The 57,671-nt window shown below is 73.0% G+C and carries 48 protein-coding genes (1 of these 48 running past the window's edge); 23 read left to right on the top strand and 25 right to left on the bottom strand.

What is annotated here, in order from left to right; all coding sequences use genetic code 11:
• The 8 genes from ABD823_RS17190 to ABD823_RS17155 form a co-directional block, all read right to left on the bottom strand.
• Positions 1-30: the beginning of a TIGR04500 family putative peptide maturation system protein gene (locus ABD823_RS17190; RefSeq protein ID WP_344860697.1), read on the bottom strand. It extends 1,578 nt beyond the left edge of the window; 30 of the gene's 1,608 nt are visible here — the first part of the coding sequence; it begins with the start codon at positions 28-30; the stop codon falls past the left edge of the window.
• A 2-nt stretch (positions 31-32) separates the two neighbouring features.
• Positions 33-1,022 (bottom strand): MvdC/MvdD family ATP grasp protein, encoded by a 990-nt coding sequence (locus ABD823_RS17185; protein WP_344860695.1) that lies wholly within the window; start codon positions 1,020-1,022, stop codon positions 33-35.
• A gap of 219 nt (positions 1,023-1,241) precedes the next feature.
• On the bottom strand, positions 1,242-1,391 hold the full coding sequence (locus tag ABD823_RS17180; protein WP_344860692.1) for a hypothetical protein: 150 nt from the start codon (positions 1,389-1,391) through the stop codon (positions 1,242-1,244).
• Positions 1,392-1,524: 133 nt separating this feature from the next.
• Complete coding sequence (locus tag ABD823_RS17175) at positions 1,525-3,810, bottom strand: peptidase domain-containing ABC transporter (protein WP_344860690.1); 2,286 nt, start codon at positions 3,808-3,810, stop codon at positions 1,525-1,527.
• Positions 3,811-3,878: 68 nt separating this feature from the next.
• Positions 3,879-6,923 (bottom strand): response regulator, encoded by a 3,045-nt coding sequence (locus tag ABD823_RS17170; RefSeq protein WP_344860688.1) that lies wholly within the window; start codon positions 6,921-6,923, stop codon positions 3,879-3,881.
• A 126-nt stretch (positions 6,924-7,049) separates the two neighbouring features.
• Positions 7,050-8,390 (bottom strand): FAS1-like dehydratase domain-containing protein, encoded by a 1,341-nt coding sequence (locus ABD823_RS17165; protein ID WP_344860685.1) that lies wholly within the window; start codon positions 8,388-8,390, stop codon positions 7,050-7,052.
• The gene (locus tag ABD823_RS17160; protein WP_344860683.1) at positions 8,387-9,541 is read right to left on the bottom strand and encodes an acyl-CoA dehydrogenase family protein; all 1,155 of its coding nucleotides are present in this window, start codon (positions 9,539-9,541) and stop codon (positions 8,387-8,389) included. The genes ABD823_RS17165 and ABD823_RS17160 overlap by 4 nt, the downstream gene beginning before the upstream one ends.
• Positions 9,538-10,632, bottom strand: a complete 1,095-nt coding sequence (locus ABD823_RS17155; protein ID WP_344860680.1) for an acyl-CoA dehydrogenase family protein — start codon at positions 10,630-10,632, stop codon at positions 9,538-9,540. The genes ABD823_RS17160 and ABD823_RS17155 overlap by 4 nt, the downstream gene beginning before the upstream one ends.
• Before the next feature lie 189 nt (positions 10,633-10,821).
• Between ABD823_RS17155 and ABD823_RS17150 the strand changes: the two genes are divergently transcribed.
• The 3 genes from ABD823_RS17150 (at position 10,822) to ABD823_RS17140 (ending at position 13,593) form a co-directional block, all read left to right on the top strand.
• Complete coding sequence (locus ABD823_RS17150) at positions 10,822-11,535, top strand: TetR family transcriptional regulator (RefSeq protein WP_344860678.1); 714 nt, start codon at positions 10,822-10,824, stop codon at positions 11,533-11,535.
• Positions 11,536-11,655: 120 nt separating this feature from the next.
• Entirely contained in the window at positions 11,656-12,810 is a 1,155-nt protein-coding gene (locus tag ABD823_RS17145) for a steroid 3-ketoacyl-CoA thiolase (RefSeq protein WP_344860676.1), read from the top strand.
• 108 nt (positions 12,811-12,918) lie between these two features.
• A complete protein-coding gene (locus ABD823_RS17140) occupies positions 12,919-13,593 on the top strand; it encodes a FadR/GntR family transcriptional regulator (RefSeq protein ID WP_344860674.1) in 675 nt (224 codons plus the stop codon).
• Between the two features lie 34 nt (positions 13,594-13,627).
• On the opposite strand, the gene ABD823_RS17135 is transcribed toward ABD823_RS17140, so the two are convergent.
• The 4 genes from ABD823_RS17135 to ABD823_RS17120 all read right to left on the bottom strand — a co-directional run bounded on the left by ABD823_RS17135 (position 13,628) and on the right by ABD823_RS17120 (position 17,737).
• Positions 13,628-14,563 carry an aldo/keto reductase gene (locus ABD823_RS17135; RefSeq protein ID WP_344860673.1) on the bottom strand — a complete coding sequence of 312 codons (936 nt, stop codon included), beginning with the start codon at positions 14,561-14,563 and terminating at the stop codon, positions 13,628-13,630.
• Between the two features lie 125 nt (positions 14,564-14,688).
• Entirely contained in the window at positions 14,689-15,549 is an 861-nt protein-coding gene (locus ABD823_RS17130; RefSeq protein ID WP_344860671.1) for an SDR family NAD(P)-dependent oxidoreductase, read from the bottom strand.
• Positions 15,546-16,898 carry an enolase C-terminal domain-like protein gene (locus ABD823_RS17125; protein ID WP_344860669.1) on the bottom strand — a complete coding sequence of 451 codons (1,353 nt, stop codon included), beginning with the start codon at positions 16,896-16,898 and terminating at the stop codon, positions 15,546-15,548. The genes ABD823_RS17130 and ABD823_RS17125 overlap by 4 nt, the downstream gene beginning before the upstream one ends.
• A complete protein-coding gene (locus tag ABD823_RS17120; RefSeq protein WP_344860768.1) occupies positions 16,895-17,737 on the bottom strand; it encodes a fumarylacetoacetate hydrolase family protein in 843 nt (280 codons plus the stop codon). The genes ABD823_RS17125 and ABD823_RS17120 overlap by 4 nt, the downstream gene beginning before the upstream one ends.
• A 485-nt stretch (positions 17,738-18,222) precedes the next feature.
• Here ABD823_RS17120 and ABD823_RS17115 point away from each other — a divergent pair, with 485 nt between their 5' ends.
• The gene (locus ABD823_RS17115) at positions 18,223-19,419 is read left to right on the top strand and encodes a cytochrome P450 (protein WP_344860667.1); all 1,197 of its coding nucleotides are present in this window, start codon (positions 18,223-18,225) and stop codon (positions 19,417-19,419) included.
• 158 nt (positions 19,420-19,577) lie between these two features.
• On the opposite strand, the gene ABD823_RS17110 is transcribed toward ABD823_RS17115, so the two are convergent.
• A complete protein-coding gene (locus tag ABD823_RS17110) occupies positions 19,578-20,606 on the bottom strand; it encodes a GDP-mannose 4,6-dehydratase (protein ID WP_344860665.1) in 1,029 nt (342 codons plus the stop codon).
• A gap of 309 nt (positions 20,607-20,915) precedes the next feature.
• Here ABD823_RS17110 and ABD823_RS17105 point away from each other — a divergent pair, with 309 nt between their 5' ends.
• From ABD823_RS17105 to ABD823_RS17095, 3 genes are read left to right on the top strand one after another with little or no spacing between them, the layout of a single operon-like run.
• Complete coding sequence (locus ABD823_RS17105) at positions 20,916-22,160, top strand: glycosyltransferase family 4 protein (RefSeq protein WP_344860663.1); 1,245 nt, start codon at positions 20,916-20,918, stop codon at positions 22,158-22,160.
• 28 nt (positions 22,161-22,188) lie between these two features.
• Positions 22,189-22,902, top strand: a complete 714-nt coding sequence (locus ABD823_RS17100; RefSeq protein ID WP_344860661.1) for a class I SAM-dependent methyltransferase — start codon at positions 22,189-22,191, stop codon at positions 22,900-22,902.
• Between the two features lie 4 nt (positions 22,903-22,906).
• A complete protein-coding gene (locus ABD823_RS17095; RefSeq protein WP_344860659.1) occupies positions 22,907-24,028 on the top strand; it encodes a prenyltransferase in 1,122 nt (373 codons plus the stop codon).
• 100 nt (positions 24,029-24,128) lie between these two features.
• Here ABD823_RS17095 and ABD823_RS17090 read toward each other — a convergent pair whose 3' ends face one another.
• Positions 24,129-24,761 carry a class I SAM-dependent methyltransferase gene (locus tag ABD823_RS17090; RefSeq protein WP_344860766.1) on the bottom strand — a complete coding sequence of 211 codons (633 nt, stop codon included), beginning with the start codon at positions 24,759-24,761 and terminating at the stop codon, positions 24,129-24,131.
• 102 nt (positions 24,762-24,863) lie between these two features.
• Between ABD823_RS17090 and ABD823_RS17085 the strand changes: the two genes are divergently transcribed.
• The 3 genes from ABD823_RS17085 to ABD823_RS17075 are packed head-to-tail and all read left to right on the top strand — an operon-like array spanning position 24,864 to position 26,664.
• On the top strand, positions 24,864-25,337 hold the full coding sequence (locus tag ABD823_RS17085; protein ID WP_344860657.1) for a pyridoxamine 5'-phosphate oxidase family protein: 474 nt from the start codon (positions 24,864-24,866) through the stop codon (positions 25,335-25,337).
• Between the two features lie 12 nt (positions 25,338-25,349).
• A complete protein-coding gene (locus tag ABD823_RS17080; protein ID WP_344860655.1) occupies positions 25,350-25,553 on the top strand; it encodes a ferredoxin in 204 nt (67 codons plus the stop codon).
• A 25-nt stretch (positions 25,554-25,578) separates the two neighbouring features.
• The gene (locus tag ABD823_RS17075) at positions 25,579-26,664 is read left to right on the top strand and encodes an alcohol dehydrogenase catalytic domain-containing protein (protein ID WP_344860653.1); all 1,086 of its coding nucleotides are present in this window, start codon (positions 25,579-25,581) and stop codon (positions 26,662-26,664) included.
• A gap of 148 nt (positions 26,665-26,812) precedes the next feature.
• Here the strand turns inward: ABD823_RS17075 and ABD823_RS17070 are convergent, their stop codons facing one another.
• The gene (locus ABD823_RS17070) at positions 26,813-27,709 is read right to left on the bottom strand and encodes an SDR family oxidoreductase (RefSeq protein WP_344860651.1); all 897 of its coding nucleotides are present in this window, start codon (positions 27,707-27,709) and stop codon (positions 26,813-26,815) included.
• Positions 27,710-27,937: 228 nt separating this feature from the next.
• Between ABD823_RS17070 and ABD823_RS17065 the strand changes: the two genes are divergently transcribed.
• Entirely contained in the window at positions 27,938-28,996 is a 1,059-nt protein-coding gene (locus tag ABD823_RS17065) for an NAD(P)H-dependent amine dehydrogenase family protein (protein ID WP_344860649.1), read from the top strand.
• A 195-nt stretch (positions 28,997-29,191) separates the two neighbouring features.
• Positions 29,192-29,779, top strand: coding sequence for a hypothetical protein (locus ABD823_RS17060; protein WP_344860646.1), 588 nt, complete (start codon positions 29,192-29,194; stop codon positions 29,777-29,779).
• Positions 29,780-29,803: 24 nt separating this feature from the next.
• On the opposite strand, the gene ABD823_RS17055 is transcribed toward ABD823_RS17060, so the two are convergent.
• A complete protein-coding gene (locus ABD823_RS17055) occupies positions 29,804-30,637 on the bottom strand; it encodes an SDR family oxidoreductase (protein WP_344860645.1) in 834 nt (277 codons plus the stop codon).
• A gap of 218 nt (positions 30,638-30,855) precedes the next feature.
• Between ABD823_RS17055 and ABD823_RS17050 the strand changes: the two genes are divergently transcribed.
• Complete coding sequence (locus ABD823_RS17050) at positions 30,856-31,977, top strand: S1 family peptidase (protein WP_344860643.1); 1,122 nt, start codon at positions 30,856-30,858, stop codon at positions 31,975-31,977.
• A gap of 128 nt (positions 31,978-32,105) precedes the next feature.
• On the opposite strand, the gene ABD823_RS17045 is transcribed toward ABD823_RS17050, so the two are convergent.
• The 7 genes from ABD823_RS17045 to ABD823_RS17015 form a co-directional block, all read right to left on the bottom strand.
• Positions 32,106-32,612 carry a flavin reductase family protein gene (locus tag ABD823_RS17045; protein WP_344860641.1) on the bottom strand — a complete coding sequence of 169 codons (507 nt, stop codon included), beginning with the start codon at positions 32,610-32,612 and terminating at the stop codon, positions 32,106-32,108.
• Positions 32,609-33,133, bottom strand: coding sequence for an NADPH-dependent FMN reductase (locus ABD823_RS17040; protein WP_344860638.1), 525 nt, complete (start codon positions 33,131-33,133; stop codon positions 32,609-32,611). Before ABD823_RS17040 ends, ABD823_RS17045 begins: the two co-directional genes overlap by 4 nt.
• Positions 33,134-33,197: 64 nt before the next feature.
• Positions 33,198-34,538 carry an LLM class flavin-dependent oxidoreductase gene (locus ABD823_RS17035; RefSeq protein ID WP_344860636.1) on the bottom strand — a complete coding sequence of 447 codons (1,341 nt, stop codon included), beginning with the start codon at positions 34,536-34,538 and terminating at the stop codon, positions 33,198-33,200.
• On the bottom strand, positions 34,535-35,467 hold the full coding sequence (locus tag ABD823_RS17030; protein WP_344860634.1) for an ABC transporter permease: 933 nt from the start codon (positions 35,465-35,467) through the stop codon (positions 34,535-34,537). The genes ABD823_RS17035 and ABD823_RS17030 overlap by 4 nt, the downstream gene beginning before the upstream one ends.
• The gene (locus ABD823_RS17025) at positions 35,460-36,251 is read right to left on the bottom strand and encodes an ABC transporter ATP-binding protein (protein ID WP_344860631.1); all 792 of its coding nucleotides are present in this window, start codon (positions 36,249-36,251) and stop codon (positions 35,460-35,462) included. Before ABD823_RS17025 ends, ABD823_RS17030 begins: the two co-directional genes overlap by 8 nt.
• The gene (locus ABD823_RS17020; protein ID WP_344860629.1) at positions 36,251-37,258 is read right to left on the bottom strand and encodes an ABC transporter substrate-binding protein; all 1,008 of its coding nucleotides are present in this window, start codon (positions 37,256-37,258) and stop codon (positions 36,251-36,253) included. Before ABD823_RS17020 ends, ABD823_RS17025 begins: the two co-directional genes overlap by 1 nt.
• 447 nt (positions 37,259-37,705) lie before the next feature.
• Positions 37,706-38,881, bottom strand: coding sequence for an MBL fold metallo-hydrolase (locus tag ABD823_RS17015; RefSeq protein WP_344860626.1), 1,176 nt, complete (start codon positions 38,879-38,881; stop codon positions 37,706-37,708).
• Between the two features lie 149 nt (positions 38,882-39,030).
• On the opposite strand from ABD823_RS17015, the gene ABD823_RS17010 reads away from it, so the two are divergent.
• The 7 genes from ABD823_RS17010 to ABD823_RS16980 all read left to right on the top strand — a co-directional run bounded on the left by ABD823_RS17010 (position 39,031) and on the right by ABD823_RS16980 (position 49,546).
• Positions 39,031-39,927 (top strand): glutathione S-transferase family protein, encoded by an 897-nt coding sequence (locus ABD823_RS17010; protein WP_344860624.1) that lies wholly within the window; start codon positions 39,031-39,033, stop codon positions 39,925-39,927.
• A gap of 203 nt (positions 39,928-40,130) precedes the next feature.
• Positions 40,131-42,680, top strand: a complete 2,550-nt coding sequence (locus ABD823_RS17005; RefSeq protein ID WP_344860622.1) for a glycoside hydrolase family 9 protein — start codon at positions 40,131-40,133, stop codon at positions 42,678-42,680.
• Positions 42,681-42,893: 213 nt separating this feature from the next.
• Positions 42,894-43,574, top strand: a complete 681-nt coding sequence (locus tag ABD823_RS17000) for a B3/B4 domain-containing protein (RefSeq protein ID WP_344860619.1) — start codon at positions 42,894-42,896, stop codon at positions 43,572-43,574.
• 222 nt (positions 43,575-43,796) lie between these two features.
• The gene (locus ABD823_RS16995) at positions 43,797-47,498 is read left to right on the top strand and encodes a multifunctional oxoglutarate decarboxylase/oxoglutarate dehydrogenase thiamine pyrophosphate-binding subunit/dihydrolipoyllysine-residue succinyltransferase subunit (RefSeq protein ID WP_344860617.1); all 3,702 of its coding nucleotides are present in this window, start codon (positions 43,797-43,799) and stop codon (positions 47,496-47,498) included.
• Between the two features lie 102 nt (positions 47,499-47,600).
• Positions 47,601-47,777 (top strand): DUF6104 family protein, encoded by a 177-nt coding sequence (locus ABD823_RS16990; RefSeq protein WP_344860615.1) that lies wholly within the window; start codon positions 47,601-47,603, stop codon positions 47,775-47,777.
• A gap of 160 nt (positions 47,778-47,937) precedes the next feature.
• A complete protein-coding gene (locus tag ABD823_RS16985) occupies positions 47,938-48,735 on the top strand; it encodes a DUF4097 family beta strand repeat-containing protein (RefSeq protein ID WP_344860613.1) in 798 nt (265 codons plus the stop codon).
• 55 nt (positions 48,736-48,790) lie between these two features.
• A complete protein-coding gene (locus tag ABD823_RS16980) occupies positions 48,791-49,546 on the top strand; it encodes a PadR family transcriptional regulator (RefSeq protein ID WP_344860611.1) in 756 nt (251 codons plus the stop codon).
• Between the two features lie 92 nt (positions 49,547-49,638).
• Here the strand turns inward: ABD823_RS16980 and ABD823_RS16975 are convergent, their stop codons facing one another.
• Positions 49,639-50,595 (bottom strand): zinc-binding dehydrogenase, encoded by a 957-nt coding sequence (locus ABD823_RS16975; RefSeq protein ID WP_344860609.1) that lies wholly within the window; start codon positions 50,593-50,595, stop codon positions 49,639-49,641.
• Positions 50,596-50,754: 159 nt separating this feature from the next.
• Positions 50,755-52,248 carry an acetyl-CoA synthetase gene (locus ABD823_RS16970; protein ID WP_344860607.1) on the bottom strand — a complete coding sequence of 498 codons (1,494 nt, stop codon included), beginning with the start codon at positions 52,246-52,248 and terminating at the stop codon, positions 50,755-50,757.
• 320 nt (positions 52,249-52,568) lie between these two features.
• On the opposite strand from ABD823_RS16970, the gene ABD823_RS16965 reads away from it, so the two are divergent.
• From ABD823_RS16965 to ABD823_RS16955, 3 genes are all read left to right on the top strand, one after another.
• Positions 52,569-53,738, top strand: coding sequence for a trypsin-like serine peptidase (locus ABD823_RS16965; protein WP_344860605.1), 1,170 nt, complete (start codon positions 52,569-52,571; stop codon positions 53,736-53,738).
• A gap of 606 nt (positions 53,739-54,344) precedes the next feature.
• The gene (locus tag ABD823_RS16960; protein WP_344860602.1) at positions 54,345-55,916 is read left to right on the top strand and encodes a trypsin-like serine peptidase; all 1,572 of its coding nucleotides are present in this window, start codon (positions 54,345-54,347) and stop codon (positions 55,914-55,916) included.
• Positions 55,917-56,125: 209 nt separating this feature from the next.
• A complete protein-coding gene (locus ABD823_RS16955) occupies positions 56,126-57,310 on the top strand; it encodes a trypsin-like serine peptidase (RefSeq protein ID WP_344860600.1) in 1,185 nt (394 codons plus the stop codon).
• Positions 57,311-57,671: the final 361 nt, after the last annotated feature.

Genomic DNA, 57,671 nt, shown 5'->3' with positions numbered 1-57,671 from the left:
GGACGCGGGCCGCGCAGGTGTGGTCGGCATGGTCAGACTCCTTCCAGCAGCAGGTCGCAGACGGCCTCGCTGATCGGCAGGCCGGTCAGCTCCTCGACCCACAGCCACTGCCCGTTGGGGTTGATCTCCAAGAACACGTACCGGCCGTCCGGGGTGAGGACCAGGTCGACGGCCCCGTAGGAGAGCCCGAGGCGCTCCGTCATCGCCAGGCACCGCCCGGCGACCTCGTCCGGGAGCCGGTGCACGCCGTACGGCGTCACCCTGGTGTCGTACCAGCGCCAGTCCACCTTGGACCGGTTGCTCTCCTGGGAGTGGATCTCGGCCGCGAACACGCGCCGGCCGACGACGGTGACCCGCAGTTCCAGCCGTTTGGGCACATACCGCTGCGCGATGACCGGGCAGAACCGCAGTGCGTCGGCGTACGCCAGGTCGCGGGCCGAGACGAGCTCGCACTTGCGGACGACCGTGTGGCCTGCGGCCAGGTCCTCCACCCACGGGGTGCCCCCCACCAGCTTGGTGACGACCTGCCCGTCGTGGCGGTTGTAGAAGTCCCACAGGTCGTCCGCGCGGGTCGTGATCAGGGTCTCCGGGATCTCGAAGCCGAGCTCGGCGGCCAGCACGAGCTGGGACGGCTTGTGCGCGGCCCGCCGGAACACCGACTCCCGTGCGGGCACCGTACGGCACGGCAGGTGCTCCCAGAGGTCGGTGATCAGCGTCGCGCTCTCCTGGGCGGTGTAGGCCGCCACCGACGGGTCGGTGATCTCCGGGTGGGCCTCGGGCGGCAGCGGGCGCCGCCACCACAGCGCGGTCAGCGCGTCCAGGTCGAGCGTGCCGGACCCGGTGTGCAGCAGCCGCCGGGAGAGCCCGCGGGAGGTGTAGGCCAGCTCGGCGCAGGCCCGGGCGGGGTAGTCGCGGTTGTCGAAGACCGTGGTGCGGGCGCCCCGTCCGGCCAGCAGCTTCCCGACGTGCTCGGCGTGCGGGTCGTTGTCGCGGGTGAGGATGAGGACATGCGGAGGTGACACGGGTCTCCTTGGAGGGCGGAGCCGGCGTGGGGAGGCCGGGCCGCCGGGGAGATACGGGCCGCTCCGGGTGCGGAGCGGCGGGGAGATACGGGCCGCTCCGGGTGCGGAGCGGCGGGGACGCCGGGCACGGGACGGCGCGCGTCCCGTGCCCGGCGGGCCTTCGACCGCGGCCGCCGCCGGGGGACGGCGGCCGCGGTCCGCCGCGCGGGCGGCGGCTCGTCAGTCGCCGTAGCAGACGCCCGGCGGGTCGAAGTACTCCGCCGTCACGATGTCGGGCTTCTGTCCGCCGCTGATGCCGCTCAGCGCGCTCTCGTCCAGCTCCATGCCGACCGGGGCGATGTCCCCCAGTTCAGTACGCGGTGCCGTCATTGGAACGTTCCTCCTTTTCTGTGGAGAGAAGTGCTGTCGAGAGAGACGATCGTCGATCTTGCTTGCGGGCGGCTTGGGAACCGCTGACTGCACTTGGACATCGCTTGGAGATCACCGGGAGACCGCAGGGGGATCACGGAGAGCCCGCCGGCAGCTGCGCCCGGACCAGGCTCGCGTACAGGCCCCCGGCGCCGGCCAGCTCGTCGTGCGCGCCGCGTTCGACGATCCGGCCGCCGTCCAGCACCACGATCAGGTCCGCGTCCCTGATCGTGCTGAGCCGGTGCGCGATCACGATGCGCGTCTGGGGGAGGGCGCCGAGGTTCGCGCCCAGCGCCGCCTCGGTGTCGGTGTCGAGGTGGCTGGTGGCCTCGTCCAGCAGCAGGACCTCCGGCCGGGCCAGGAGCGCCCTGGCCAGGGCGATGCGCTGGCGCTGGCCGCCGGACAGCCCCGCACCCTCGGTCAGCAGGGTGCCGTACCCCAGGGGCATGGCGGCGATGTCGTCGTGCACGCAGGCCAGCCGGGCGGCCTCCTCCACCCGGGCGGGCGAGGCGCCCGGTTCCCCCAGCGCGATGTTCTCGGCGATCGAGCCGGTGAACAGGGCGGGCTCCTGGGTGACCACCCCGAAACGGCGCCGCAGCCGCCGCGGGTCCATGCCGGACACCGGCACCCCGTCGTAGCGGATCTCGCCCTCGACCGGCGGGAACAGCCCGAGCAGCAGCCGCGCGAGGGTGGTCTTCCCCGACCCCGACCTGCCGACCAGTGCGACCTTCTGGCCCGGGGCGATGCGCAGGTCGACGCCGCGGACGATCCACGGGCTCTCGGGCGCGTACCGGAAGCCGACCCCCCTCAGCTCGATCCCGCGCCGCCCCGGCGCGCCCCCGGGCGCGGCCTGCCCGGCGGGGCGCCCGGGCACAGCGCCCTCCTCGCGGGCGGCCTCCCCGCCGGAACCGGGATCCGGAGCGGAGCCGGAAACCGGGGCGGGAGCGGCGGGCGGAGTGGGGGCCTGCCCGGATGCGGGGACCGGCTCGGATGCGGGGACCGGCTCGGGCGCGGTCTCCCAGATGTCGGTGAGCCGCTCGGCCTGGGCCCGGGCGGTCTGCAGGCCCCGCATGCTCGCCGTCAGCGAGGCCAGCGGCGTCAGCGCGGCGGAGGCCAGGGCCAGCGCGCCGAGCATGGCACCCGGGGTGAGCCGGCCGTCCGTCACCTGCCACGCGCCGGCCCACAGCAGCACCGGCGGGGCGGCGAACCTCAGCGCCCCCAGCACGGCGTCCTGCACGCCCTGGGCGAGCGAGCTCCGCCGTACCCGGTCCGTCTGGGCGTCCAGCAGCAGCCGCCAGCGGTCCAGGACCCGGGCCTCCGCCCCGGACGACTTGATCGTCTCGATGCCCCTGACGGCCTCGGCGAGCCGTCCCTGCGCGTCCGCGCGCGCCTCCTGCTCGCGGAGGGACAGGTCGCGGATCCGCCGCCGGGTGGCGAGGAGCAGGAGGATCTGGGCCGCCGCCAGGGCGGCGAGCACCCCGCCGAGCAGCGGCGACCGCACGGTGACCGCGATCAGGTAGCCGAGGGCGAGGGGGCCGTCGAGCAGGGCCGACAGCACCTGGCCGGTGAGGATGTCACGCAGCAGGCCCGCACCGGTGATCCGCGCGACCAGGTCGGCCGAGCCGCGGTGCGCGAAGAACCGGAACGGCAGGCTGAGCAGCCGCCGCGCCAGGTCGTCGAGCAGGGCGGCGTCGGCCCGGGTCCGCAGCACCGCCAGCGCCCAGGCCCGCAGGCCCCCGGTCACGAGCTGGGCGGCGGCCGCCGCGGCCGCGGCCGCCCCCAGCAGGGTCAGCAGACCGGCCTCCCCCGCCCCGAGCACCCGGTCCACGACGATCTCGGTCAGGACGGGCAGCACGAGCCCGAAGCCCTGCAGGACGAGGCTGAGCAGGACGAGCACGGCCAGGAGTCCCCGGTGGTTCAGCACCGCGAACCGGGCGTACCGCGCCCACCAGGACCGCTGCCCGCCGTGGCGCCCCCGGCGGAAGCCCGGTCCCGGGGCGAAGGTGAGGAGCACGCCGCTGTAGTCCCGCGCGAACTCCTCCCGGGTGAGCCGCAGGCGCCCGATCGCCGGGTCCACGACCGTGACGTGCTCCCCCGCGGCCCGTTCCACCACGACGAAGTGCCGCGCCCGCCAGTGGGCGACGGCCGGCAGGGGCGCCCCGGGCACGTCCGCCGCGGGGAGGGAGAACGCGCGGGCGGTCAATCCCCGCGCCCGCGCGACCCGCACCACGCCGAGGGCGCTGACGCCGTCCCGCCCCGCTCCCATCTCCTCGGCCAGGACGCGCACCGGGACGCGGTGCCCGTGCGCACCGAGGATCATCGCGAGGCAGGCGGCCCCGCACTCGACCAGGTTGTGCTGGAGTATGACTGGAACCCGCATGGAGCGGCAGTCTGGGCCCTCCCGCTGAGATCACACTTGCAGACGACCTGGGGACCGGCCACCGCGGCTCACTGCGACCGGTTCGCCGCCTGCGCCGCCCGCTCCCCGATCTCCGACTGCAGGCCCTCGATCGTGCGGCGGACGAGGTCGAGCTCCTCCCTGATCGCGTGCAGGGTCCTGCCGGTGTCGGAGAGACTGCCCGCCCTGCCCTGCGCCTCCAGCCGGGCGCACAGCTCCGCCAGGGCGGTGGCGCCCATGTTGACGGCCGAGCCCTTCAGGCTGTGCGCCTGCTTCTCCACGTCCTTGGGGTCGCCCCGGCCGACGGCCTCCTCCAGTTCCTCGACGGCGCCCGGGGCCTTGCTGACGAAGGAGGTGGCGAGGTAGTCGACCATCTCCCAGTCGTCCTCCCCCGCGTCCGGGCCGGCCAGCTCGTCGAACCGGTTGCGGATGGAGGTCTCCCGCTCGGGCGCGGCCTCCTCGGACGGCGGCCCGGCAGGACCGGGCTCCTGCGGCGGGCGCCGGGCCGGGGCGGTCGCGGCGTCCGGCGGCGCGGGCTCCCCCTCCGGCGGCCGGGCCGGGCCGCGCGCAGGCGCCTGCGCCGCGGCGGGTTCCTGCTCCGCGACGGGTTCGGCGGGCTCGACGGGTGCCTCCGCCGGGGGCCGGGCCGGGGCGCCGGCGGGGGCGGGCGCCGTGCCGGACACGGGCCGCACCCGTTCCAGGAGCTCGCCCAGCTCGTGCGCGCGCACCGGTTTGGCCAGGTAGTCGTCCATGCCGGCGTCCCGGCACGCCTCCTGGTCCTCGCCGAGCACGCTGGCCGTCAGCGCCACGATGTACGGCCGGGCCTCGGGCTGCTCGGCGCGGATCCGCCGGGTCGCCTCCAGCCCGTCCATCTCCGGCATGTGCACGTCCATGAGGATCACGTCGTAGGAGGTGCGCCGTACCGCCTCCACCGCCTCCATCCCGTTGCCGACCGTGTCCACGCGGTGGCCGAGCCTGGCCAGCATGAGCTGCGCGACCTTCTGGTTGACCGGGTTGTCCTCGGCCAGGAGCACCTCCAGCACGCCGCGCCGGGCCGCGGAGCCCGCCACGGCCTCCTCCCGCGGGCCGCCCGCCGCCTCCGTGCCGGGCGCCGCGGCCTCCTTGCGCGCGATCGCACCCGACACCTTCTCCTTCAGCACCGTGCTGCGGGCGGGTTTGGTCAGCACGGCGTCGAACAGGTTCTGCTGCCCGCCCCGGGCCCGCCAGTGCACGCTCGTCAGCAGCACCAGCGGCAGGTCCCGGCCGGCCGGGAGGTCGCGCAGCGCGGCGGCCAGCTGCTCGCCGTCCATCTCCGGCATGTGCATGTCGAGGAGCGCGACGTCGTAGGCGCGGCCCGAGGCCAGCAGCTCCACCGCCTCGCCAGGCGAGCCGACGTCGGTGCACCCCATGCCCCAGCCGGTGAGCTGGAGCCTCAGCACGTGCCGGTTGGTCGCGTTGTCGTCCACGACCAGCGCCGCCCGGCCGGCGAGCTCCACGGCGGTGGGCGGCGGCTCGGGCTCCGGGCACTCGGGGCATCCGGCCAGCACCGCGGTCAGGGTGAAGGTGGAGCCGGCCCCGACCTCGCTGGCGACCTCCAGGTCGCCGCCCATGGCCTTGGCCAGCCGCTTGCTGATGGCCAGTCCGAGGCCCGTGCCCCCGTAGACGCGGGTGGTCGAGGAGTCCACCTGGCTGAACGACCGGAACAGCCGGTCCATGCGGTCGGCCGGGATGCCGATCCCGGTGTCCCGGACCGCCACCCGGAGACGGACCGGGCCGTCCTCGCGCTCCGAGAGGCGCTCCCCGTCCGCGGTGAGGACGATCTCCCCCCGGTCGGTGAACTTCACCGCGTTGCTGAGCAGGTTGACGACCACCTGCCGGATCCGCGTCACGTCGCCGCGCAGCATCCGGGGGCAGTCCGGGGAGATGTCGCCGACCAGCTCCAGCCCCTTGCTCTCGGCGGCGAGCGCCATCAGGGCGAGCGTGCTCTCCAGGCACTCGTGCACGTCGAACGGCTCGTCGTCGAGTTCGAGCTGGCCGGCCTCGATCTTGGAGTAGTCCAGGATGTCGTTGATGACGGCGAGCAGGGCCTCGCCGCTGTTGCGCACGGTCTCGGCGAGCTCGTGCTGGTCGGCGTCGAGCTCGGTGTCCAGCAGCAGGTCCGTCATCCCGATCACGGCGTTCATGGGGGTGCGGATCTCGTGGCTCATGGTCGCCAGGAACGACGCCTTGGCCGCCGCCGCGGCGAGGGCCTCGTCCCGCGCCTGGGCGATGACCCGGACCGAGCCGTTGACCGCCTCGGCCATCTGCGCCAGCTCCAGCGGCTCGTGCACCTCGGCGGGACGGCCCACGTCGCCGGCCGCGACGCGCCGCGCGGCGGCCGTCACCTCGTCCACGGAGGTGGTCACCTTGCGCGTCGTCCACCACGCGGCGGCGCCGACCAGCAGGGCCGACAGCAGCGAGCCCCACAGGATGACGGTCCGGGTCTCGGCGGCGCTCTCGGCGCTGGCGTTCTTGCGCAGGCCGAGCAGGCGCGTCTCCTCCTGCCTCATCTGGTTCAGCAGGCTCTGGATCGCGAACATGCTCTGCTGGCCGCGGTTGGTCATGACGAGGTCGCGGGCGGCCTCGAAGCCCTCCTCCTGGCGCAGGCGCACCGACTCGGCGAGCTCGCCGAGTTTCACCTGGACCTCCTGCTGGAGCCGGTCCAGGCTCTCCTGCTGGCGGGGGTTGCCGGCGGTCATCCGGCGCAGGGCCGCGATCTCACCGCCGAGCCGGCCGGTCGCCTCCCGGTACGGCACCAGGTAGCTGTCCTGCCCGGTGATGACGTAGCCGCGCTGGCCCCGCTCGGCGTCCTTGACCAGGCTCCGGACCACCCCGATCCGGTCGAGGACCTGCTGGGTGTGCTCGACCGAGCGCACGTCGGCCTGGAGGGATCCGATGCGCGTGTAGGCGCTGATCCCGATGACGGCGAGGGTGAGGAACGCGATCACGTAACCGACCGCGAGCAGCCTGCCCAGGGTCCAGCCGGTCGTGCGCCGTCTCCTGCCCGGTCCGGACGTCCGCGGTCCGGATGAGGGCGGGGGCGCGGGTGCCGCCATGGTCTCGTCCCCTTCTCCACCTTCGCCATATAACCCCGTTTCAGGCTATATATCCGTTTTCGTGGAGAGGATGTGCCGTGCCGGCCCCGGGCCGCCGCGCTCCCGGCGGACCTCGCGGCGGGCGGATCAGGACGGCAGGGCGAGGCGGACGGTGCCGACGGCGTGGTCCCCGAGACCGACCCTGCCCCGGACCTCGACCGTGAACACACCGTCCTCGCACCCGGCCACGCCGCCGCTGAAGGCGAGTGTGTCACCCGCGTAGGCGGGCACGCCGAGCCGGACCTTGATGCCCCGGACCAGCGCCTCGGGCCCCGCCCAGTCGGTGACGTAGCGCTCGACCAGGCCCATCGTGGTCAGGATGTTGAGGAAGACGTCCTTCGCCCCCTGGGCGCGGGCGGCGGCGGGATCGTGGTGGACCGGGGTGAGGTCCATCGTCGCCAGCGCGGTCGAGACGACGAGGCCGGGGGTCAGCTCCAGGACCAGCCCGGGCAGGACGCTGCCGACCTCGACCTCGCCCTCGGTCAGCGTGCGCATCTCGGCTCCCTCGGCACCCGCGCGGCCGGGACGGGCGTGTCTGCCGTCCCGCGGTCCCGCGCCGTGCGCGCCGGCCTCCCGGCGCGCTCCTCGCTCGTCTGCGGCCACACTCTCCCAGGAGGACGCGGCCTCCTGCCCGGCCGCGGGCCCCCGCGGGTGCGGCTTCCGCTCCCCGGGCGGGGTTTTCCCCTCCCGGGGACGGAATTTCAACACCCGGAAGAGCATCTCGGCGACGGGCTCCCCGGCCCCGGAGACCGGGCCGGCCGTACCGTCCCGGGCCGCATCCTCGCCGGAGGCGCCGCCTCCGGGCGTGCCGTCCCGGCCCGCACCGGCCCCGGCCGCCGCCGCCCCGCCGGGCGCACCGCCTCCGGCCGCGCCTCCGCGGGCGTCCGGGTCCGCGGCGGCGGTCCCGCCGGGCCCCCGCGAGTACCACGTGACGTTCCAGGTCACGAAGTAGCCCTCGCCGAGCGCCGTCCGCTTCGGGCCGGTCAGCCCGGCCAGCCGCGTGGCCGGGACCAGCAGCTCGCCGGGGCGCACGTAGCGGTGGTAGGTCTGCTCGCAGTCGGTGGCGACCACGCCGGTGTAGCCGCCGCCGTCGAGCGTGCGCAGCACGTCGTCGACCGGGCCCGCCTCCCGCGGTGCCCGGCCGCGCCCGCCGGGCATGGTCCAGACCTGGATCATCGCCGGGGGAGCCACGGTCCCGCCGTGCACGCTCGCGGCGGCCGCCCGCGCGTCGGTGTAGACCGGGTTGGCGTCGCCCAGCGCGTCGGCCCAGCGCCGGATCATGGGGACGTTCACCGGGACCGCCGCGGCGCTCCCCCGCACCTCCCCGGCGGCGGCCCGCCCGGCCGCCAGCCGTACCAGCCGCTCGTGCAGCGTCTCCCCCGCCGCCTCCCCCGGTGTCCGTCCCGGGGCCTCCTCCCGCGCGCTCACCGGGGCGGCCTCGGCAGGTTCAGGCCGAGCATGGCGATCAGCTCGCGCTGCACCTCGTTGACGCCGCCGCCGAAGGTGAGCACGAGCGCCCCCTTGGCCAGGCGGTCGATCCGCTCGGCGAACTCCGCCGTCTCCGGGTCGGACAGATCCCCGAACCGGGCCACGGCGTCGCCGACGATCCGGCCGGCCTCCTGCACGGCCTCCGAGGCGTAGACCTTGGTGGCGGAGGCGTCGGGGGCGCCCAGCCAGCCGAGGTCCATCGCGGAGGCGACCTGCCAGTTGAGCAGCTCGTTGGTGCGGAAGAGCACGTGGAGGCGGCCGAGCGCCCGGCGGACCTGTGGCTCGCCGTCGATGCCGGTGGCGCGCGCCCAGTGCAGGAACCGGTCGCGCAGGCGGCCGAGGTTGCCCGCCGGGCCGAGCGTGACCCGCTCGTGGTTGAGCTGGTCGACGATCAGGTCCCAGCCCCGGTTCACCTCGCCCACGACCATGTCCACCGGCACGCGCACCCCGGAGTAGTAGGTGGCGTTGGTGTGGTGGCGGCCGTCCATGGTGATGATCGGCGTCCAGGAGTAGCCGGGGTCGGAGCAGTCCACGATCATCATCGTGATGCCGCGGTGCCGCGCCGCCCCCGGGTCGGTGCGGGCGGCCAGCCAGATGTAGTGCGCGTAGTGGGCGCCGGAGGTGAAGACCTTCTGGCCGTCCACCACGTAGTGGTCGCCGTCGAGGACCGCCGTGGTGCGCAGCGCGGCCAGGTCGGTGCCCGCCTCCGGCTCGCTGTAGCCGATCGCGAAGTGGCACTCGCCGGCCAGGATGCGCGGCAGGAAGAAGTCCTTCTGGGCGGGCGTGCCGTGCTTCATGAGGGTGGGGCCGACGGTCTGCACGGTGATGAGCGGGTAGGGCACCTCGGCGCGGGCGATCTCGTTGGCGAAGATCTGCTGCTCCACAGGGCCGTACCCGCCGCCGCCGTACTCCTTCGGCCAGCCGAGCCCGAGCTTGCCGTCGCGGCCGAGGCGCCGGCAGTGCTCCATGTAGGCGTCGCCGAACGGGTCCGCGTCGATCTTCGCGCGCTCCTCGGCGGTCAGGCAGCTCTGGAAGTACTCGCGCAGCCCGTCGCGGAGCCGCTTCTGCTCCGCGGTCAGGTCGATCATCATCCGGCCAGCGCTCCGATCGTGTCGAGCTGGAGCTCCGCGCCGCCCAGCAGCTGGGCGTGGTGGCGGCCCCAGGCGAAGTGGCGGTGGAGGGGGTAGGTCACGTCCAGGCCGATCCCGCCGTGCAGGTGCTGGCAGGTGTACAGGGCGCGCAGCGCCGTGTCGGCGGCGGTGAAGGCCGCCACCGCCAGGTCCGCGTCGGCCTCCTCGGCCAGGCCTTCGGCGAGCCGCCAGACGCCCGAGCGGACGGCCACGTCCAGCGCCCGGGAGGCGACGTAGACGTCGGCGATCTGCATGGTCACCGCCTGGAACTCGGCCAGCGCCCGGCCGAACTGCCTGCGCGTGCGCAGGTGCCCGCAGGTCAGCTCCAGGGCCCCGGCCAGCACCCCGGAGACGGTGGCGACGGCCCCGGCGACGGCCAGCCGGCCGAGCCCGCGCACGGCCTCCGCTCCGGCCGGGCCCCCGATCCCGCCGACCGGCTCCGCGGGCGCGCCGTCCAGCACGAGCACGGCCCCCGGCTCCCCGCTCGGCAGGCGCACCGGCCGCACCCGCGCCGCCGCGGGCTCGACCAGGAACAGCCCCGGCCCGGCCTCCGTCCCGGCCGCCACCAGGACCCGCGCCGCCTGGGCGGCGTAGGGCACGGTCCCGGTCCGGCCGTCGAGCAGCGGGCCGCCCGCCCCCTCCCGCGCCGTCACCGAAGGCCGTCCGCGGCCTCCGGGGCCGCTCGGCGCCGCGCTCAGCACGAGCTCCCCGTCGGCCAGCGGCGCCAGCGCCCGGCGCTGCTCCGCGGAGCCGTACCGGGCCACGGCCATCGCGGCGACCAGGCTCTGCTGGGCGGGGACGGGGGCGACACGGGCGCCGATCTCACGCAGGACGACGGCCAGCTCCACCGGCCCGAGCCCGGCGCCGCCCGCCTCCTCCGGCAGGACCGCCCCGAGCAGCCCGGCCCGGGCCAGGGAGCGCCACATCCCCGCGTCGTACGGCGCGCCGCCGCGTTCGTGCGCCTCCAGCCGGGCCGGGGTCGCCTCCCGTTCCAGGAGGCCCGCCGCCAGAGCCCGCAGATCTTCCTGTGTCTCGTCGAGGTTGAAGTCCACCGGCGCCTCCCGGACGTGGTTCCCGAATCGCCCGACCAGAAATTAGAACAGATTACAATAAGTGTCCAGATCCCTCCCGATCAACATCGCACAAAAAGCCCCGGTGAGATATATGCCACGGGTGATCAGGGAGATTTGTGACCGGCGAGTAACTCATCAGAGAAGGCGGAAATCAGATAACGTGTTCTCATGCGCACTCCGCATGCGACCATCGAGGCGCCGCCGACCCCGCGCCTCACCGGCACGTCAGCCCCGAGCACCGCCGGAACCGTCACGACCGAGAGGGCCCCCGGCGTGCACAGCGAACCGTCCACCGACGTCCGCACGAAGAGCCAGCACCAGCGACGCAAGCGCATCGTCCAGGCCGCCGCCGCGCTCGCCTCCCGGGGCGGCGTCGAGGCCATGCAGATGCGCACCGTCGCCGAGCGCGCGGGGGTGGCGCTCGGCACGCTCTACCGCTACTTCCCTTCGAAGATGGACCTCGTCGTGGCCGTCGTCAGCGAGGAGATCGAGCTGCTGGAGACCAGCATCGAGCGCCGCCCGCCCGCCGCCGCCACCCCGGCCGGCCGCGCGGTCGACGTGCTGATGCGGGCCACCCGGGGCCTGATGCGCGAACCCGAGCTCGCCGACGCCCTCATCCGCTCGCTGATCATGACCGAGGTGGAGACCCCGTTCGGCGACCGCATGGCGGCCCTGCTCATCCGCGTGGCGGGCGGTGCCGGCACGGATGGCCCGACCGAGGAGCAGCTGGCCCTGGCCGGCGCGCTGGCGAGCGTCTGGGTCCACGAGCTGCTGGAGATGCTGCGCGGCCGGCGGACCCACGAACAGGTCCAGCACCGCATCGAGATCGCCGCCGACCGCCTGTTCTCCGATTTCCGCTCGCCGTCTTCCACAGCGAACTAGAACGGATTACAGTCAGAGCGCACGCTGACTGGAATCATATTCTGCACATCGCGCGGGCCGCGCGGCGGGCGGACCCCGTGGCCTCCGCCCCCGTCCGGACCGCCCGGGCGAGGAGACCGGATGGGCGCAGTGATCGTCGAGGCCGTGCGCACCCCGATCGGCAGGCGGGGCGGCCTCCTGGCCGGGCTGAAGCCCCAGGAGCTGCTCGCCCGTGCGCTCCGCGGCCTGGTGGACCGGGCAGCGATCGACCCGGCGGTCGTCGGCCAGGTCTTCGCCGGGTGCGTGACCCAGGCCGGTGAGCAGGGCGGCCACGTCGGGCGTTACGCCTGGCTGTACGCCGGGCTGCCGCACACCACGGGCGTCACCACGGTCGACGCGCAGTGCGGCTCCTCCCAGCAGGCCGTCCACCTGGCCGCCGCCCTCATCGACGCGGGCGTCGTCGGCGTCGGCGTCGCCTGCGGCGTCGAGGTGATGAGCCGCGTCCCGCTGGGCAGCAACGTGCTCCCCGCGACCGCCAAGCCCGACGACTGGTCCCTCGACATGCCCGACCAGTTCACCGCCGCCGAGCGGATCGCGCGGCGGCGCGGGCTGACCCGCGAGGACCTCGACCGGTTCGGCGCCCGCTCCCAGCGGCTGGCCGCCGAGGCGTGGGCCGACGGCCGCTACGGGCGCGAGGTCCTCCCGGTGACCGCCCCGGTGCTCGGGCGGGACGGCCTGCCGACCGGCGAGCGCCGTACGGTCACCCGGGACGAGGGGCTGCGCGAGACCACCGCCGAGACGCTCGCCCGGCTCCGGCCGGTCCTGGAGGGCGGCCTGCACACCGCCGGCACCTCCTCGCAGATCTCCGACGGCGCGGCGGCGGTGCTGCTGGCGAGCGAGGCCGCCGCCGCCCGGTACGGCCTGCGCCCCCGGGCCAGGATCCGCGCCCAGGCGCTCGTCGGCGCCGAGCCGTACTACCACCTGGACGGCCCGGTGGACGCCACGGCCAAGGTGCTGGCGGACGCCGGCATGACGGTGGGCGACATCGACCGCTTCGAGGTCAACGAGGCGTTCGCCTCCGTCGTGCTCTCCTGGGCCTCGGTGCACGGGCCGGACATGGAGCGGGTCAACGTCGGCGGCGGGGCCATCGCGCTCGGCCATCCGGTCGGCGCCACCGGGGCCCGGCTGGTCGCCTCCGCCCTGCACGAGCTGGAGCGCTCCGGCTCCTCGACCGCCCTGGTCACGATGTGCGCGGGCGGGGCGCTGGCCACCGCGACCGTTCTGGAGCGCCTCTGACGCGTTCCCCGGGGCCGGGGCCGGAGCACCGCGGACGACCTCGGCGGCCCCGCATCCGCCCTACACTCCTGGGCATCCGATGCACAGGCGAGTCCGGGATGGTGAGGCGTGGCGGTCACCGACGCCGCGATCGGCAAGATCAAGCAGATGATCCTCTCGGGTGAGCTGGCCCCGGGCAGCCGGCTGCCCAAGGAGGCCGACCTGGCCGAGCGGCTCGGCCTGTCGCGCAACTCCCTGCGCGAGGCCGTCCGGGCCCTGGCACTGATCAACGTGCTGGACGTGCGCCAGGGCGACGGGACCTACGTCACCAGCCTGGAGCCGGGTCTGCTGCTGGACGCGCTCTCGTTCGTGGTGGACTTCCACCAGGACGACACCGTGCTGCACTTCCTCCAGGTCCGGCGGATCCTCGAACCGGCGGCCACCGCGCTGGCCGCGGCCCGGATGGGCGAGGCCGACGTGGCCGAGCTGCGCGGCATCCTCGCCGAGCTGCCCGAGGAGCCGACCGTCGAGCAGCTCGTCGCCAACGACGTCCGGTTCCACCAGCGCATCGCGGAGGGCTCGGGCAACCCGGTGCTCTGCTCGCTGATCGAGGGCCTGTCCGGCCCCACCACCCGGGCCCGCGTCTGGCGGGGACTCACCCAGGGTGGCGCGCTGGCCAAGACCCGCGAGCAGCACGCCGCCATCTGCGACGCCATCGCCTCCCGCCGGCCGGAGGTCGCCCGGGCCTGGGCCACGGTGCACATCGCCGGGGTCGAGGAGTGGCTCCGCGAGACCCTGGCCTGAACCCGGCACACGAAGCCCCCAGCACACGAGGCCCTCAGCACACGAGGCCCTCGGCGGCGAGCTCGGCCCAGAGGTCGTCGGGCACCGGCGCGGCGGCCAGGGCCGCGTTGCGGGCCACCTCGGCGGCCGAGCGGGCGCCGAACACCACCGAGGCGACCGCCGGGTGGCGGAGCGGGAAGGCCAGCGCGGCCTGGGGCAGGGTGACGCCGTGCCGTTCGCAGACCGCGGCGATCCGGCGGGCCCGCTCCAGCAGCGGTCCCGGGGCCGGGACGTAGTCGTAGGTGCCGGCGGGCTCGCGGGTGGCCAGCAGCCCGCTGTTGAACACCCCGCCCGCGAGCACGGCCACGCCGCGCTCCGCGCAGAGCGGCAGCAGCCCGCGCTCGGCCGACCGGTCGAGCAGCGTGTAGCGGCCGGCGAGCATCACCACGTCCATGTCGGTCTCCCGGACGAACCGGGCGAGCATCTCCCACTGGTTCATGCCCGCCCCGATCGCCCGGACGACGCCCTGGTCGCGCAGCTCGGCCAGGGCCGGGTACGCCTCGGAGACGGCCTGCTCCCAGTGGTCGTCCGGGTCGTGGATCAGCACGATGTCGACCGCGTCGAGGCCGAGCCGCCGCAGGCTCTCCTCCAGCGAGCGCCGCACCCCGTCGCGCGAGTAGTCGCGCACCCGGCGCAGGGCGGCCGGGACGGCGAACCCCTCGTCGTCGGTGCGGCCCCCGCCGCCGTCCTCCGCCGGCACCAGCAGGCGGCCGACCTTGGTGGAGAGCGTGTAGGAGCCGCGGGGCCGGCCGGCCAGGGCCGCGCCGAGCCGCCGCTCCGACAGGCCGAGCCCGTAGTGCGGCGCGGTGTCGAACAGGCGGATGCCCGCCTCGTAGGCGGCGTCCACCGCCGCCCGCGCCGTGGCGTCGTCCACCGCGGTGAACAGGTTGCCGATCGGGCCGCCCCCGAGGCCGTACCTGCCGATGTCCATCGTGCGCTCCGTTCCCGCGGCTCCTGCGGCGACGGCGGTCCCGGCACCGCCGGTCCCGGCCGGTGCACCGGCGGCCGGGCCCTGCCGTCCGGCCGAAGCGTACGGCCCGGCCGGGGCGGCCCGCATCAGGCCCGCGGCCGCGGCCGCAGCCCCTGCATGCCTCCGTCCACGGCCAGGACCGTCCCGGTGGTAGCGGAGGCGAGCGGGCTCGCGAGGTAGGCGATCGCCGCGGCGACCTCCTCCGCGCTCACCAGACGGCCCATCGGCTGCCGCCCCTCCAGCGCGGCCCGCTCCGCCGCGGGGTCCTCCGCCGCGTCCAGCAGCCGCTGCACCCACGGGGTGTCGGCGGTGCCGGGGTTGACGCAGTTGACCCGGATGCCCTCGTGCAGGTGGTCGGCGGCCATGGCGAGGGTGAGCGACTGCACCGCCCCCTTGGACGCGCTGTAGAGCGCCCGCTGCGGCAGCCCGGCGGTGGCCGCGATCGAGCAGGTGTTGACGATCGCGGCGTGCCGGGACCCGCGCAGGTACGGCAGCGCCGCCCGGGTCGTCCGGACCAGGCCGAGCACGTTGACGTCCAGGACGCGGAACCACTCCTCGAAGGGGTTGTCCTCGACCGTCCCGGCGGCGCCGATCCCGGCGTTGTTGACCAGGACGTCCAGCCCGCCCAGCCGCTCGGCGGCCTCGGCGACCGCCGCGCGGACCTGGTCGTCGTCGGTGACGTCGGCCGTGACGCCGACCAGCGGCACCGCGGCCGGCGCCGGCCCCGACCGCGCTCCCGCGGGCGGCCCGGCCTGCCCTCCTGAGGGCGGCCCCGCCCGGACTCCCGCCGGTGACCCTGCCGGCGGCCCGGTCGGCGGCTTCAGGTCCAGGCAGGCGACCGCCGCGCCGCGCTCGGCGAGCAGGGTGGCGGTGGCCAGGCCGATCCCGGAGCCGCCCCCGGTGACCAGCGCGCGCAGACCGCCGAACTCGGCCGCCGTGGCACTCATCCGAGCGACCTCCAGACCTCTCCGCCGGGATAGGAGTACGCGGCGATCGAGGCCGCGTGCATCCGCGCGCCGAAGCCGGGCCGGCCGGGCGCCGCGTAGGCGCCGTTCCGGATGACCACCGGATCGGCGAAGTGCTCGTGCAGGTGGTCGACGTACTCGATCACCCGGTTCTCCATCGAGCCGCTGACCGCGACGTAGTCGAACATCGCCAGGTGCTGCACCAGCTCGCACAGGCCCACGCCGCCGGCGTGCGGGCAGACCGGGACGCCGAACTTGGCGGCGAGCAGCAGGATCGCGACGTTCTCGTTGACGCCCGCCACCCGGGCCGCGTCGAGCTGCAGGTAGGAGACCGCCCCGGCCTGCAGCAGCTGCTTGAAGACCGTGCGGTTGGCCACGTGCTCGCCGGTGGCGACCGGGATCGGCGCGACGGCCCGGGCGATGGCGGCGTGGCCGAGCACGTCGTCGGGGCTGGTCGGCTCCTCCACCCAGTGCGGACGGAACTCGGCCAGCGCCTTCACCCAGGCGATCGCGGTGTCGACGTCCCAGCGCTGGTTGGCGTCGACGGCGATCGGGAAGTCCGCGCCGCAGACCTCCCGGGCGACGCGCATGCGGCGCCGGTCGTCGTCGAGGTCGGCGCCGACCTTCAGCTTGATCTGGGTGAAGCCCGCGGCCATCGCCTCCTCGCACAGGCGGCGCAGCTTGGCGTCGTCGTAGCCGAGCCAGCCGGGGGAGGTGGTGTAGGCCGGGTAGCCGTGCTCGCGCAGGCGGGCGATCCGCGCGGCCCGGCCCGGCTCGGCGGCGCGCAGGATCTCCAGCGCCTCCGCGGGGGTGAGCGCGTCGGTGAGGTAGCGGAAGTCCACCAGGCCGACGATCTCCTCGGGGGGCATCTCGCCGAGCAGCAGCCAGAGCGGCTTGCCCGCGCGCCTGGCCCTCAGGTCCCACAGCGCGTTGACCACGGCGGAGACCGCCATGTGCATGACGCCCTTCTCCGGCCCGAGCCAGCGCAGCTGGGAGTCGTGGACCATCTCCTTCCAGAGCGCGCCGAGGTCCTCGGCGTCCCCGCCGACCACGTACGGCGCCAGCGCCTCGATGGCGGCGGTCTGCACCTCGTTGCCCCGGCCGATGGTGAAGGCGAAGCCGTGCCCCTCGAACCCGTCGTCGGTGCCGAGCACCAGGTAGGCGGCCGAGTAGTCCGGGTCCGGGTTCATCGCGTCGGAGCCGTCGAGCTCCAGCGAGGTCGGGAAGCGGACGTCGTGGCAGGTGAACGAGGTGATCCGGTAGGGTCCCGGGCCCGTCGGGCCCTCCCGCCCCTCCGGACCCTCCCCGGGCGCGACGGCGGGCCCGCTCACGCCTGCCCGACCCTCTGGCGCTGGCGGCCCAGACCGTCGATCTCCAGCTCCATGACCTGGCCGGCCCGCAGGTACGGCGTGCCGGGCATGCCGAGCGCGACCCCGGCGGGGGTGCCGGTGTTGATGACGTCGCCGGGTTCCAGGACCATGAAGTGGCTGAGGTAGCGGACGATCTCCGCCACCGGGAAGACCATGTTCCGGGTGGTGCCGTCCTGGCGGAGCTCGCCGTCCACCCACAGGCGCAGGCCCAGGTCCTGCGGGTCGCCGGCCTCGTCGGCCGTGACCAGCCAGGGGCCCAGGGGGTTGAAGGTCTCGCAGGACTTGCCCTTGTCCCACTGGCCGCCGCGCTCCAGCTGGAACTCCCGCTCGGAGACGTCGTTGGAGATCGTGTAGCCCGCGACCGCGGCCAGTGCCTCCTCGCGCGTCTCCAGGTAGCGGGCCGTGCTCCCGATGACGACGGCCAGCTCGACCTCCCAGTCGGTCTTCACGCTCCCGCGCGGGATGAGGACCTCGTCGTCGGGCCCGACGACCGTGTTGGGGGCCTTCATGAAGACGACCGGCTCGGCGGGGGGCGCCGCGCCGGTCTCCTCGGCGTGGTCGCGGTAGTTGAGACCGATGCACACGATCTTGCCGGGCCGGGCGACCGGCGGGCCGACCCGGAGGCCGGCGGCGTCGAGGAGGGGCAGCCCGCCGGACTCCAGGGCCGCGCGGACCCGTGCCACTCCTCCGGAGGCGAAGAAGGCCCCGTCGATCTCCTCGGGGATCTCGCGCAGGCCGCCGGCCCCGTCCACGACGGCCGCCCGCTCCTGGCCTGCGGGTCCCACGCGCAGCAGCTTCACATCGCGCCCTTCGCTCACACATCGGATGTATCTCCCGTGATGCTGACGGCGCGGGCGTACGGTGTCAACCCCTCCCACTGGTGGACGGCTGGACATCGGAGTCGGACGGGGAAAGACATCGGATCTCCTTACCTCGGGTTTCACTGCCGCCACCGGCGCCGCCCGCACGGGGGCGGCGTCTCCCCTCTCGCGCGGGACGGCCGTGGAGGCCGCACCGCCGCCCCGGCGGCCGGATCCGGCGCCCGGCCGCGCGGATAGGGCGCCGGGTCGCGGGTAGCGCACCGTACGGCCGCGCACCCCGGCGGCCGGACCCCGCCCTTGACGGGCCCGGCGACCCGTAATAGAACACGTTTCAGAAACGTAATCAACCAAGCGTTTGATCAATGTCTCTCCGGCCGGGACGGCGGCCGGGGCGCAGGGGGCGCGCTCCCGCGCGCCCCTCGGCACCGAGGCCACGCCCGTACGCTCCACGTGGGAGAACGCAGATGGACATCAACCTCATCGACCAGGACTTCTACGCGCAGCACGGGCCTCCCCACGAGCAGTTCGCCTGGTTGCGGGCCAACGACCCCGTGCACCGGCACCCCGACCCGGACGGCCCCGCGTTCTGGGCGGTCACCCGGCACGCCGACGTGGTCCACGTCTCCCGGCACTCGGACCTGTTCTCCTCCCACCGCAGGCTCGCGCTCTTCAACGAGATCCCGGAGGCGGAGCTGGAGATGCAGCGGATGATGATGCTCAACCAGGACCCGCCGGAGCACACCCGGCGCCGCTCCCTGGTCAACCGGGGTTTCACCCCCCGGGTCATCGGGCGGCTGGAGCAGCACATCCGCGACATCTGCCACGACCTGGTCGACGAGGCCAAGGGGCGCGGCTCGGTCGACTTCGTCCGGGACATCGCCGCCCCGCTCCCGCTCTACGTGATCTGCGAGCTGCTCGGCGCCCCCGTCGAGGACCGCGAGAAGCTCTTCACCTGGTCCAACCGGATGATCGGCGCCGAGGACCCGGACTACGCCGCCGACCCGGCCGAGGGCCACGCCGCCGCCATGGAGGTCTACGCCTACGCCAACGAGCTGGCCGCCGCGCGGCGCGCCGAGCCGCGCGACGACATCATCACCAGGCTCCTGCAGGCCGACGAGGACGGCGAGGCGCTCGACGAGCACGAGTTCGACCTGTTCGTGCTGCTCCTGGTGGTCGCGGGCAACGAGACGACCCGCAACGCGACCTCCGGCGGCATGCTGGCCTTCTTCGAGCACCCCGAGCAGTGGGCCCGGCTGGTGGCCGAGCCGCGGCTCGCCGCCACCGCGGCCGACGAGATCGTCCGCTGGGTCTCGCCGGTCAACCTCTTCCGCCGCACGGCGACCGCCGACACGGTGATCGGGGGACGGCCGGTCCGCGAGGACGACAAGGTCGTGGTCTTCTACGCCTCGGCCAACCGGGACGAGTCGGTCTTCGACTCCCCCGGGGTCTTCGACATCGGCCGCGACCCCAACCCGCACATCGGCTTCGGCGGCGGCGGGGCGCACTTCTGCCTCGGCAACCACCTGGCCAAACTGGAGCTCCGGGTGATCTTCGAGGTCCTGGCCGAGCGGCTGCCGAAGATCGCCCAGTCGGGCCCGGCCCGCCGCCTGCGCTCCAACTTCATCAACGGCATCAAGGAGCTCCCGGTCGCCCTCGCCTGACCCCGGACCCCGCGGACCGGCGATGACAGGTCACTGACCGGGAACGAGCGCCTCGGCGCGGTGGCGGACCGGTTCCCGCTCCTCGGCTGAGGGCCGCGCAGGGCCGTCGGGCGCCTTCCGGCCGGACCGGGGGCGGCGGCGGAGCCGGTCACCCGCCGTCAGGGCCAGGAGGAGTCCTGCTCGGGGTCGCCGCCCTCGGACAGGAGACGGATGTCGGACTCGACCATCATGGCCACCAGCTCCTCGAAGGAGACCGAGGGCTCCCAGCCGAGCTGCGCGCGGGCCTTCTTCGGGTCGGCGCAGAGCAGGTCCACCTCGGCGGGGCGGTGCAGGGCCTGGTCGCAGACCACGTACCGCTCCCAGTCGAGGCCGGCGGCGGAGAAGGCGGCCTCGACCAGCTCCCGCACCGAGTGGGTGCGGCCGGTGCCGATCACGTAGTCCTCGGGCGCGTCCGCCTGGAGCATCAGGTGCATCGCCCGGGCGTAGTCGCCCGCGTACCCCCAGTCGCGGCGGGCCTCCAGGTTGCCCAGGCGGAGCTCCGCGGCCATGCCCAGCTTGATGCGGGCGACCCCCAGGGAGACCTTGCGGGTGACGAACTCGGCGCCGCGGCGCGGGGACTCGTGGTTGAACAGGATGCCGCTGACGGCGAACATCCCGTAGGACTCGCGGTAGTTCTGGGTCAGGAAGTGGCCGTAGGCCTTGGCCACGCCGTACGGCGAGCGGGGGTGGAAGGGCGTGATCTCGGTCTGCGGGGTCTCCCGGACCTGGCCGAACATCTCCGACGACGAGGCCTGGTAGAAGCGGATCTGCCCGCCCGAGCCCGGGGTGCGGGAGGCGGAGATCCCCGAGCAGACCCGGATGGCCTCCAGCATGCGCAGCACGCCCATGCCGGTGACCTCGGCGGTGAGCTCGGCCTGCTCCCACGACATCGGCACGAACGAGATGGCGCCCAGGTTGTAGACCTCGTCGGGGCGGACCTTCTCCACCGCGGAGATCAGCGAGCCCTGGTCGAGCAGGTCGCCGCGGACGAGCTGCACGTCCTGCAGGAGCCGGCGCACCCGGGAGACGCGCGGGTTGGCCTGCCCGCGCACCAGGCCCCAGACCTCGTAGCCCTCGCTCAGCAGGTGCTCCGCCAGGTAGGAACCGTCCTGCCCGGTGATGCCGGTGATCAGCGCGCGCCTGGCCAACGCGTCCTCCTCGCTCGTCGGGCGGGGCCCCGCGCCCGAACCGGGTGCGCCCGAACAGTGTGCCGTTGACTGGCGAATGTACCGCCCTGCCCGGGTATGGGCACCATACCGGAGCGGGTGTCCTCAGTAGAACCTGTTGCACCGAACCGCGCTCGGACAAGCCAACATCGCAGCTCGTACACCTCACACGTGAGACTGAGCACAATTCCACATCAGAAGTGTGAGACCTACCAAATGGTAGGGTCCGAGGTCTAAGGTCATCTTTCACGGTACCTGTCCGCACCCGGACAGGGTGAGGAAGGGGTTGCCGTGCCAGGTGCGGACTCGCTGCGGATCGCGCTGCTGTCCTACCGGAGCAAGCCGACCTGCGGCGGCCAGGGCGTCTACCTGCGCCATCTCAGCCGCGAGCTGGTCGCCCTCGGCCACCACGTCGAGGTCTTCTCCGGCCAGCCGTACCCCGAGCTCGACGAGGGCGTCGTCCTCAACAAGGTCCCCAGCCTGGACCTCTACCGCGACGAGGACCCCTTCCGCACGCCCGCGCTGCGCGAGTTCCGCGACTGGATCGACGTGCTCGAGGTCGCGACCATGTGGACCGCCGGCTTCCCCGAGCCGCTGACCTTCAGCCTGCGGGCCCGCCGCGAGCTGGCCAGGCGGGTCGGCGACTTCGACGTCGTCCAGGACAACCAGACGCTCGGGTACGGCCTGCTCGGCATCCAAAAGCTCTTCCCGGTGGTCGGCACCATCCACCACCCGATCAGCGTGGACCGGCGCATCGAGCTGAAGGCCGCCCCGCTGCGCAAGCAGTTCTCCATGCGGCGCTGGTACGGCTTCGTGCGGATGCAGGCCCGGGTCGCCCCGCGGCTGAACCCGATCCTGACCGTCAGCGAGTCCTCCCTCGCCGACATCCACCGCGACTTCAACGTCCCCCAGGCCAACATGCGGCTCATCCCGCTGGGCGTGGACACCCGCTACTTCCACCCGCGCCCGGAGCTGCCCAAGCGCCCCGGCTCGATCGTCGCCGTGGCCAGCGCCGACTCCCCGATGAAGGGCGTGGCGACGCTGCTGCGGGCGGTCGCCAAGCTCGCCACCGAGCGCGACGTGAACCTGACCGTGGTCAGCAGGCCGACCCCCGGCGGCCCGACCGAGAAGCTGGTGGCCGAGCTCTCCCTGGGCGACCGCGTCCGGTTCGTGCACGGCATCTCCGACGACGAGCTGGGCGAGCTGATCGCCACCTCGGAGATCGCGGTCGTCCCCTCGCTCTACGAGGGCTTCTCGCTGCCGGCCGTGGAGCACATGGCCAGCGGGACCCCGCTGGTCGCCTCCCGGACCGGCGCCCTGCCCGAGGTCGTCGGCGACGCCGCCGTCCAGGTGACCCCCGGCGACCCCGAGGAGCTGGCCGCCGTGCTGCGCCGCCTGCACGACTCGCCCGAGGAGCGGGCGGAGGTCGGCCGGCGCGGCTACGAGCGTGCCATGGAGCGCTTCACCTGGAAGGTCGTGGCGCAGCGGACCGTGGAGGCCTACCGCGAGGCCATCCGGGCCCGGCACGCGAAGTGATCATCACCATCCCTGCAAGGAGCGGCAAGTGCTGACTGTCGACTTCGGCCGGTTGCCCGTCGGGCCCGGGAACCGAGTCCTCGATCTCGGCTGCGGCGGCGGGCGACACGCCTTCGAGGTGCTGCGCCGGGGCGCCGACGTGGTGGCGTTCGACATGGACGCCGAGGAGCTGAAGGGCGTGGCGACCATGTTCGCCGCGATGGAGCAGGCCGGCGAGGTGCCCGACGAGGCGACGGCCGAGACGGTGACCGGCGACGCCCTCGACATGCCGTTCGAGGACGGGAGCTTCGACCGGGTGATCGCCGCCGAGGTCCTGGAGCACATCCCGGACGACATGGCCGCGATGCGGGAGATCTTCCGGGTGCTCAGGCCGGGCGGTCTGGCCGCGGTCACGGTGCCGAGCTTCCTGCCCGAGCGGATCTGCTGGGCGCTGGACGAGGACTACCACACGGCGCCCGGCGGGCACGTGCGGATCTACACGCTCGCCGAGCTCGGCGCGAAGCTGAAGGCCACCGGCTTCGTCATCGGCCCGCACCACCACGCCCACGGCCTGCACGCGCCGTACTGGTGGATCAAGTGCGCCGTCGGCGTGAACAACGACGACCACCCGCTGGCCAAGGCCTACCACCAGCTGCTCGTCTGGGACATCATGAAGCGCCCGGCGGCCACCCGGATCGCCGAGGCCCTGCTCAACCCGGTCATCGGCAAGAGCGTCGTGCTCTACGTCCGGAAGCCCGGCTGAGGCCATGGCGTCAGGGGGCGAGCACGGCGGCGGGCCGTACGGCGGGCCCGCCCGGGTGACGGACGGCGAGCGGCCGCCGGTCGGCTGGGAGCAGGTCGTGCAGACCGCGCACAGCATCGCGGCCGTGCAGGAGCCCGACGGCGGCGTGCCCTGGCCCGAGGGGCACGTGGACGCCTGGAACCACGTCGAGTGCCTGATGGCGATGAGCGTCGCCGGGCTGGCCGAGCCGGTCCGCCGCGGGTACGACTGGCTGGTCCGCACCCAGCGCGCCGACGGCTCCTGGCCGATGAAGCTGGTCGGGGGCAGGGCGGTCGAGCACGGCGGGGAGTCCAACCACGCCGCCTACGTCGCGGTCGGCGTCTGGCACGAGCTGCTGGTCACCGGTGACGAGGACTTCGCCCGCGGGATGTGGCCCGTCGTGCGCTCCGCGCTCGACTTCGTGGTGGGCCTGCAGACCACCCGGGGCGAGATCGTCTGGGAGCGGGCCGCGGACGGCCGGGCGGCCTCCTACGCCCTGCTGACCGGGTGCGCCTCCATCCACCAGGGCCTGCGCTGCGGCGTGCTGCTCGGCGACCGCCTGGGCGACCCGCAGCCCGACTGGGAGCTCGCCGCCGACCAGCTCGCCCACGTGCTGGCCGCCCACCCCGAGGCGTTCGCCGACAAGAGCCGCTGGTCGATGGACTGGTACTACCCGATCCTCGGCGGCGCGCTGCGCGGCCCGGCGGCCCACGCCCGGCTGGCCGAGGAGTGGGACACCTTCGTCGAGCCGGGACTGGGCATCCGCTGCGTCTCCGACCAGCCCTGGGTCACCGGCGCGGAGACCTGCGAGCTGGCGCTGGCGCTGGACGCGCTGGGCGACCGCGAGCGGGCGGTGCGGCTCCTGGCCGACATGCAGCACCTGCGGCACGAGGACGGGTCCTACTGGACCGGCTGGCAGTTCGTGAACCGCAAGCACTTCCCGCACGAGCGCTCGGCCTACACCGCGGCCGCCGTCGTGCTCGCCGCCGACGCGCTGTACGGCTACACCGCCGCCTCCGGCGTCTTCCGCGACGCCGGCCTGCGCACGGACGTCGGCGAGCGCCCCACCGGGGCCTGCGGCTGCAGCCACGCCCGCTCCCTCGGCTGAGTCCTCCGCTCCCGCGGCGGGGCCCCGCAGGAGGGGCCCCGGGGCGGGGCTCCGGGGCGGGGCTCCGGCCGATGCCGGGGTCCTCCCCTGGGGAGGCGCTTCAGCCGATGCCGGGGCCGACCCGCTCCAGCACGCGCAGCGAGCCCTCGTGCCGGACCTCCTCGAAGGCGCCCGAGGCCAGCGCCCTGCGGTAGACGCGGTACGGCGCCTGCCCGCCGTCGGCCGGGTCCGGGTAGATGTCGTGGAAGACCAGCGCGCCGCCCTGCGCGACGTGCGGGGCCCAGCCCTCGTAGTCGGAGGTCACCGGCTCCTCGGAGTGGCCGCCGTCGATGAACAGCATGGCCAGCGGGGTGTTCCACAGCCCGGCGACCCGCTCGGACCGGCCCACGATCGCGATGACCTCCTCCTCCAGCCCGGCCGCGGCGATCGTGGCGCGGAAGGTCGGCAGGGAGTCCATCTTGCCGAAGCGGGGGTCGACGAGCGTGGGGTCGTGGTGGGCCCAGCCCGGCTGGATCTCCTCCGAGCCCCGGTGGTGGTCCACGGTGAACACGACCGAGCCGCACAGCCGGGCCGCCGCGCCCAGGTAGACGGCGGACTTGCCGCAGTAGGTGCCGATCTCGCAGATCGGGCCGCGCGAGCCGTACGCGAGCGCGGTCTCGAACAGGGCGAGCCCTTCGGCGTGGGGCATGAAGCCCTTGGCGCGCCGGGCGGCCTGCAGCAGGTCCGCGGGCATGCGGGAGGGCTCGGTGGCGTTGCTCACCGGAGCAGCCTACCCATACCGAACGATATTCGGCACGCTCTTGCCCGCACCTATGGAACATGTTCTACTTTCACCGTGAACCAGCGCGCCCGCATAGCGATGTCCGACGACGAGGTCGCGTCCTTCCTCGCCGCGTCGCGGAAGCTCCAGCTCGGGACCATCAATCCCGACGGCACTCCGCACATGGTGACCATGTTCTACGGGCTGCAGGACGGTAGGATCACGTTCTGGACCTACGCCAAGGCCCAGAAAGCGCTGAACATCCGGCGAGACGCCCGGGTGAGCTGCCTGATCGAGGCCGGAGACGACTACACCGAGCTGCGCGGCGTCCTGACGTACGGCATCGCGCACCTGATCGACGACCGCGACGGCGTCCTGCGCGTCGGCATGAGCGTGGCCCGGCGGATGGCCGGGATGCCGGACTCCGAGGAGCTGCTGTCCGAGTACGTCGCCCACACCGGCCGTAAAAGGGTCGCCTTCGTGGTCGAGCCCACTCGAGTGATCTCGTGGGATCACCGTAAGCTCGCCACGCCGATCCAGTCCGGTTGAGGAGGCCCGCTCATGAAGGTCAAGGTCGATTATCTGGTCTGCGAGGCCAATGCCGTCTGCATGGGACTCGCCCCCGAGGTCTTCGAGGTCGACGACGACGACCAGCTGCACGTGCTGCTGCCCGAGCCGCCGCCCGAGATGATGGACCGCGTCCGGCACGCCGTGCGGTCCTGCCCCAAAGCCGCCCTGTCCCTCGAGGAGAGCCCCGAGGAGTAGGGCACCGACCCAGGAGGACCCCCTGATGCGTGGCGCGCTGCTACATGCCGTAGGCGACGACAAGCTCGACATCCGCGACGACTTCACCCTCGCCCCGATGGGTCCGACGGACGTGCGGATCAAGGTCAGGGCGACCGGAGTCTGCCACTCGGACCTCTCGGTGATCAGCGGCGTGCTGCCCATGCCGCTCCCGGTCGTCCCCGGTCACGAGGGCGCCGGCGAGGTCGTCGAGGTCGGCGACCAGGTGACCACGGTCCAGCCCGGTGACCACGTCATCATCAACTGGAACCCGGCCTGCGGCTCCTGCCCCAGCTGCCTGGTCCACCAGCCCTACCTGTGCATGACCTTCCTGGCCGACAGCTTCGTCAACGCCCGGTTCCGCTACGGCGGCGACACCCCGGCCTTCGGCATGGCCGGGTGCGGCACCTGGTGCGAGGAGGTCGTGGTGCCCTGGCAGGGCGCGGTGAAGGTCGACCCGGAGCTGCCCTTCGAGGTCGCGGCGCTGATCGGCTGCGGCGTCACCACCGGCGTCGGCGCCGTGCTCAACACGGCCGGGGTCCGCCCCGGCTCGACCGTGGCCGTGGTCGGCGCCGGCGGCATCGGCCTGTCGATCATCCAGGGCGCCCGGATCTCCGGGGCCACCACGATCCTGGCGATCGACCCGATCGCGTCCAAGCACGAACTGGCCAGGAAGGTCGGCGCCACCCACGCGATCACCCCCGACGAGCTGCCGGACGCGCTCGGCACGCTCACCGGCGGGCAGGGCTTCGACTACGGCTTCGAGGCCGTCGGCAAGTCGGCCGCCATCATGACCGCCTGGCAGGCCACCCGCCGGGGCGGGAACACCGTCGTCGTCGGCGCGGGCGCGATGGACGACACCGTCCCGCTGACCGCCTTCAACCTGCTGTTCGAGGGCAAGAACATCCTCAGCTCGCTGTACGGCGAGGCGGACGTCCGCCGGGACTTCCCGCTCTTCGCCGAGCTGTACAAGGCGGGCAAGCTCGACCTGGAGACCATGATCAGCGCTCGGATCAGGCTCGCCGACCTCAACGACGCCGTGGCGGCGCTGCGCGGCGGCGAGGTCCTGCGCCAGGTCGTCGTCCTCGACTAGCGCCGCGGACGGGCGCCCGCCCGGCACCGGCCGGGGCGGACCGCAGGGGGAAGGGGCCCGGGTGAAGGGGGCCGCGCTCCGGCGCGGCCCCCTTCCCCTGCCCGCGGGTGGCGGCGCCCGGCCGGGCGCCGCCACCCGCGGGCACCGCTCAGAGCATCGCCTTCATCGACGCGCCCGACTGCTGCCCGAGGGTGGTCGGCGTCAGGTACGGCTGCTCGGCCATGATGGCCTCCCAGTTGTCCCTGATGTCCTCCACCGTGTGGTCCTCCTGCTTCCAGCCCGGCCCCTCGGCGACGAACACCCGGGCGATCCGGCCCGCGGCGACGCTGAAGACCTCGCCGCTGGTCTCGCAGGACTCGTGCGCCAGGTACACCACCAGCGGGCTGATCCGCTCCGGGGTGAACCTGGACTCGAACTCGGCCGGGAGCAGGGTCTCGGTCATCCGGGTCCAGGCGATCGGCGCGATCGCGTTGACCTTGATGTTCGCCCGGGCGCCCTCCAGGCCGAGGGTCTTGGTCAGGCCGACCAGCCCCATCTTGGCCGCGGAGTAGTTGGCCTGGCCGAAGCTGCCGAACAGGCCCGAGGGCGAGGAGGTGTTGATGATGCGGCCGTAGCCCTGCTCCTTGAGGTGGGGGAAGGCCGCGTGGCTGACCAGGAACGAGCCGCGGAGGTGGACGGCGATGACGGCGTCCCACTCCTCGACGGTCATCTTGCCGAACGACTTGTCCCGCAGGATGCCCGCGTTGTTGACGACGACGTCGATCCGCCCGAAGGAGTCGAGGGCCGACTGCACGATCGCCCTGGCGCCCTCCGGGGTGGCGACGTCGTCGGCGTTCACGACGGCCTCGCCGCCGTTCTTCCTGATCAGCTCGACCACCTCGGCGGCCGGTCCGCTGGACGCGCCGGTGCCGTCCAGCGCGCCGCCCAGGTCGTTGACGACCACCTTGGCGCCGCGCTCGGCCAGCGCCAGCGCGTGCGAGCGGCCCAGGCCGTGCCCCGCGCCGGTGACGACCGCGACCTTGCCGTCGAACCGCAGCTCTGACATCAGCAGCCCTCCTACGAAATAAAGTTCTAGTCCTGAGCAGGATAGCCCGACGGTCCCGGCGGGGCCACGAGGGGCGGTCCCGGAGGACACATCCGTGTGCCGGGACGTCGCGGACAGTGAACGCGCGGGTGAAATTCTGCTAAAGTTTCGGCCCCGCACCTGGCGTGGGTCGACGACGACGCACCTGAAGGCACGGCCCCGCCCCACGACTCCGGGCTGGAGGCCCGCATGCCCGCATCTCCACCCCTCCGCGTGGTCCAGTGGGCCACGGGCGCCCTCGGCCGCTACGCCCTGCGCAGCCTGATCACCCGGCCCGAGTTCGAGCTCGCCGGGGTGCTGGTCTACGACCCCGACAAGGCCGGCCGGGACGCGGGCGAGATCGTCGGCCTGCCTGCGACCGGTGTGACCTGCACCGACGACGTGGAGCACGTCCTCGCCCTGGACGCCGACTGCGTGCTGCACATGCCGCTGCCCGCCGCCTACTTCGGCGGCGACCCCACGACCGACGTGGAGACGATCTGCGCCCTGCTCGCCTCGGGCAAGAACGTCATCACCACCACCGGGTTCGTCTACCCCCCGTGCTACGGCCCCGGCCTGGTGGAGCGCCTGGAGGCGGCCTGCCGCGCCGGCGGGACCTCCCTGCACGGCACCGGCATCAACCCCGGCTTCATGAGCGACCTGCTCCCCCTGGCCCTCACCGGGCTGTCGAGCCGGATCGACCACATCTTCGTCCGCGAATCCTCCGACTTCCGCGGCCACCCGTCCCGGCAGACCGTGGTCGACCTGGTCGGCTTCACCCTCTCGCCCAAGGACTACGCGGCGGCCGTGCGCCCCTTCCGCGCCTTCCAGCGCGCGCTCTTCGCCGAGAGCGTGCAGTTGGTGGCCTCGGCACTCGGCGTCGCGCTCGACGAGGTGGAGGAGAGCGACGAGTTCGAGCTCGCCGCGGAGGAGTTCGAGATAGCCGCCGGCGTGGTCCGCTCCGGGACCGTGTGCGCCTCCCACTGGACCTTCTCCGGCCTCGTCCGGGGCCGCCCCTTCATGACCGTGGAGTGCGTCTACAAGGCCGACGCCGCCAAGGTGCGGCGCTGGCCGGACCCCGGCTTCACCGTCCACGTGGAGGGCGTGCCCCAGATGATGCTCAGCGTCGAGGAGATCTCCCACGGCCTGGCCGGGGCCGCCGCCCACGCCGTCAACGCCGTCGCCGCCGTCTGCGCCGCCCCGCCGGGCGTCCGGACCGTCCTCGACCTCCCGCTCACCACCGGCCGCGGCACCGTCCGCCTCTCCTGACCTCCCGTTCCGCGGGCCGCCCGCCGCCCCGGCGGACCGCGCCCGCCGGAGAGCCCCGGCGCGCTCCGCCGAGGACTCGCCGCGCCCCGGCCGCCACCGGCCGTCCCCACACCGGCGCCGCAAGCCCTCCCCGCGGCGGTACGGACGACCAAGAAGCGGCGGCACATCGAGATATGCGTATGGCGGAGCAGCCGCGTGCGCACGGACGACCAGCGGTGCGACGACGCCGGACGCGGCCACGCGTGGTACTTCCTGCCGGAGGAGGGGCGCGTCCCGGCCCGCGGCGGGACCGCCCGGGGCGGGACGTTCACCAGGCCGCCCGGGCAGCTCCTGCGCGCACGGGCCGCGGGCGGAAAGGGCTCCGCCGTCTCTTTCTCCGACCTGGAGGACCGTTTCGAGATCTGCGTGCGGAGAGCCGACAGGATCCGGTTCTCCGACGCCCGGTGCGAGGACGGGCGGTCCGGTTTCGCCTGGTACTACATAAGACTCGACGGACGCGCCCCGGCGGTGGGGAAACGGGCGGAGAAAGGCTCGTTCCGCGAGCCGTACGGTGACACCTACCGTGCCGCCGGGAAAGGCGGATCCGGGGGCCGGGCCGCGCTCGACCACGAAGACGGCGAGTACGCCTACGACTACGAGGAGGAGGCCGGGGACGGGCCCGGTGACACCGCAGGGCCCGGTGACGACGGCGGCACCGCCGTCTCGAACGGCACCGGATGCCGGTCCGGCTGCGGCGGCACCGGCTCCCGGCCCCGGACGGGCGGCAGGTCGGGCCGGCGCTGACCGGTCACGGGCGCCGGATCCGGGTCAGCCCTCGCGCCATCCGCCGGAGGCGAGGGCGCCGGAGGCCTGCGGGCCCATGAGCGTCATGCCGCCGTCCACGAACAGGGACGCGCCGGTGACGTAGGAGGAGGAGGGCCCCGCCAGGAAGGCGATGACGGCGGCGACCTCGCGGGCGTCGCCGGGCCGGTCGATCGGGTATCCGGGCCGGCTGCCGGGCCGCGGCGGCCGGTCCTCCTGCCCCGTCATCGGGGTGGCGATCTCCCCCGGCGCGACGGTGTTCACCGTGATCCCGTACGGTGCCAGCTCCAGCGCCAGCACCCGGCTCAGCATCCGCAGGCCGCCCTTGGCCGCGCAGTACGGCCCGGAGCCGATCCGGGGATACTCCTCGTGCACGCTGGTGACGCTGACGATGCGGCCGCCGCGGCCCGCGTCGATCATGCGGCGGGCGGCCCGCTGGGCGCACAGGAACGCACCGTCCAGGTCCACCGAGAGCACCGAGCGCCACTGCCGGAAGTCCATCCGCAGCACGGGGGTGCTGCTGCCGGTCCCGGCGTTGTTGACCAGGACCCCGAGGCCGCCGAGTTCGTCGGCGAGCTCGTCCACCACCGCGGCGGCCCGTTCCGGATCGGTCAGGTCGTGCCCGCGCACGGCCGCCGCCCGGCCTCGCTCGCGGACCTGCCGGGCGGTCTCCTCGGCGCCCTCCCGGTCGGAGTGGAAGGTGATCCCCACGTCGAAGCCCTGCTCGGCCAGGGCCACGGCGGTCGCCTCGCCGATGCCGGAGTCCGCTCCGGTGACGACCGCGACCCGGTCGTAGCCGGCGGGGGAGACGGGGGCGGGACGGATCGGTGCGTCGGCCATGGTCGTGTCCTCCAGGGTTCGCGGACGTCTCGGCGGTGGACGGGCGCGGCCGCCGGCAGGGTCCGCTCCGGCGGTGCCGCGAGCTGTGACGACTCCCCGGGAAGCGGGCCGGCAAACGGCCGCCCGACCCCCCATAACACGGCGATAGGAATCTTTTGCTACGTCTCAACGCCCCCTCCCGGCGCCTATGTTTACCTCACCCCTCACAAGGAGTGAACATGTTGAGTCACCGCTCCCTGCTCGCCGGGACCGCCCTCCTGGCCCTGTGCCTGGCCGGTACCACCACGACCGCCTCGGCGCAGTCCGCTCCCCCGCCGTCCGCGCCGGACTCCTCGATGATGGAGGCCCTCCAGCGCGACCTCGGCCTCACCGCACAGCAGGCCGCCACCCGCCTGGCCAACGAGGAGCGCGCCGCCAAGGCGGACACCGCGCTGACCGCCTCCCTCGGCGAGAGCTACGCCGGCTCCTGGCTCAACGCCGACGCCTCCCGGCTCACGGTCGCCACCACCGACTCCACCAAGGTCTCGGCGATCCTGGCCCAGGGCGCCCGCGCGAAGATCGTCAGCCGGACGCTGGAGCAGCTCAACGCCGTCAAGGACCAGATCGACCGGGCCCCGGAGGAGGCCAGGGCCGGAGCGTCCCTCTGGTACGTCGACGTCCCCACCAACACCGTCGTCATCAAGGCCGCCGACCAGGCCGCGGGTGAGGCCCTGGCCGCCGCCGCGGGCGTGGACGCCGCCGCGGTCCGGGTGGAGGCCTCCACCGAGCAGCCGCAGCCCTTCATCAACCTCGTCGGCGGCGCGGCCTACTACATCGGCTCCAGCCGGTGCAGCATCGGCTTCTCCGTCACCCGCGGCAGCACCCCCGGCTTCGTCACCGCCGGGCACTGCGGCCGGGTCGGCGCCACCACCAGCAACCCGTCCGGCACCTTCCAGGGCTCCTCGTTCCCCGGCAACGACTACGCGTGGGTCGCCACCCCCGGCCACACCCCGCAGCCGTGGGTGCGGGGCTCCGGCGGCGCCAACGTCATCGTCCGCGGCTCCACCCAGGCCGTGGTCGGCGCCTCCATCTGCCGCTCCGGCTCGACCACGGGCTGGCGCTGCGGCGTCATCCAGCAGCACAACACCAGCGTCCGCTACTCGCAGGGCACCGTCAGCGGCCTGACCCGCACCACCGTGTGCGCCCAGCCCGGCGACTCCGGCGGCTCGTTCATCTCCGGCAGCCAGGCCCAGGGCGTGACCTCGGGCGGCTCCGGCAACTGCACCGTCGGCGGCACCACCTACCACCAGCCGGTCAACGAGATCCTCTCGGCCTACGGCCTGACGCTCCGCACCGGCTGATCCCCGTCCGGGCCGGGGCGCGCCGCGCCCTTCCGGCTCCGAGGACGACACGAGGCCGCCACCGGATCCCGGTGGCGGCCTCGCCCCTTTCCCGAGGTCCCGCGAGGTCCCCGGCGTTCGCGGGACGCTCAGGAGTGCGGCGTGAACCGGCCGAAGCGTCCCTGCTGGTACAGGAGCGGGCGCAGCTCCGCACCGAGCCCGGTCCCGGTCACGAGGCCGACGACGAGGATGTGGTCGCCGATCTCCGTGGTCGAGTACGGCGTGCAGACCAGGTGGGCGGCGGTGCCGTCCAGCAGGGGCACCCCCGCCGGGCCGGGCCGCCACCGCGTCGGCGGGGCGAAGCGGTCGACGCCCCGGCGGGCGAACCGGGTCGCGAGCCCGGCCTGGTCCCCGGCCAGCACGTTGACCGCGAAGCGGTCGGCCCGGCCGAGCCAGGGCCAGGTGGTGGAGGACCGGTCCACGTAGAAGGAGACCAGCGGCGGCGCCAGGCTCACCGAGGAGAACGAGGTGGCCGTCAGGCCCACCGGGATCCCCCCGGTCTGCGCCGTCACCACGACGACCCCGGCCGCGTGGACGGCGAGCGTCCGGCGGAACCGCTCGGCGTCGACCGCCTGCTCCGGCAGCGTGTCGGTCATGCGCGTGCTCCTTCCCTCAGTACGGCCGCCGCCTGGGGGGCCACCCGGTCGGCCCAGGGGCCGAGGTGCGCGTCGAGATCGGCGAGCTGCGATTCCAGCAGCGCCAGGCCCGGCGTGGGGACAACCGCGCCCAGCTCCACCAGGAGCGGCCGCAGGTGCACCTCCACCGCCAGCGCGTGTCCGGCGTCCCCCATCACCAGCAGCGGGAGGGCGACGGTGCCGGCCAGCGCCCCGCCCGGCAGCCGGTCGAGGAAGACCTTGAGTAGCCCGGTGTAGGTGCCCTTGTAGGTGGGGCTCGCCACCACCAGCACCTCCGCCTCGGCCACCTGCTCCAGCGCGATCTCCACGGCGGCCGACGCCCCGGGTGCGAGCAGCTGCGGCGCCGCCGCCGCCAGGTCCACGATCTCGCCGGGGCCGTCGAGTCCGAGGCGCCCGGCGACCGTCTCGGCGGCCCGGACCGCCGCGTCGTATGTGCGCGACCCGCCGCGCGGGTTGCCCACCAGGGTCACGATGCCGCTCACCGGCGTGCTCCTCTCTCCCGTTCCCGCCGCGTGCCCGCGGCTCCCGTCCGCCTCCGCCACGCGCTCACGAGGCCGCCGCGGTCCGCCGCGCGTGGCGGGAGGCGGGGCGGACCAGCCCGTAGTTCTCCCGGAGGGTCCGGCCCTCGTACTCGGTGCGGAACAGCCCGCGGGCCTGCAGGACGGGCACGACGTGGTCGACGAAGTCCTCCAGCCCGCTCGGCAGGAGGGGCGGCATGACGTTGAAGCCGTCGGCCGCCCCGCCGGTGAACCACTCCTCGATCCGGTCGGCGATCTGCTCGGGGGTCCCGGTGACCACGCGGTGGCCCCGGCCCCCGGCCAGGCGGCCGATCAGCTCGCGGAGGGTCAGCCGCTCGCGGCGGGCGAGGTCGGTGACCAGCTTGAGGCGGCTCTGCTGCCCCTCGGTCGCCTGGGGGACGTCGGGCAGGGGCGCGTCGAGCGGATGGCCGGTCAGGTCCACGCCGAGCAGGTTCGACAGCTGCTGCACACCGTAGGCGGGGACGATCAGGTCTTCGAGCTCCTTCTCCAGCCGGAGCGCCTCGCGCTCGGTGGAGCCGATGATCGGCGAGATGCCGGGCAGGACGAGCAGCTCGTCGGCGTGCCGGCCGTACCGGGCCAGGCGGCCCTTGATGTCGGCGTAGAAGGCGCGGCCCTCGGCGAGGGTCTGCTGGGCGGTGAAGACCGCCTCGGCGAAGCGGGCGGCGAACTCCTTGCCGTCCTCCGACGAGCCGGCCTGCACCAGCACCGGGTGGCCCTGCGGGGGGCGGGAGGTGGTCAGCGGGCCGCGCACCCGGAAGTGGGCGCCGGCGTGGTCCAGGGCGTGGATCTTGCCGGTGTCGGCGTACTCGCCGGCGCGGCGGTCGGCCAGGATCGCGTCGTCCTCCCAGCTGTCCCAGAGCGCGGTGGCGACCTCGACGAACTCCGCCGCCCGGGCGTAGCGGTCGGCGTGGGCGGGGCGCTCCCTGCCGAAGTTGTGCGCCTCGGCCTCGCCCGCCGAGGTGACGATGTTCCAGCCGGCCCGGCCGCCGCTGATGTGGTCCAGCGAGGCGAACGCGCGGGCCAGGTGGAACGGCTCGTTGTAGGTGGTGGAGGCGGTCGCGATCAGGCCGATGCGCTCGGTCACGGCGGCCAGCGCGGACAGCAGGGTGAGGGGTTCGAGGCCGGCGAGCGCGTTGTGCCGGACGTTGCCGTGCAGGGCCAGTCCGTCGGCCAGGAAGACCGAGTCCAGCTTGCCCCGCTCGGCGGTCCGGGCGAGGTGCTGGTAGTGCCGGACGTCGGTGACGCGGGCCGGTTCGGTGCGCGGGTGCCGCCAGGCGGCCTCGTGGTGGCCGACGCCCATGAGGAAGGCGTTCAGCCGGAGCTTTCGGGCAGGCGTGCGGGCGGTCATGAGGCGGTGGTCCTCCACGTCGAGAATCGGCGCTCCAGGCGGACGAGGAGCAGGTTGAACAGCAGGCCGAGCACGGAGATGGTGATGATCCCGGCGTACATGTCGGGCACCCGGAAGTTGAACTGGGCGGCGTTGATGAGATAGCCGAGGCCGGCCTTGGCGCCGACCATCTCGGCGGCGATGAGCACGAGGATGGAGGCGGCCCCCGCCAGCCGGACGCCGGTGAAGACGGTCGGGACCGCGGCGGGCAGGATCACCTTCTGGAAGAGCCGGAGCGGGGGCAGCCCCATCGAGCGGGCCGACTTGACCAGCAGCGGGTCCACCCCGCGGACCCCGGCGATCGTGTTGAGCAGGATCGGCCAGGCGCAGGCGTAGACGATGATCGAGACCTTGGAGGTCTCGCCGAGCCCGAGGACCAGCGTGAAGACCGGGAGCAGGGCCAGCGCCGCGGTGTTGCGGAACAGCTCCAGCACCGGGTCGAGCAGCTCGGCGACCGGCCGGTACCAGCCGATGAGCAGGCCGAGCGGCACGGTCACCGCGACCGCCAGCGTGAACCCGGCCAGCGACCGCAGGAGACTGGCCTGCAGGTGCTCGACGAGCTGCCCGGACAGCAGCAGGTCCCACCAGGCGGCCAGGACCTGCGACAGCGGTGTCAGGAACGTCGGGTCGACGACCTCCAGCCGGGGCAGGGACTCCCAGAGCGCCGCCAGGACGGCCAGGGCCGCCGTCCGGCGCAGCAGCGCGGACGCGCCGCGCAGCACCGCCGGGCGCCGTCCGGCGCCGCGCGCGGCGGGGGCCGCGGCGGACGCGGTCGAGCCCGGGGCGGGAACCTCGCGGGCCGGGACCGCGGGCGCCTCGCCGGGACCGGGCGGGGCGACAGGGGCGACAGCGGCCGGAGCGACGGCGGCCGTGCGGGAGGTGCTAGCCAACGGAGGCCACCTCCTCCACGGCCGCGGGGGCGGTCTCGGCGCGCAGCAGACTCCAGATCGTGTGGCGGTACTCGCCGAACGCCGGGTCGGCCCGCAGATCGCCCTCGCGGGAGTCGAAGGAGACGCCGACGACCTGCTTGATCCGCCCCGGCCTGGAGGTCATGACCGCGACGCGCTGGCCGAGGTAGACGGCCTCGTCGATGCCGTGGGTGATGAAAACGATCGTCTTGCCGGTCTTCTCCCAGATCCGCAGCAGCTCCTCCTGGAGCGACTCGCGGGTCTGCGCGTCCAGCGCGGCGAACGGCTCGTCCATCAGCAGGACCTCCGGATCGAACGCCAGGCTGCGGGCGATGGCCACCCGCTGGCGCATGCCACCGGACAGCTCGTGCGGGTAGCGGTCCCCGAACCCGCTCAGGCCGACCAGGTCGAGGTGGTGCCGGGCCCGCTCGGCGCGCTCGCGGCGCGGTACGGCCTTCGCCTCCAGCCCGAACTCGATGTTGCCCAGGGCGGTGCGCCAGGGCAGGAGCGCGTACTGCTGGAAGACGACCCCGCGGTCGAGGCCGGGCCCGTCGACGGGCGCGCCGTCGAGGAGGATCCGGCCGGCGGTCGGCTCGGTCAGGCCCGCGAGCAGGTCCAGGAGGGTGGACTTGCCGCAGCCGCTGGGGCCGACGAGGGTGAGGAACTCCCCCTCCCGCACGTCGAGGTCCACGCCGTCCAGGGCGGTGAAGGTCCGTCCGCCGCGGACCGCGAACGTCTTGCCCACCCCCTCGAAACGGATCTTCATCACTTGCCTCCGAACGGGTTGTAGGCGTTGGTGAACAGGTCCTCGGCCTTGACCTGGCCGGGTTCCAGCTCGCCCTCGCGCTCCAGCCAGCCGATCCAGGTCCGGAACTCCCCGGCGTCGATCACGCCGCCCCTGTTGGCGACGCCGCTGCTCTTCCAGTAGGTGACGGTCGTGTCGTCCTCGTTCCGGCCGCGCCCGGCGATGATCTTCTTGTAGGCGGCGACGACCTCCTCGCGCGGGCGGGTCTGCGTCCACTCGACGGCCTTGGCGAAGGCCTCGACGAACTTCCTGGTGGTCTGCGGGTTGTCCGCGATGAACTTCTCGGTGAGCACGACGCTGCCGGCGGTGAAGGGGCCGAACAGGTCGATGTCCTTGAACAGGGGGCGCAGGCCGCCGCGCTCCAGTGCCTTGTCGCGCAGGATGCCGTTGAGCGCGGCCACGTCGATCTGGCCCTGGCGCAGGGCCTGCTCGGTGTTGACCGGCGGCACGACGACCAGCTCGACCTGCTTGATCTCCTCGGGGGTCAGGCCGCCGCGCTTGAGGTACTCCTTGAGCGCGGCCTCCAGGTGGGCGCCGAGGGTGTTGACGCCGATCTTCTTGCCGATCAGGTCGCGGGGGCCCTTGATCGGCGAGTCCTCGGTCACGAAGTAGCCGACGTAGCTGTCGGCGTCGCTGCCGTAGTAGCCGATCACGGCCTTGATCGGCGCTCCGGCGGCGGCGAGCTTGGCGATGGCGCCGTTGAACGCGCCGCCGAAGTCGGTCTGCCCGGTGGCGGCGGACTGGATGTCCTGGGGGCCGGAGATGGTGTTGCCGACCCACTTGAGCTTGACGGGGGCGAGATAACCGAGGTGCTCGGCCAGCTCGGGGAAGGTGACGGCTCCGACGCTGCCCTGGTAGCGCAGCTCCAGGGTCTCGGGCCCGCCGGGTCGGGAGGCGGCCTGCGCGCCGCAGCCGGCCAGGGAGCCGGCCAGCAGCGCGGAGAGAAGGACACGTCTGGTTCTGATCACGGGAATGGTCCTCACGGGGAATCCGGGCGCGCTCGCGCCTGGCGGCGGGCACCCGGCCGTTGACAGGGATCTCACATCGATGGGGGCGGCGGCATGGGCGTCGGCGGCCATGCCGGGGACGGCGTTCGCGTCAGCTCGTGATCACAGACATTGCGCGCTGACGACGCGGCAGAAGTCCACGTGCGCGCAACGGGTCAGGTAGAGGCCCATGCCCAAGAAGGTACGCACCCCCCGCACGCAAGTCAACATTACCTACTGGTTTTCCATGAAATAGGCCGACGGACCCGGCCCGGGCCCGCCGACACCGGCTCAGCCGACTCCGCGGCGCCCCGCGCCGCCCACGGTCACCCCTCCGGCGCGTGCCGACGGTTCCATTCACCCCTCCGGCACCCCGCGCCGCCCCCGCTCACCCCTCCGGCGCACGCCGGGGCACCCGGCCCGCGCCGGTCACGCCGGGTGCCACAGGTCGGGCGCGCCCGCGCTGCGGCGGAGCCGCCCCCGCTCCTCCAGCCAGACCAGGTGCGCCAGGGTCTCGTTGGTGGCCGCCCGCCGCATGTGCGCCGGGATGGTCTCCCACGGCCGCGACCAGGTCAGCCGGGTGGCCGTCTCCCAGCAGCTGATCCCGCCGGCCCCGCCGACCACCGCCTCGATCTCGGCCAGCCGTGCGGCGTGGTGGGCCACCACGCGGTCGACCCGCTCGGCCAGTTCCAGGAACCGGTACTCGTGTGCGGGCAGCACCTCGTCCACGTCGAGCTTGCCCACCGCGGCCAGCGAGTCGAGGTAGTCGGCCAGCGGGTCGGGCGTCGACTGCGGGTGCACCGCCACGATCGGCGTGATCTTCGCCAGCACGTGGTCGCCGGAGAACAGCAGCCGCCGCTCCCGCTCGGCGAAGCACAGATGCCCCGGCGAGTGGCCGGGCGTCCAGATCGCGTGCAGGTCCCAGCCGGGCAGGTCGAGGCGGTCGCCGTCCTCGATCAGCCGGTCGGGCCCGGCCATGCTCACGAACTGCCGGATCATCATCGAGGCCCCGGCCAGCTCCTCCACGGTCGCCTCCGGCACCCCGGAGCGCTCCAGCAGCAGCCGCTCGCGCTCCACCAGCGCGTCGACCGCCTCGGGGTCGTAGCGGCCGTGGATCAGGGCGGCGTCCGCCGGGTGCAGGCCGATCCAGGCCCCGGAGACCTCGCGGACGCGCCCGGCCAGTCCGTAGTGGTCGGGGTGGATGTGGGTGACCAGGACCGCCTCGACGTCGGTCATCTCGTAGCCTGCGGTCCTCAGCCCGGCGGCGAGCGCGCCGTACGCCTCGTCGGTGTTCCAGCCCGCGTCCACCAGCGCGACCCCGCCGGGCAGTTCGAGCGCGTAGACCAGCACGTAGCGCAGGGGGATGGGCAGCGGCACCGGGATCGACCACAGGCCCGGCCGGACCCGCTCCACCTCCGGCAGCGCCCCGCTCCGCCACGCCTCGCGCTGGGCCTCGCTGGCCGGCGTCACCGCCCGGCCCGCCCGCCCGGAACCTCCGCCCGCCCCCGCGGCCGCCTCCGCCGCGGGCCGCGCGCCCGCTCCGGGGACCGCGCCCGCGTCCGGCGCCGAGGTCTCCGCTCCGCCCGGGTTCGTTCCGCTCGCCACTGGTCCCCCTCATGTCCGGCCCGCCGGCCCCGCCGTCTCCGCGGCCGCCCCGGGCACCACTCGTCGGTCCCGATTCTGCCCGCTGGGCCGAATTATGTTCTACTCCGGGGGCCGGCGATCCGGCGCCCAGCGTCCCATACGGTCGAAATATGAAGCTCGAACGTGAGATCGCCTCCGACGGGCGCTTCGTCCGCCAGGCCAACCGGTTCACCGACCTGATCGAGGAGGGCGGCCCGCACCCGCCCGAGCCCGGCCGCTACCAGATCTACGCCTCCTACGCCTGCCCGTGGGCGCAGCGCGCGCTCATCGTCCGCGAGCTGCTCGGCCTCCAGGACGTCGTCGGCGTGACGATCGTGGACCCGATCAGGGACGACCGCGGCTGGCGCATGCCCGGCGGCGACCCGGTCACCGGGGCCGAGTTCCTCTCCGAGCTCTACCTCGCCACCGACCCCGGCTACCGGGGCCGCTACACCGTTCCCTGCGTCTGGGACCGTACGGCGGAGCGGCTGGTCACCAACGACTACCCGCAGATCACGCTCACCCTGGAGACGGCCTTCGCGCCCTGGCACGCCGAAGGCGCCCCGGACCTGTACCCGGCGGCGCTGCGCGGGGAGATCGACGCCCTCAACGACGTGGTCTTCCACGGCCTGAACAACGGCGTCTACAAGGCCGGCTTCGCCACCTCCCAGGAGGCCTACGACGAGGCGGTCGTGAAGGTCTTCGACACGCTCGGCATGCTGGAGGAGCGGCTGTCGGACGGCCGGCCGTACCTGCACGGCGAGGCGCCGACCGAGAGCGACGTGCGGACCTACACGACGCTCGCCCGGTTCGACGCGGTCTACCACTCGCACTTCAAGTGCGGGATCCGGCGCCTGGTCGACCACCCGGCGCTGTGGGCCTACGCCCGCCGCCTGTACGCGATCCCGGCCTTCCGCGACACCACCGACTTCGACCACATCAAGCGGCACTACTACGTGACGCAGACGAACATCAACCCCACCGGGATCGTGCCGCAGGGTCCCGAGATCGACTGGACGGCCCCCTGACGCGCCGGGCGGGCCGCGCGACCCGCCGGGCGCCGGAGCACGCGGTGAAAGTTTCATCCGACAAAACGGACATCGGGCCGGTCAGCCGGGAGATCGTCGCGCCGGGCCGTTGACGGGGCGGTAACCCGCTGGAAACAATCGGTGCACCCTGTCCGTGGGAGCGCTCCCATACGGTCGTGTCACCCTTCCGAGAAGGACCCCCCGTGATCAGACCACCCGCCTGGCTCGCTCTGTCCCTGTCCACCGCCCTGGCCGCCACCGCGCTGGCCCTGGCCCCCTCGCCCGCCGCCGCGGAACCCGCGGAGGGGCCGGAGCAGATCGTCAACGGCACCTTCGACACCGGCACGGCCCCCTGGTGGAGCACCGCCAACACCGCGCTCGAACACGACGACGGCCGGCTCTGCGCCGACGTCCCCGGCGGCACCGCCAACCCGTGGGACGTCATCATCGGCCAGAACGACATCGCCCTGGCCAAGGACGAGACCTACGCCTTCTCGTTCTCCGGCACGGCCTCCCCCGGCCGGGTCGCCAAGGCCCTCATCCAGCTCCCGGTCGACCCGTGGACCCAGTTCCTGGCGGTCAACCCCGAGCTGAGCGTGTCGGGCAACGACTATTCCTACACGTTCACCTCGCCCGTGGACCTGCCGAACGCCCAGGTGGTGTTCCAGGTCGGCGGCAGCGAGACCCCCTGGAGGTTCTGCGTGGACGACGTCTCGCTCAAGGGCGGGGCCGAGCCCGAGGTCTACGTCCCCGACACCGGCCCCCGCGTCCGGGTGAACATGGTCGGCTACCTGCCCGGCGGCCCGAAGAAGGCCACCCTGGTCACCGAGAAGACCGAGCCGGTCGCCTGGAGGCTGGAGCGCGACGGCGAGACGGTGGCCGAGGGCGAGACCACGCCCCGCGGCGTGGACGCCAGCTCCGGCCAGAACGTGCACTCGATCGACTTCGGCTCGGTCGAGGCCGCCGGCACCGGCTACACCCTCACCGCCGACGGTGAGACCAGCCGCCCGTTCGACATCGCCGACGACCTGTACGGCGGGCTGAAGACCGACGCGCTGAAGTTCTACTACACCCAGCGCAGCGGCATCGAGATCCGCGACGACCTGCGCCCCGGGTACGGCAGGCCCGCCGGCCACCTCGGCGCCGCCCCCAACCAGGGCGACACCGAGGTCCCGTGCCAGCAGGGCGTGTGCGACTACACCCTCGACGTGCGGGGCGGCTGGTACGACGCCGGCGACCACGGCAAGTACGTCGTCAACGGCGGCATCTCCGTCCACCAGGTCATGTCGGTCTTCGAACGCGCCAAGGCCGACGGCACGCACCGCGACGGCGACCTGGACATCCCCGAGAGCGGCAACGGCGTGCCCGACGTCCTCGACGAGGCCCGCTGGGAGCAGGAGTTCCTGCTGAGGATGCAGGTCCCCGAGGGCAGGCCGCACGCCGGCATGGTCCACCACAAGATCCACGACGCGGCCTGGACCGGCCTGCCGCTCCTGCCCCACCTCGACCCGCAGAAGCGCGAGCTGCACCCGGTCTCCACCGCCGCCACCCTCAACCTGGCGGCCACCGCCGCCCAGGCGGCCCGGCTCTTCGCGCCCTATGACGCCGAGTTCGCCGCCCGGAACCTGCAGGCCGCGCGCAGGGCGTGGGCCGCGGCCAAGGCCGACCCGGCCCGCTACGCCGACCCCGCCGACGGGGTGGGCGGCGGCGCCTACAACGACAACGACGTGACCGACGAGTTCTACTGGGCCGCCGCCGAGTTGTACATCACCACCGGCGAGAAGGAGTTCAGGGACTTCGTGCTGGCCTCCCCGCACCACACCGCCGACATCTGGCGCGAGCGGGGCTTCGACTGGGGCAACACCGCCCAGCTCGGCAGGCTCCAGCTGGCGGCCGTGCCCAACGGCCTGCCGGACCGCGCCCGGGTGCGCGCCTCGGTGCTGGAGGGCGCCGACAAGTATCTGGCGGTGCAGGAGGCCCACCCGTACGGCCTGCCGTACAACCCGCCGGACTTCGACTGGGGCTCCAACAACCTCATCCTGAACAACATGGTCGTGATGGCCGTCGCCCACGACATCAGCGGCGAGGCGAAGTACCGCCGGGGCGTGCTGGAGGGCATGGATTACATCCTCGGCCGCAACGCGCTCAACCAGTCCTACGTGACCGGCTACGGCGAGGTCGCCGCCAAGAACCAGCACAGCCGCTGGTACGCCCGCCAGCTCGACCCGTCCCTGCCCAACCCGCCGAAGGGCACCCTGTCCGGCGGCCCCAACTCCGCCATCCAGGACCCGGTCGCCCAGGCCAAGCTGCGGGGCTGCAAGCCGCAGTTCTGCTACATCGACGACATCGAGTCCTGGTCCACCAACGAGCTGACCATCAACTGGAACGCCCCGCTGGCCTGGATCGCCTCCTTCCTCGCCGACCCGCTCCCGGCGGGCGACGTCAAGGTGACCTACACCAACCACGGCCAGTGGCCGGAGGGCTTCAACACCCAGGTCACCATCACCAACACCGGCAAGAAGGCGATCGAGGGCTGGACGCTGCGCTGGTCCTTCCTCGGCGGCCAGCGGGTGCGCCGGCACTGGAACGCCGAGCTGTCCCAGGACGGGGCGGCCGTGACGGCGAAGAACGAGCGCCACAACCGCGTCATCAAGCCCGGCGCCTCGGTCACCTTCGGCTTCATCGGCGCCGAGGCCCCCGGTCCCAACCCCAAGCCGGAGCGCTTCGTCTTCAACGGAACGCTCGCCCGGTGAGCCTCCCCGGCGGGCCCCTCCCCGGGGAGGCCCCGCGGATCCGGCGGGACCCCGCCTGACGGCCCCGCCGGATCCGGGCGGGGCGCCGGGGCGGCCGCACTCCTCCGGCGGCTGCCCCGCCCGCTCCCCCGGGCCGGGGTCCTGCGCCCTACCGCGCCGGGCGCAGGACCCCGCGCCGCCCTCGGCGGCGGTCCCGGCCGTAAACTGACCGGCGTGATCGAGGACATCTGGGTGGACAGGTCCGTCGCCGAGCTCAGGCCGGACTTCGCGGTGCTGGCCATGGGCGTGTACGGCCTGCGCAACGGGCCGAGCGACGACCGGTCCCGGGCGTGGCTGGCCGAGGCTGCCGACCGGGCGGTGGCGGTGGACGACCCCAGGGTCGAGGCGTGGCGGCAGGCGTACCGGGCCTTCGGCGCCAAGCCGCAGCGGACCCGGCCCTCGGTGGACGCGCTGGTGCGGCGGATGCCGCTGCCGGAGATCAACCTGGTGGTGGACGCCTACAACGTGGTCAGCGTCACCCGCGGCCTGCCGATCGGCGGCGAGGACCTGACTCGCTACGAGGGCCCGGCCCGGCTGGTCCGGGCGGCCGGCGACGAGCCGTTCGAGGTCGTCGAGAAGGGCGCGCCGGCGATCGACCACCCGGAGATCGGCGAGGTGGTCTGGCGGGACGACCGGGGCGTCACCTGCCGCCGGTGGAACTGGCGGCAGTGCGTGCGGACCCGGATCACCGAGGAGACCTCCGACGCGCTCTTCCTGCTGGAGCGGCTGGCCCCCATGTCGCTGGAGGAGCTGCGGGCGGCCGGCGACGAGCTGACCGTCCTGCTGGAGGAGATCACCCCCGGGCTGCACGTGGAGACCCGGCTTATCACCGCGGCGCCGGAGGAGACGGCCTGACGGCGGTGCGGGCCACCCGTCATCCCACCGTCATCCCACCGCCGCCTCGGCGTCGCCCTCCCGTCACCTCGGCGCCACCCCCCGAGAGTGACCGGTTTGAGGGGTTATGAGAGGATCGCGTGGGGGGTTGCGGCCGGAATGGCGCAGGCCCGAGTCCAGGAGAGTAGCCTTGGACAGGTTCTCTTAATCAACGCCGATCTGCGGAAGAGGGCGATTTCCGCCGTGTCGTCTGAGTCGTCGCGGACAAACCCGCTGGCAGCCTTTGGTCAGAACGAATGGCTTGTCGACGAGCTGTACCAGAAGTACCTCCAGGACCCCGAGTCGGTGGACCGGGCCTGGTGGAACTTCTTCGCTGACTACACCCCTGATTCCGGGTCCGGCAGAGCCGCGGCCCAGGGGGCGGCCACCGCCGCTCCCCCGACCCCCGCCACGGCCCCGGCGACCCCGGCCGCCGCGACGACCACCCCCACCCCCACCCCCACCCCCGAGGCTCCCGCGGCCCCGGCGGCCCCGGCCGCCGCGAAGGCCCCGGTGGCCAAGCCCAAGCAGGAGACGCAGTTGCCCGCCGGTGCCGAGGAAGTCCGACTCCGTGGTGCGGCCGCCAGGACCGCCGCCAACATGGAGGCCAGCCTCGTCGTGCCGACGGCCACCAGCGTGCGGGCCGTGCCGGCGAAGCTGCTCATCGACAACCGCATCGTGATCAACAACCACCTGTCGCGCGGCCGCGGCGGCAAGGTGTCGTTCACGCACCTGATCGGTTTCGCGGTCGTGCGGGCCCTGGCGGCCCTGCCGGAGATGAACCACTCCTACGCCGAGGTCGACGGCAAGCCGGTGCTGGTCAAGCCCGAGCACGTCAACCTGGGCCTGGCCATCGACATCTCCAAGGGCGGCACCCGCCAGCTCCTGGTCCCGTCGATCAAGGCCTGCGAGCAGATGAACTTCCGCCAGTTCTGGACCGCGTACGAGGACGTCGTGCGCAAGGCCAGGGCGGGCAAGCTCACCGTCGAGGACTTCGCGGGCACCACGATCTCGCTGACCAACCCGGGCACCATCGGCACCGTGCACTCGGTGCCGCGCCTGATGCCGGGCCAGGGCGCGATCATCGGCGTCGGCGCGATGGAGTACCCCGCCGAGTACCAGGGCGCCTCCCCCGAGACCCTCTCCCGCCTGGCGGTGAGCAAGGTCATGACCCTCACCAGCACCTACGACCACCGGATCATCCAGGGCGCCCAGTCGGGCGACTTCCTGCGCCAGATCCACCGGCTCCTGCTGGGCGAGGAGGGCTTCTACGACGAGGTCTTCGAGTCGCTCCGCATCCCCTACGAGCCGGTCCGCTGGGTCCAGGACATCTCGACCACGCACGACGACGACGTGGCCAAGTCCGCCCGCGTGCTGGAGCTGATCCACGCCTACCGGGTCCGCGGCCACCTGATGGCCGACACCGACCCGCTGGAGTACAAGCAGCGCAAGCACCCCGACCTCGACATCAAGTCGCACGGGCTGACCCTGTGGGACCTGGAGCGGGAGTTCGCCACCGGCGGCTTCGGCGGCAAGCCGCTGATGAAGCTCCGCGACATCCTCGGCGTGCTGCGCGACTCCTACTGCCGCACCATCGGCGTGGAGTACATGCACATCCAGAACCCCGAGGAGCGGGCCTGGATCCAGGAGCGGGTGGAGCGCCCGCATGCCAAGCCCGCCCGCGAGGAGCAGCTGCGCATCCTGGAGCGGCTCAACACCGCCGAGGCGTTCGAGACGTTCCTGCAGACCAAGTACGTCGGGCAGAAGCGCTTCTCGCTGGAGGGCGGCGAGTCGCTGATCCCGCTGGTCGACTCGGTGCTCTGCGCCGCCGCCGAGGACGACCTCGACGAGGCCGTCATCGGCATGGCCCACCGCGGCCGCCTCAACGTGCTGGCCAACATCATCGGCAAGTCCTACGGCCAGATCTTCGGCGAGTTCGAGGGCAACATCGACCCGCGGACCGCGCACGGCTCCGGCGACGTGAAGTACCACCTGGGCGCCACCGGCGACTTCGTCTCGCCGGACGGCTCCAAGATCAAGGCCTCGGTCGTGGCCAACCCGTCCCACCTGGAGACGGTCGACCCCGTCCTGGAGGGCATCGTCCGCGCCAAGCAGGACCTGCTGGAGCGCGGCGAGGAGGGCTTCACCGTCCTGCCGCTGCTCATCCACGGCGACGCGGCCTTCGCCGGCCAGGGCGTGGTGGCCGAGACCCTCAACCTGTCGCAGCTGCGCGGCTACCGCACCGGCGGCACCGTGCACATCGTGGTCAACAACCAGGTCGGCTTCACCACCAGCCCGGCCAGCTCCCGCTCCAGCGTGTACGCCACCGACGTCGCCCGGATGATCCAGGCTCCGATCTTCCACGTCAACGGGGACGACCCCGAGGCCGTGGTCCGGGTCGGCCGCCTGGCCTTCGAGTACCGCCAGGCGTTCCGCAAGGACGTGGTGATCGACCTCATCTGCTACCGGCGGCGCGGCCACAACGAGGCCGACAACCCCAGCTTCACCCAGCCGCTGATGTACGACCTGATCGACGCCAAGCGGTCCACCCGCAAGCTCTACACCGAGGCGCTGATCGGCCGGGGCGACATCACGGTGGAGGAGGCCGAGAGCGCGCTCCGCGACTACCAGGCCAAGCTGGAGAACGCCTTCGCCGAGACCCGCGAGGCGACCAAGGAGGACCGGGCCGGCGAGCTGGCCCGCCCGGCGGACCTGGAGGCCATCCCCTGGTCCCACGAGGACACCCCGACGGGCGTCAGCGAGGAGACGATCAAGCGGATCGTCGACACGCAGCTCAACCTGCCGGAGGGCTTCACCGTCCACCCGCGCCTGCTCCCGGTGATCCAGCGCCGCGGCCAGATGGTCGCCGAGGACCGCATCGACTGGGGCATGGGCGAGACCCTGGCCTTCGGCTCGCTGCTGATCGACGGCCACCCGGTCCGCCTGGTCGGCCAGGACTCCCGGCGCGGCACCTTCGTGCAGCGGCACGCGGTGCTCGTGGACCGCGTCACCGGCGAGGAGCACACGCCGCTCAAGGCGTTCAACCAGGGCACCACGAAGTTCTACGTCTACGACTCGCTGCTCAGCGAGTACGCCGCGCTCGGCTTCGAGTACGGCTACAGCGTGGAGCGCCCGGACGCCCTGGTCTGCTGGGAGGCGCAGTTCGGCGACTTCGTCAACGGCGCCCAGTCCGTCATCGACGAGTACATCACCGCGGGCGAGCAGAAGTGGGGCCAGCGCTCCAGCGTGACCCTGCTGCTGCCGCACGGCTACGAGGGCCAGGGTCCGGACCACTCCTCCGGCCGCATCGAGCGCTTCCTGCAGATGTGCGCCCAGGACAACATGACCGTGGCCCAGCCGACGCTCCCGGCCAACTACTTCCACCTGCTGCGCTGGCAGACGAAGTCGAACCGGCGCCGCCCGCTGGTCGTCTTCACGCCCAAGTCGCTGCTGCGACACAAGGCGGCGGTCTCGCCGGTCTCCGACTTCACCTCCGGCTCGTTCAAGCCGGTCATCGGCGACACCACGGTGGACCCGGCGGGCGTGCGCACGGTCGTGCTCTGCTCCGGCAAGATCTACTACGACCTGGCCGCGGCGCGCGACGCGCAGGGCCGCAGTGACGTGGCGATCGTCCGGCTGGAGCGGCTCTACCCGTTCCCGGCGAACCCGCTCACGGCCGAGCTGGACCGCTACGGCGACGTCGAGCTGATCTGGGCGCAGGACGAGCCGGCCAACATGGGCCCGTGGCCGTTCCTGACGCTCAAGATGGCGGAGAACCCGCTGGTGTTCGGCGGCCGGCCGATCAAGCGGGTCTCGCGCAAGGCCAACTCGTCCCCGGCCACCGGCTCGCACTCCACGCACGAGGCGGAGCTGCGCCAGATCCTGGCCGAGATCTACGGCGGCTGACCCGTACGGCTCCGCGGAGCCGTACGGGCCTTGTTCGAGGATCATCCGGAGGGTCCCCCGCAGCACGCTGCGGGGGACCCTCCGCTGTCAGGAGGAGAGGCGATGTACTTCACCGACCGGGGCATCGAGGAGCTCGTCACCCGCCGCGGCGAGGAGGAGGTCAGCATGACCTGGCTGGCCGAGCGGCTGCGCGAGTTCGTGGACCTGAACCCCGACTTCGAGATCCCGGTGGACCGGCTGGCCACCTGGCTGGCCCGGCTGGACGACGACGAGGAGTAGGCCTTCCGGCGGGGCGGTCCGCCGGGGCCTTCCGCCGGGGGGCGCCCGGTCCGCCGGGGCACTTCCGCCCGGGTGCGGGGACCACCCGGAGGCCAAACGAGATATATCTTGACCTACCGCATGACGCGACATATCGTGTCTTCACGAGGAGGTCGCAGACATGCGCGAATGGACCATCGACGAACCCCGGCAGCTGACGTTCGATCCGGTGAGCCTGCTGAACGTACGGATCGTGGCGGGCAGGCTCGCGGTGCTGGCCAGCGACGGCCCGCCCGCCTTGGAGGTCACCGAGGTCGGCGACCGGCCGCTGCTCGTGACGCACGACGCCGACGGCGCGCTCACCGTCACCTACGAGGACCTCACCTGGAACAACCTGCTCAACTGGCTGCGCCCCGGACACCGGGAGAGCGTGCTGACGCTGACCGTGCCGAAGGACTGCCCGGTCAACGCCGGGGTGGTCTCCGCCTCGGCCGTCGTCGCCGGTTTCGAGGGCCGGACGGCCGTCAAGAGCGTCTCCGGCGAGATCGTGCTCGACGGGGTGAGCGGCGAGGTCCACGCCGACACCGTCTCCGGCGCGGTGGAGAGCCGCAGCCTGGTCGGCGACCTGTCCTTCAAGAGCGTCTCGGGCGACCTGACCGTCGCCCGGGGCACGCCCCGCCGCCTGAAGGCCACCACCGTCTCCGGCCGGATCACCGCCGACCTGGAGCTCCCGCCGACCGGCCACGTGACGCTGAACAGCGTCTCCGGCGAGATCGTGGTGCGGCTCCCGCGTACGGTGGAGACCGACGTCGCGATCCGCTCCGCCTCGGGCCGGGTCAGCACCGCCTTCCCCGAGCTCGGCCAGGTGGTCCAGCCCGGCAGGAAGAGCGTCACCGGCCGCATCGGCGGAGGCATGGCGTCCGTCTCCGTCACCACCGTCTCCGCCGACGTCACGCTCCTGAAGGGAGACCCGTCATGACCGCGACCGCCCCGCACACCCCGGACGGTGCCCGGCAGCCGGGCGGGGAGGCGTCATGAGCCCCGTCTTCGGCCACGGCCGACTCCGGCTCTACCTGCTCAAGCTGCTCCAGGAGAGCCCGCGCCACGGCTACGAGGTGATCCGGCTGCTCCAGGACCGCTTCCTGGGCGTCTACTCCCCCTCGCCCGGCACGATCTACCCGCGCCTGGCCCGGCTGGAGGAGGAGGGTCTGGTCACCCACGAGGTCGTCGCCGGCAAGAAGGTCTTCACCCTCACCGAGGCGGGCCGCGCCGAGCTCGAATCGCGGCTGGACGAGCTGGCGGAGCTGGAGCAGGAGATCTCCGACTCCGTCCGCGACATCGCCCGCGAGGTCAAGGAGGACGTGCGCGAGACGGTCAGGTCCCTGCGCGAGGAGCTGACGCAGATGGCCCGCGACGTGCGGCAGAACGCCAAGCAGGAGGAGCACCGGACCGAGGACGGGTTCCGGCGCGCCAGGCGGGAGCAGAGGGCCGACTGGCGGCGGTTCAAGGACGAGTGGAAGCACGGGAGCGACCACTGGAAGCGCGAGTGGACCCGCGAGTGGCAGCGGGAGGCCGACCGCTGGAAGCACGAGTGGGAGCGCATCTGGGCCGCCGGCTTCACCGGGCACGGCTCGCCCGACGTCGACGCCCGCCTCGGTCGGATGCTGGCCGAGTTCGTCGAGGAGGTCCGCGGGAGCGCGGCCGGCGGGCGGGTGACCGAGGAGACCCTCGCCACCGCGCAGGACGCGCTCTACGAGGCCGCCCGCCGGATCCGCGACGCCCTGCGGTGATCCTCTGCGGTCCGCCCCGCCTCTGCTGAGGGCGGGGCCGCCGCTCCCCGCCCGGAGGGACGCGCCGGCACGGGACCGGAGGCGGTCCCCGCTCAGAGCGTGAAGACGATCTTCCCGAAGAGCTCTCCCCCGTGCATGGCCGCGAAGCCCTCGCGGGCCTCGGCCAGCGGGAGCGTCCGGTCGATCACCGGCCGGGTGCCGGTCTGCTCCAGGAACCGGGCCAGCCGGGCGAGCTGGTCCCGCGTCCCCATCGTCGAGCCGACCACGGACAGCTGCAGGAAGAAGACCCGGTTCAGGTCGGCCGGGGGCACCGCGCCGCTGGTCGCCCCGGAGACCACGATCCGGCCGCCCGGCCGCAGTGACTTGAGCGAGTGGGCCCAGGTGGCCTGGCCCACCGTCTCCATGACCGCGTCCACCCGCTCGGGCAGCCGGGCGCCCGGCTCGAAGACCTGGTCGGCGCCGAGCTCCAGGGCCCGCGCCCGCTTGGCCTCCGACCGGCTGGTGGCCCAGACCCGGTAGCCGCCGGCCCGACCCAGCGCGATCAGCGCGGTGGCCACGCCGCCGCCCGCCCCCTGGACCAGCACCGTCGAGCCGGGCTCCAGCCCGGCCTTGTCGAACAGCATCCGGTAGGCGGTCAGCCACGCGGTGGGCAGGCAGGCCGCCTCCTCGAACCCGAGCGCGGCGGGCTTGGGCACGAGGTTGCGCCGGGGCACGGCGACCCGCTCGGCGAAGGTGCCGTCGTGCGTCTCCGAGAGCAGGGAGCGCTTCGGGTCGAGCGTCTCGTCGGACCCGGTGCCGATCACCGAGTGCACGATGACCTCGTTGCCGTCCTCGTCGAGCCCGGCGGCGTCGCAGCCGAGCACGATGGGCAGGCGCTCCTGCCGGATGCCCACGCCCCTGAGCGTCCACAGGTCGTGGTGGTTGAGGGCGGCGGCCTTCACCGTGACGGTGGTCCAGCCGTCCGGGACCTTCGGTTCCGGGTGCTCGCCGAGCGTCAGCCCGGCGAGAGGGTTGTCGGGATCGGTCTGCGTTGCGGTTACGGCGAACATGGCCGCACCCTACGCTCCCGCCCCCTGCCGCCCGCGACCCCACCCCGCGCTCGCCCGCGCCGTGTCCCCCCGGCCATGCTCCGGCCGTGATCCGCGGCCGCGGCCCGCCGCCGTGGTCCCGGACGCGCCCCCGGCCCGCCGGGACGCCCGCGGGGCGGCTCACCAGGTCGCGACGTTCACCTGCCCGTCGGCGGCCAGGCGGACGCGCCGTCCGACGAGCTCGGCGGCCTCGGCCTCGGCGACGAGGCCGGGCTCGCGGACCACGGCGTGCGCGCGGCCCCCGCCGGGCAGGTCCACCACGAGGACACCGCGCTCGGCCGCGCCGTCCCGGCCGTGCGCGACGGTGTAGCCGGCGACGGTCGCCTCCCCGGAGCAGGTGCCGGCGATCGGCACCGGCTCGGCGACGTGCACCGGCTCGCCCGCCCCGCGCAGCATGCCGGGCCCCGCACCGCCCCGCCGGAACGCCTCACCCGGCTCGGTGGACCAGACGGCCCAGCTGTGCTTGGTCAGGTGCATGCCGACCCCGGTGACCAGGCCGTGCCCCGGCTCGGCGCGCAGCCGCTCGGCCATCGCCGCGGTGGAGTGCAGCACGTAGACGCTGACCGGGGCCCCGGCGTACGGCAGGCCGCCGGTGACCGTCAGCCCCCGCCCGTCCAGCGGGTCCAGGCCGGTGGCGGCGCAGGCCGCGCGGAGGGCGATCGCGAAGCAGCTGTAGAGGTCGAGCGCGCCGATCTCGTCCAGCCCGGTGCCCGCCCGGTCGAGGGCGTGCCGCGCGGCGGCCGCCATCGCGGGTGACCCGCCCAGCACCGGCCGGGCCGCCACCTCCCAGGTGTCCTCGGCGTAGGCCCAGCCCCGCAGGTATATCCGGCGTCCGGCGGGGACGCCGAGCCGGTCGGCGAGCCCGGAGCTGACCATGATGAGCGCGGCGGCCTGGTCGACGTCCATGAACGCCACGGTCCGCTTGGTGTACGGCCAGCCGACGAAGCGGTTGTCCGGGCCGGGGACGACCAGCTCCTCGGGGGTCCGGGCCGTGCGGTGCCAGGCGTGCGGGTTGGCGGCGGCGACGCGGCTCATCGGGGCCATCATCCGGCCCCGGTCCCGCATCTCGTCCTCGACGGACTCCCCGGCGGCCGCCCGGCGCGCGGTCTCCATGACCGGGTAGGTGTGCACCGGCAGGAAGAACTCGTGGGCCAGCTCGGCCGGGTGCGGCGGGCGCTCCCAGCCGTAGGGGGGCCTGGGGTGGGCCCGGTGGCTCCAGGCGGGCTTCTCCCCGGCCCTGCGCAGCGCCCGGCGGGTGGCGAGCGCCTCCCCTCCGGCGACCAGGGCGGCGTCCATCTCCCCGGCCGCGATCGCGGCGGCGGCGGTGCCGAGGAGCGTCTGCGGGGCCGTACCGCTCACCGCGGAGTAGGCGCGGTGGCGGGGCGCGGCCTTGAGGCGTTCGGCGAGCCGGGCGACCGGGTCGTCGTACTGCCAGGACTCGGTGTAGACGAGCTGGATCGAGTCGAGGCGCCCCAGCAGGCTGGGGACTCCGGCGTCGGCGGCGGCCCCGCGGGCGGCCAGCTCCCACAGGTCCAGCGGCTCCGGGCCCGGCTGGTCGCGGACGGTGTGCTGCGCGACACCGACGAGGCAGGGGGTGCGAGGGTCCACGCTCATGCGCCACATCCAACCAGAATGTCGTTCTGTTTGATAGTGCGGACGTGCGCCGAGTTACCGGAGAAACCTCCGCCGACGACTGGTGACGGTGATGCGCCGGATGCCTTGCAGGCCATCCCAGAGCCACCGTGAGCTGCGAGGATGCCCATCTGTTAAATGATAGCGAAAAGGCATTCAAATAACGGGATCGCATCGGACGGAACCGTCCCATGCTTTTTCCCGTCAATTCATCGCTGAACTCGTGATCGATTCAGTAGCGTTCCGATCGCTTTCCCGGCGGCGGGAGGTCCCGCCCGCCGCCGAAGACGAAAGGAGCCCCATTGAATCCCCGAGCACGGCGCCTCACCGTCCCCCTCACCGGCCTCCTCCTGGTCGCCGGAGCGATGGGCGCCACCTCCGCCGGCGCGAGCGCGGCGAGCACCCCGGCCGCCGCCGCGGCCACCGCCACGACCACCACTGCGGCCGTCACCGCGGCCCCGGAGGACGTGGTCACGTCCGCGGCGTCGGAGACCCCGACCCAGGCGGCCTCCTTCTGGTCGCCGGAGCGCATGCGCAAGGCCACCGACGCGACCGGCGCCCTCGAACTCAGCGTCAAGGGCGGCACGGCGTCCCCGGCCGCCGGGCCGGACGGCAGGGCGGGGTCCGTCCCGCCGATCGGCGCGCAGGGCAAGAGCACCAAGAGCAAGCAGGTCAACCTGCCCAACACGGTCGGCCGGGTCTTCTTCACCCTGCCCGGCGCCGACCCGAAGGACGCGAAGAGCTGGAAGTACTGCTCCGGCACCTCGGTCCAGGGCAAGTACCGCAACGTGGTCGCCACCTCGGCGCACTGCGTCTACGACGTGAAGACCAACCAGTTCTACGACAACTGGGTCTTCATCCCGTCCTACTGGGACGGGAACCAGGCCTGGGACGGCAAGAACCCGTACGGCGTCTACGCCGCCAGGTGGTTCAACGCCCACGACGACTTCGTGGTGAAGGAGGACTACGACTACGACTACGCCTTCGTCAACGTCCACTCCGGGACCAAGGTGAGCTGGGAGAAGGGCACCGACGGCAGGTGGAAGCCCGTCGTCAAGAAGGTCGGGCGGCTCGGCGACAACGTCGGCGGCCAGGGCTTCGCCTGGAACCAGAAGGTGAAGAACAAGGTCTTCTCCTTCGGCTACCCGGCCGGACCGCACCCGGACGGCGACAAGCCGTTCAGCGGGCGCACGATGAAGTGGTGCTACGGCACGACCGCTCCCATGCCCGCCGCGCCGAAGTACAACATCCAGGAGCACGCCGGCTTCAAGTGCGCCTTCACCGCGGGCGCCAGCGGCGGGCCGTTCCTGATGAAGTACAAGAGCTCCAGCCGGACCGGCTACCTGGTCGGCGTCAACAGCGTCGCCTGGGACACCGACAAGAACGACCGCTACGACCGGATCTCCTCGCCGTACTTCAACGGCGAGACCCACCAGGTCTACAAGGTCGCGGCCAACCGCTGGACCCCGTGACGCCGCGCGGGTGACGGCAGAGGTGTGACGACGGCCGGCCGCAGGCCATTCGACCGGCCGCCGCCCCCGGGGACCCGGTCCGGACGGACCGGGTCCCCTCCGCGCGCCGCCGCCCGGATCGGCTCGCACGACGCGGGACCGCGGAACGGGCGCCCGCGGGATCCCCGGCACCCGGCCCGGAGCCGGTGGTCGAACCGCGGACCGCGTCCGCCGCCCCGTCCCGGCCGCGCCTGCCGGGCGGCGCGGCACCGGAGTTGACAGCGGACCGGAGAGCGCGGACGGATGGGTTGCCTGCGGACCCCACCCGCCGGAAGTGTGGAAGGTTCCAGCCGGAGTGGGTGGAGACCTCGCGGGAGCGGTGACCCGCGCGGCGTCTGCGCAGCTCAGCACGGCCGTACGGCGCGCCGCCCGTCGGCCGGGCGATCAGGGCAGGATCAGACGCCGGTCGAGATCTTTCGGTTCCCTTGATTCAGTAACGAAAAAGTAACGGTCCATACCGATGCCGGATTATCGCCTCTTTACACCTTCTTTGCTGAGTACGGTCTCCTCTTGTCTCTTTACGTACGCGTGAGCAACCCGAGCGCTCATGACAAAGAAGGAGCTACCGTGAACCCCCGAGTCAAGCACCTCGCCCTCCCCCTGGGAGGTGCTCTCGTGGCCACCTCCGTGGCCGGCGCCGCCTTCACCGGCACCGCCTCGGCCGAGCCCGACCTGAAGTCGGTGGCGCTGACGCCGTCCGCCAACGCGAAGGCCGTCGCGGGCTACTGGACCCCCTCGAAGCTGAAGTCCGCGAAGACCTACCTCTCCGAGTCCACCGCCACCGGCAGGCTCAAGGTCGGCGGGAGCCACGCCTCCGCCGACGGCAAGGCCGGCACCGTCGCCCCGACCGGCGAGGGCGGCAAGTCCGCGGGCAGGTCCAAGAACGTCAACCTGCCGATCACCGTCGGCAAGGTCTTCTTCCTCGACGACAAGGGCCAGGAGCGCTGGTGCTCCGGCACCTCGATCCAGTCGAAGTACCGCAACCTGGTGGCCACCGCCGGCCACTGCGTCTACGACACCGACACGAACAAGCCCTTCAGCAACTTCGTGTTCATCCCCGGCTACTACCAGGGCAAGGCTCCCTGGGGCATCTACGTCGGCGCCAGGGTCAACATGCACCACGACTTCGACGTCTACGAGGACTACGACTACGACTACGCCTTCGTCAACGTCTACAACGGCATCAAGCAGGCGGGCGTGAAGGAGGTCAACAAGTCCACGTACACGGCCGCCAAGGGCTTCAAGTACACCGAGGACAAGGCGATCTCCAAGGAGGACTTCGAGAAGGGCTACGAGCGTTACGGCGAGGACGGCCCCTACTGGAAGAAGGCCGCCGACCCGACCGTCGAGACCGTGGCCAAGCCTGCCGACGCCGCGAAGTACCTCGAGGAGTACATCGCCACCGGTCGCAACGGCGTCAAGCTGACCGCCGTCGAGGTCGTGGAGAGCGTCTACGACAAGGCGCCCAACGGCCTGGAGAACGGCTACAAGTTCGAGCGCAAGACCGTCAAGACGCCGATCAGCAAGGAGGAGTACGACAGGCTCCGCAAGCAGAAGGCGGACGGCGGCTTCCTCGGCAAGCTCGAGGCCACCAAGGATGTCAACGGCAACGAGATCGCCTGGTTCCAGACCCGGTACTTCGTGAAGAAGTGGGTCAAGACCACGGTGAAGGAGCTGTACTTCCACACCCGGTACTTCGTGATCGTCATGGCAGACGCCGGCCGGCTGGGCGACAACGTCGGCGGCCAGGGCTTCGCCTGGAACCAGAAGCTCGGCAAGAAGGTCTTCACCTTCGGCTACCCGGCCTACGCCCACCTCGACGGCAACAGGCCCTACAGCGGCCACACCATGAAGTGGTGCTACGGCACGACGGGCAACGCCCCGGACGTGCCGAAGTACAAGGCCCAGGAGCACCAGGCCATCAAGTGCGCCTTCACCCCCGGCGCGAGCGGCGGCCCGTTCCTGCTGCAGTACAAGAACAGCAAGCGGACCGGATACGTCAACGGCGTCGTGAGCCTCACGATCGACAGTGACGGCAACGACCGCTACGACCGGGTCACCACGCCGTACTTCAACGGTGAGACCTACGAGGTCTACAAGCGCGCCGCCAACCGCTGGACCGGCAGGCTCCCGGTCTGAGGCGTGAGGGTCTGATGCGGGGAAAGGGTCCGGCCGTCACCGGGCCCTTTCCTGCCTTGACGGGGCTCTTACGCCCCGGGGAGCACGCTGGACCGGATGACGGCACCAGAGCAGATCATGGCAGCAAGCTGCACAAAATCCAGTTGATCTGGAAAAATCACCCTTTACGTCCCTCGCTCCGTACCTCGACCCCCGAAAGGACCTCCCTCATGCCCCCCCGCGTCCGGCGGCTCACAGCCACACTCGGCGCTCTGGTCGCCGCCTGTGTGACCGCCGTGTCCGCCTTCCCGGGGGATGCCGAGGCCAGTCCCTACGACGGGGTACCGAACGGCGTGACCTCCGTCACGCTGACCCGCAGCGCCGCGGACATGAAGCGGATCGCGGAGTACTGGAGCCCTACGCGGCTCAAGCAGGCCCAGAACAACGCTCCGGCGATTCCCCAGGTCAAACCCAGCGACGGCGCCTCGTCTCCACCCCCGGCCTCCCCGGTCCCCAGCGCCACGGCCAAGGCCACCGCCGCCACGGCCACCGCGACCGCCGCCGGTGAGCAGACCACGACCACGACGACGGCCGAGGCGCCTGCCACGACCGGCTCGGCCCCGACGGTCCAGCCGACGGTCCCGCGGAAGCGGGCGGCGGCCACCGGCACCAAGCCCATCACCGTCGGGAAGGTGTTCTTCCGGATCGGCGACAAGGACTACTGGTGCTCCGCCTCGTCGGTGGCCTCCCCCAACCGGAACCTGGTCGCCACGGCGGCGCACTGCGCCTACGACGCCAAGCTGGCGAAGCCCGCCGAATACTGGATCTTCATTCCGGGCTACGACAAGGGCGACGCCCCGTACGGGATCTACGTGGGCCACTCCCTCAACCTGCACGAGAGCTTCGTCGGCAGGGGCGACTACGACTACGACTACGCCTTCGTCACGGTGCACAACGGGTTCCGCTGGAAGCCGGGCAGGACCGCCGGCTCCTACGAGATGGAGACCGTGGGCAGCCTGGAGGACAACGTCGGGGGACAGGGCCTGGCGTTCAAGCGCGGCACCGGCAGGTACACCTTCGCCTTCGGTTACCCGGCCGACGCCTACCTCGACGGCAGCAAGCCGTTCAACGGCCAGGAGACCAAGTGGTGCGACGGTCGCACCGGCAAGCGGATCGCTCCCACCTACCTCGTCGAGTACGGCATCGCACTGAAGTGCGGGTTCACCGCCGGTGCCAGCGGCGGACCGTGGCTGATCGGCTACGACACCCAGCGCGCGCTGGGCTATCTCAACGGCGTCAACAGCTTCGCCTGGGACACCGACGTCAACAAGCGCGTCGACCTGATCTCCTCGCCCTACTTCTCCTCGTCGACCTACGTGGTCTACCGGTACGCGGGGAGCCAGCGGGTCACCTGAGCCACCGGACTGTCTCCGGACACGGCACGGAACGCATGCGAAGGGCCCCGGTGAACACCGGGGCCCTTCGCATGGAGCCGTTAGACGTGGCGGAGCCCGGATCGGTGCCACCGGTTCGATGTGATCTGCACCACATGTTCGCCATAACGCAGCGCACCCGACCGATCACGCCACATCCGCACCACTTACCACGCCCTTATGTTGATCTGCGAAAACGCGACACCCCAGGTCTCATGTCGCGGACAGCCTCAAACCTCAGATCATGTAACGAAACGATATCGGCCCAAAGAGGTCCTACATCGTCCGCCGGATCGGCTTCCGCTTTTCAAGATCGGGCCTGTATGTTCCTGGCTATCCCTTT

The sequence above is a fragment of the Planomonospora alba genome (assembly GCF_039534085.1).
GTDB classification, from domain to species: Bacteria; Actinomycetota; Actinomycetes; order Streptosporangiales; family Streptosporangiaceae; genus Planomonospora_B; species Planomonospora_B alba.
This window is presented reverse-complemented; position numbering and strand designations above follow the sequence as displayed.

Coding starts and splice junctions, on each gene's coding strand:
- ABD823_RS17145 (WP_344860676.1), top strand. CDS start 11,656: ATGGGCGCAGTGATCGTCGAGGCCGTGCGCACCCCGATCGGCAGGCGG.
- ABD823_RS17135 (WP_344860673.1), bottom strand. CDS start 14,563: ATGGACATCGGCAGGTACGGCCTCGGGGGCGGCCCGATCGGCAACCTG.
- ABD823_RS16990 (WP_344860615.1), top strand. CDS start 47,601: ATGTACTTCACCGACCGGGGCATCGAGGAGCTCGTCACCCGCCGCGGC.
- ABD823_RS17065 (WP_344860649.1), top strand. CDS start 27,938: ATGCCCGCATCTCCACCCCTCCGCGTGGTCCAGTGGGCCACGGGCGCC.
- ABD823_RS16985 (WP_344860613.1), top strand. CDS start 47,938: ATGCGCGAATGGACCATCGACGAACCCCGGCAGCTGACGTTCGATCCG.
- ABD823_RS17045 (WP_344860641.1), bottom strand. CDS start 32,612: ATGACCGACACGCTGCCGGAGCAGGCGGTCGACGCCGAGCGGTTCCGC.
- ABD823_RS17080 (WP_344860655.1), top strand. CDS start 25,350: ATGAAGGTCAAGGTCGATTATCTGGTCTGCGAGGCCAATGCCGTCTGC.
- ABD823_RS17170 (WP_344860688.1), bottom strand. CDS start 6,923: ATGGCGGCACCCGCGCCCCCGCCCTCATCCGGACCGCGGACGTCCGGA.
- ABD823_RS17115 (WP_344860667.1), top strand. CDS start 18,223: ATGGACATCAACCTCATCGACCAGGACTTCTACGCGCAGCACGGGCCT.
- ABD823_RS16955 (WP_344860600.1), top strand. CDS start 56,126: ATGCCCCCCCGCGTCCGGCGGCTCACAGCCACACTCGGCGCTCTGGTC.
- ABD823_RS16970 (WP_344860607.1), bottom strand. CDS start 52,248: ATGAGCGTGGACCCTCGCACCCCCTGCCTCGTCGGTGTCGCGCAGCAC.
- ABD823_RS17055 (WP_344860645.1), bottom strand. CDS start 30,637: ATGGCCGACGCACCGATCCGTCCCGCCCCCGTCTCCCCCGCCGGCTAC.
- ABD823_RS17090 (WP_344860766.1), bottom strand. CDS start 24,761: ATGCCCGCGGACCTGCTGCAGGCCGCCCGGCGCGCCAAGGGCTTCATG.
- ABD823_RS17175 (WP_344860690.1), bottom strand. CDS start 3,810: ATGCGGGTTCCAGTCATACTCCAGCACAACCTGGTCGAGTGCGGGGCC.
- ABD823_RS17075 (WP_344860653.1), top strand. CDS start 25,579: ATGCGTGGCGCGCTGCTACATGCCGTAGGCGACGACAAGCTCGACATC.
- ABD823_RS17010 (WP_344860624.1), top strand. CDS start 39,031: ATGAAGCTCGAACGTGAGATCGCCTCCGACGGGCGCTTCGTCCGCCAG.
- ABD823_RS17070 (WP_344860651.1), bottom strand. CDS start 27,709: ATGTCAGAGCTGCGGTTCGACGGCAAGGTCGCGGTCGTCACCGGCGCG.
- ABD823_RS16980 (WP_344860611.1), top strand. CDS start 48,791: ATGAGCCCCGTCTTCGGCCACGGCCGACTCCGGCTCTACCTGCTCAAG.
- ABD823_RS17035 (WP_344860636.1), bottom strand. CDS start 34,538: ATGACCGCCCGCACGCCTGCCCGAAAGCTCCGGCTGAACGCCTTCCTC.
- ABD823_RS17095 (WP_344860659.1), top strand. CDS start 22,907: ATGGCGTCAGGGGGCGAGCACGGCGGCGGGCCGTACGGCGGGCCCGCC.
- ABD823_RS17150 (WP_344860678.1), top strand. CDS start 10,822: ATGCGCACTCCGCATGCGACCATCGAGGCGCCGCCGACCCCGCGCCTC.
- ABD823_RS17050 (WP_344860643.1), top strand. CDS start 30,856: ATGTTGAGTCACCGCTCCCTGCTCGCCGGGACCGCCCTCCTGGCCCTG.
- ABD823_RS17025 (WP_344860631.1), bottom strand. CDS start 36,251: ATGAAGATCCGTTTCGAGGGGGTGGGCAAGACGTTCGCGGTCCGCGGC.
- ABD823_RS17180 (WP_344860692.1), bottom strand. CDS start 1,391: ATGACGGCACCGCGTACTGAACTGGGGGACATCGCCCCGGTCGGCATG.
- ABD823_RS17130 (WP_344860671.1), bottom strand. CDS start 15,549: ATGAGTGCCACGGCGGCCGAGTTCGGCGGTCTGCGCGCGCTGGTCACC.
- ABD823_RS17160 (WP_344860683.1), bottom strand. CDS start 9,541: ATGATGATCGACCTGACCGCGGAGCAGAAGCGGCTCCGCGACGGGCTG.
- ABD823_RS16975 (WP_344860609.1), bottom strand. CDS start 50,595: ATGTTCGCCGTAACCGCAACGCAGACCGATCCCGACAACCCTCTCGCC.